The organism is Streptomyces sp. bgisy159 (assembly GCF_965341775.1).
Lineage (GTDB): Bacteria > Actinomycetota > Actinomycetes > Streptomycetales > Streptomycetaceae > Streptomyces.
Map to the genome: position 1 here is coordinate 1 of NZ_CBDQZH010000031.1, position 57394 is coordinate 57394.

48 protein-coding genes and 1 tRNA gene (1 of these 49 cut by a window edge) are annotated in these 57394 nt (G+C 71.7%); 33 read left to right on the forward strand and 16 right to left on the reverse strand.

The genetic code is table 11. The annotated features are described in order from the left end of the window. Window positions 1-158: 158 nt before the first annotated feature. Both ACSLTV_RS25600 and ACSLTV_RS25605 read left to right on the forward strand, forming a co-directional pair. Entirely contained in the window at window positions 159-836 is a 678-nt protein-coding gene (locus ACSLTV_RS25600) for a DegT/DnrJ/EryC1/StrS family aminotransferase (RefSeq protein ID WP_435612968.1), read from the forward strand. Between the two features lie 75 nt (window positions 837-911). Then, window positions 912-984 (forward strand) — tRNA-Thr (locus ACSLTV_RS25605). 62 nt (window positions 985-1046) lie between these two features. Here the strand turns inward: ACSLTV_RS25605 and ACSLTV_RS25610 are convergent. Continuing rightward, entirely contained in the window at window positions 1047-3788 is a 2742-nt protein-coding gene (locus ACSLTV_RS25610; RefSeq protein WP_432136245.1) for a SpoIIE family protein phosphatase, read from the reverse strand. A gap of 372 nt (window positions 3789-4160) precedes the next feature. Between ACSLTV_RS25610 and ACSLTV_RS25615 the strand changes: the two genes are divergently transcribed. From ACSLTV_RS25615 to ACSLTV_RS25660, 10 genes are all read left to right on the forward strand, one after another. Further along, window positions 4161-9614 carry a HAMP domain-containing protein gene (locus ACSLTV_RS25615; RefSeq protein WP_432158952.1) on the forward strand — a complete coding sequence of 1818 codons (5454 nt, stop codon included), beginning with the start codon at window positions 4161-4163 and terminating at the stop codon, window positions 9612-9614. A 271-nt stretch (window positions 9615-9885) separates the two neighbouring features. Then, window positions 9886-10572 (forward strand): response regulator, encoded by a 687-nt coding sequence (locus ACSLTV_RS25620; RefSeq protein WP_432136247.1) that lies wholly within the window; start codon window positions 9886-9888, stop codon window positions 10570-10572. A gap of 146 nt (window positions 10573-10718) precedes the next feature. Continuing rightward, on the forward strand, window positions 10719-13454 hold the full coding sequence (locus tag ACSLTV_RS25625) for a DNA translocase FtsK (protein ID WP_432158953.1): 2736 nt from the start codon (window positions 10719-10721) through the stop codon (window positions 13452-13454). A 259-nt stretch (window positions 13455-13713) separates the two neighbouring features. Continuing rightward, complete coding sequence (locus tag ACSLTV_RS25630) at window positions 13714-14550, forward strand: helix-turn-helix domain-containing protein (RefSeq protein ID WP_432136249.1); 837 nt, start codon at window positions 13714-13716, stop codon at window positions 14548-14550. Between the two features lie 85 nt (window positions 14551-14635). Beyond that, entirely contained in the window at window positions 14636-16120 is a 1485-nt protein-coding gene (gene rimO, locus ACSLTV_RS25635; RefSeq protein WP_435612969.1) for a 30S ribosomal protein S12 methylthiotransferase RimO, read from the forward strand. Continuing rightward, entirely contained in the window at window positions 16117-16833 is a 717-nt protein-coding gene (gene pgsA, locus ACSLTV_RS25640) for a CDP-diacylglycerol--glycerol-3-phosphate 3-phosphatidyltransferase (RefSeq protein ID WP_435612970.1), read from the forward strand. Before rimO ends, pgsA begins: the two co-directional genes overlap by 4 nt. After that, complete coding sequence (locus tag ACSLTV_RS25645; protein WP_432136252.1) at window positions 16830-17375, forward strand: CinA family protein; 546 nt, start codon at window positions 16830-16832, stop codon at window positions 17373-17375. The genes pgsA and ACSLTV_RS25645 overlap by 4 nt, the downstream gene beginning before the upstream one ends. Window positions 17376-17484: 109 nt before the next feature. Continuing rightward, window positions 17485-17865 (forward strand): helix-turn-helix domain-containing protein, encoded by a 381-nt coding sequence (locus ACSLTV_RS25650; protein WP_062700236.1) that lies wholly within the window; start codon window positions 17485-17487, stop codon window positions 17863-17865. Between the two features lie 184 nt (window positions 17866-18049). Continuing rightward, complete coding sequence (locus ACSLTV_RS25655; RefSeq protein WP_432136253.1) at window positions 18050-18520, forward strand: Dps family protein; 471 nt, start codon at window positions 18050-18052, stop codon at window positions 18518-18520. A 48-nt stretch (window positions 18521-18568) separates the two neighbouring features. Further along, the gene (locus ACSLTV_RS25660) at window positions 18569-18850 is read left to right on the forward strand and encodes a hypothetical protein (RefSeq protein WP_432136254.1); all 282 of its coding nucleotides are present in this window, start codon (window positions 18569-18571) and stop codon (window positions 18848-18850) included. On the opposite strand, the gene ACSLTV_RS25665 is transcribed toward ACSLTV_RS25660, so the two are convergent. Genes ACSLTV_RS25665 through ACSLTV_RS25675 form a run of 3 tightly spaced genes read right to left on the reverse strand, consistent with a single transcriptional unit; the run spans window position 18798 to window position 25477 of the window. Beyond that, window positions 18798-19562, reverse strand: a complete 765-nt coding sequence (locus ACSLTV_RS25665; RefSeq protein ID WP_435612971.1) for an SDR family NAD(P)-dependent oxidoreductase — start codon at window positions 19560-19562, stop codon at window positions 18798-18800. The genes ACSLTV_RS25660 and ACSLTV_RS25665 overlap by 53 nt on opposite strands. Before the next feature lie 32 nt (window positions 19563-19594). Further along, window positions 19595-20428, reverse strand: a complete 834-nt coding sequence (locus ACSLTV_RS25670) for an Fpg/Nei family DNA glycosylase (protein ID WP_432136256.1) — start codon at window positions 20426-20428, stop codon at window positions 19595-19597. A gap of 60 nt (window positions 20429-20488) precedes the next feature. After that, window positions 20489-25477: an ATP-dependent helicase gene (locus tag ACSLTV_RS25675; protein WP_435612972.1), complete on the reverse strand. Its 4989-nt coding sequence runs from the start codon at window positions 25475-25477 to the stop codon at window positions 20489-20491. A 303-nt stretch (window positions 25478-25780) separates the two neighbouring features. Here ACSLTV_RS25675 and ACSLTV_RS25680 point away from each other — a divergent pair, with 303 nt between their 5' ends. From ACSLTV_RS25680 to ACSLTV_RS25690, 3 genes are read left to right on the forward strand one after another with little or no spacing between them, the layout of a single operon-like run. Continuing rightward, complete coding sequence (locus ACSLTV_RS25680; RefSeq protein ID WP_432136258.1) at window positions 25781-26674, forward strand: AraC family transcriptional regulator; 894 nt, start codon at window positions 25781-25783, stop codon at window positions 26672-26674. Beyond that, window positions 26644-27387 carry an AzlC family ABC transporter permease gene (locus ACSLTV_RS25685; RefSeq protein WP_432136259.1) on the forward strand — a complete coding sequence of 248 codons (744 nt, stop codon included), beginning with the start codon at window positions 26644-26646 and terminating at the stop codon, window positions 27385-27387. The genes ACSLTV_RS25680 and ACSLTV_RS25685 overlap by 31 nt, the downstream gene beginning before the upstream one ends. Beyond that, window positions 27384-27695, forward strand: coding sequence for an AzlD domain-containing protein (locus ACSLTV_RS25690; protein WP_432136260.1), 312 nt, complete (start codon window positions 27384-27386; stop codon window positions 27693-27695). The genes ACSLTV_RS25685 and ACSLTV_RS25690 overlap by 4 nt, the downstream gene beginning before the upstream one ends. A gap of 359 nt (window positions 27696-28054) precedes the next feature. Here the strand turns inward: ACSLTV_RS25690 and ACSLTV_RS25695 are convergent, their stop codons facing one another. Next, entirely contained in the window at window positions 28055-28999 is a 945-nt protein-coding gene (locus tag ACSLTV_RS25695) for a hypothetical protein (protein WP_432136261.1), read from the reverse strand. A gap of 79 nt (window positions 29000-29078) precedes the next feature. Here ACSLTV_RS25695 and ACSLTV_RS25700 point away from each other — a divergent pair, with 79 nt between their 5' ends. After that, window positions 29079-29273: a DUF3046 domain-containing protein gene (locus tag ACSLTV_RS25700; RefSeq protein ID WP_432136262.1), complete on the forward strand. Its 195-nt coding sequence runs from the start codon at window positions 29079-29081 to the stop codon at window positions 29271-29273. A gap of 60 nt (window positions 29274-29333) precedes the next feature. Then, window positions 29334-30596, forward strand: coding sequence for an AI-2E family transporter (locus ACSLTV_RS25705; protein WP_432136263.1), 1263 nt, complete (start codon window positions 29334-29336; stop codon window positions 30594-30596). Window positions 30597-30668: 72 nt separating this feature from the next. Here the strand turns inward: ACSLTV_RS25705 and ACSLTV_RS25710 are convergent, their stop codons facing one another. After that, the gene (locus ACSLTV_RS25710; RefSeq protein ID WP_432136264.1) at window positions 30669-30869 is read right to left on the reverse strand and encodes a DUF2191 domain-containing protein; all 201 of its coding nucleotides are present in this window, start codon (window positions 30867-30869) and stop codon (window positions 30669-30671) included. 315 nt (window positions 30870-31184) lie between these two features. Between ACSLTV_RS25710 and recA the strand changes: the two genes are divergently transcribed. Beyond that, entirely contained in the window at window positions 31185-32315 is a 1131-nt protein-coding gene (gene recA / locus ACSLTV_RS25715; RefSeq protein WP_432158103.1) for a recombinase RecA, read from the forward strand. Between the two features lie 38 nt (window positions 32316-32353). Continuing rightward, window positions 32354-33061, forward strand: a complete 708-nt coding sequence (recX, locus tag ACSLTV_RS25720) for a recombination regulator RecX (protein WP_432136266.1) — start codon at window positions 32354-32356, stop codon at window positions 33059-33061. A gap of 215 nt (window positions 33062-33276) precedes the next feature. Here recX and ACSLTV_RS25725 read toward each other — a convergent pair whose 3' ends face one another. The 5 genes from ACSLTV_RS25725 to ACSLTV_RS25745 all read right to left on the reverse strand — a co-directional run bounded on the left by ACSLTV_RS25725 (window position 33277) and on the right by ACSLTV_RS25745 (window position 38462). Then, window positions 33277-34902 carry an FAD-dependent monooxygenase gene (locus ACSLTV_RS25725; protein WP_432136267.1) on the reverse strand — a complete coding sequence of 542 codons (1626 nt, stop codon included), beginning with the start codon at window positions 34900-34902 and terminating at the stop codon, window positions 33277-33279. A gap of 175 nt (window positions 34903-35077) precedes the next feature. Further along, a complete protein-coding gene (locus ACSLTV_RS25730) occupies window positions 35078-35980 on the reverse strand; it encodes an amino acid ABC transporter permease (protein ID WP_432136268.1) in 903 nt (300 codons plus the stop codon). Further along, window positions 35977-36642, reverse strand: a complete 666-nt coding sequence (locus ACSLTV_RS25735; protein WP_432158102.1) for an amino acid ABC transporter permease — start codon at window positions 36640-36642, stop codon at window positions 35977-35979. Before ACSLTV_RS25735 ends, ACSLTV_RS25730 begins: the two co-directional genes overlap by 4 nt. Before the next feature lie 129 nt (window positions 36643-36771). Further along, a complete protein-coding gene (locus ACSLTV_RS25740) occupies window positions 36772-37614 on the reverse strand; it encodes a glutamate ABC transporter substrate-binding protein (RefSeq protein WP_435612973.1) in 843 nt (280 codons plus the stop codon). Window positions 37615-37685: 71 nt separating this feature from the next. Then, window positions 37686-38462: an amino acid ABC transporter ATP-binding protein gene (locus tag ACSLTV_RS25745; RefSeq protein ID WP_432158101.1), complete on the reverse strand. Its 777-nt coding sequence runs from the start codon at window positions 38460-38462 to the stop codon at window positions 37686-37688. Window positions 38463-38778: 316 nt separating this feature from the next. Here ACSLTV_RS25745 and ACSLTV_RS25750 point away from each other — a divergent pair, with 316 nt between their 5' ends. Both ACSLTV_RS25750 and ACSLTV_RS25755 read left to right on the forward strand, forming a co-directional pair. Continuing rightward, window positions 38779-39465 (forward strand): response regulator transcription factor, encoded by a 687-nt coding sequence (locus ACSLTV_RS25750; RefSeq protein WP_432136384.1) that lies wholly within the window; start codon window positions 38779-38781, stop codon window positions 39463-39465. Window positions 39466-39474: 9 nt separating this feature from the next. Further along, entirely contained in the window at window positions 39475-40884 is a 1410-nt protein-coding gene (locus tag ACSLTV_RS25755) for a sensor histidine kinase (protein ID WP_432136272.1), read from the forward strand. Between the two features lie 124 nt (window positions 40885-41008). Here ACSLTV_RS25755 and ACSLTV_RS25760 read toward each other — a convergent pair whose 3' ends face one another. Continuing rightward, window positions 41009-42007, reverse strand: a complete 999-nt coding sequence (locus ACSLTV_RS25760) for a TAXI family TRAP transporter solute-binding subunit (protein ID WP_432158100.1) — start codon at window positions 42005-42007, stop codon at window positions 41009-41011. Between the two features lie 90 nt (window positions 42008-42097). Between ACSLTV_RS25760 and ACSLTV_RS25765 the strand changes: the two genes are divergently transcribed. After that, window positions 42098-42511 (forward strand): MazG nucleotide pyrophosphohydrolase domain-containing protein, encoded by a 414-nt coding sequence (locus tag ACSLTV_RS25765; protein WP_432136274.1) that lies wholly within the window; start codon window positions 42098-42100, stop codon window positions 42509-42511. Window positions 42512-42592: 81 nt separating this feature from the next. Here the strand turns inward: ACSLTV_RS25765 and ACSLTV_RS25770 are convergent, their stop codons facing one another. Together ACSLTV_RS25770 and ACSLTV_RS25775 are read right to left on the reverse strand one after the other, a co-directional pair. Further along, a complete protein-coding gene (locus ACSLTV_RS25770; protein WP_435612974.1) occupies window positions 42593-43282 on the reverse strand; it encodes a response regulator in 690 nt (229 codons plus the stop codon). A 6-nt stretch (window positions 43283-43288) separates the two neighbouring features. Next, window positions 43289-43987 carry a sensor histidine kinase gene (locus tag ACSLTV_RS25775; protein ID WP_435612975.1) on the reverse strand — a complete coding sequence of 233 codons (699 nt, stop codon included), beginning with the start codon at window positions 43985-43987 and terminating at the stop codon, window positions 43289-43291. Between the two features lie 276 nt (window positions 43988-44263). On the opposite strand from ACSLTV_RS25775, the gene ACSLTV_RS25780 reads away from it, so the two are divergent. From ACSLTV_RS25780 to ACSLTV_RS25805, 6 genes are all read left to right on the forward strand, one after another. Continuing rightward, window positions 44264-45124, forward strand: coding sequence for an ABC transporter ATP-binding protein (locus ACSLTV_RS25780; RefSeq protein ID WP_432136277.1), 861 nt, complete (start codon window positions 44264-44266; stop codon window positions 45122-45124). Continuing rightward, the gene (locus ACSLTV_RS25785; protein WP_432136278.1) at window positions 45121-45999 is read left to right on the forward strand and encodes an ABC transporter permease; all 879 of its coding nucleotides are present in this window, start codon (window positions 45121-45123) and stop codon (window positions 45997-45999) included. Before ACSLTV_RS25780 ends, ACSLTV_RS25785 begins: the two co-directional genes overlap by 4 nt. Window positions 46000-46081: 82 nt before the next feature. Continuing rightward, on the forward strand, window positions 46082-47167 hold the full coding sequence (locus ACSLTV_RS25790; RefSeq protein WP_432136279.1) for an ABC transporter substrate-binding protein: 1086 nt from the start codon (window positions 46082-46084) through the stop codon (window positions 47165-47167). A 268-nt stretch (window positions 47168-47435) separates the two neighbouring features. Beyond that, entirely contained in the window at window positions 47436-48965 is a 1530-nt protein-coding gene (gene miaB / locus ACSLTV_RS25795) for a tRNA (N6-isopentenyl adenosine(37)-C2)-methylthiotransferase MiaB (protein ID WP_432158096.1), read from the forward strand. Window positions 48966-49010: 45 nt separating this feature from the next. Continuing rightward, window positions 49011-49403, forward strand: a complete 393-nt coding sequence (locus ACSLTV_RS25800; RefSeq protein WP_432136281.1) for a hypothetical protein — start codon at window positions 49011-49013, stop codon at window positions 49401-49403. Window positions 49404-49443: 40 nt separating this feature from the next. Continuing rightward, on the forward strand, window positions 49444-50172 hold the full coding sequence (locus ACSLTV_RS25805) for a class III extradiol dioxygenase subunit B-like domain-containing protein (protein ID WP_435612976.1): 729 nt from the start codon (window positions 49444-49446) through the stop codon (window positions 50170-50172). A gap of 89 nt (window positions 50173-50261) precedes the next feature. Here ACSLTV_RS25805 and ACSLTV_RS25810 read toward each other — a convergent pair whose 3' ends face one another. Both ACSLTV_RS25810 and ACSLTV_RS25815 read right to left on the reverse strand, forming a co-directional pair. Further along, window positions 50262-50522 (reverse strand): antitoxin, encoded by a 261-nt coding sequence (locus ACSLTV_RS25810; RefSeq protein ID WP_432136283.1) that lies wholly within the window; start codon window positions 50520-50522, stop codon window positions 50262-50264. 25 nt (window positions 50523-50547) lie between these two features. Next, complete coding sequence (locus ACSLTV_RS25815) at window positions 50548-50850, reverse strand: hypothetical protein (protein WP_432158094.1); 303 nt, start codon at window positions 50848-50850, stop codon at window positions 50548-50550. A gap of 135 nt (window positions 50851-50985) precedes the next feature. On the opposite strand from ACSLTV_RS25815, the gene miaA reads away from it, so the two are divergent. The 5 genes from miaA to ACSLTV_RS25840 all read left to right on the forward strand — a co-directional run. Further along, the gene (gene miaA, locus ACSLTV_RS25820; protein WP_432158093.1) at window positions 50986-51924 is read left to right on the forward strand and encodes a tRNA (adenosine(37)-N6)-dimethylallyltransferase MiaA; all 939 of its coding nucleotides are present in this window, start codon (window positions 50986-50988) and stop codon (window positions 51922-51924) included. A 108-nt stretch (window positions 51925-52032) separates the two neighbouring features. Next, window positions 52033-52560, forward strand: coding sequence for a hypothetical protein (locus ACSLTV_RS25825; protein ID WP_432136385.1), 528 nt, complete (start codon window positions 52033-52035; stop codon window positions 52558-52560). A 151-nt stretch (window positions 52561-52711) separates the two neighbouring features. Continuing rightward, window positions 52712-53581: a diaminopimelate epimerase gene (dapF, locus tag ACSLTV_RS25830; RefSeq protein WP_435612977.1), complete on the forward strand. Its 870-nt coding sequence runs from the start codon at window positions 52712-52714 to the stop codon at window positions 53579-53581. A 296-nt stretch (window positions 53582-53877) separates the two neighbouring features. Continuing rightward, a complete protein-coding gene (locus ACSLTV_RS25835) occupies window positions 53878-56193 on the forward strand; it encodes a RelA/SpoT family protein (protein WP_435612978.1) in 2316 nt (771 codons plus the stop codon). A gap of 270 nt (window positions 56194-56463) precedes the next feature. Then, on the forward strand, window positions 56464-57394 hold the 5' portion of the coding sequence (locus ACSLTV_RS25840) for a M1 family metallopeptidase (protein WP_432158091.1). 620 nt of this gene lie beyond the right edge of the window; only the first 931 of its 1551 coding nucleotides appear in the window; its start codon is at window positions 56464-56466; its stop codon lies off the right edge, out of view.

Sequence of the window (57394 nt, forward strand, 5' to 3'; positions counted from 1 at the left end):
CTCACAGCGCCGATGGTACTGCAGGGGGGACCCTGTGGGAGAGTAGGACGCCGCCGAACTATTATTGATAAGGGTGGGTCCCCGAACTTCGGTTCGGGGACCCACCCTTTTTCATTTCCCGTAATCACCGGTTCACGTTGGGCGGCCAGCATCGCGGCATGGGAACTGCCGCACTGCTCAGGGCCGCTGGGATCGGACTCGGAGACGAGGTCATCGTGCCGGCCTTCGGGAACGTCGAGGTCGCCGCAGCGGTGACGCACGTGGGCGCGCTGCCGGTGTTCGCGGACATAGATCCGCTGACCTACTGTCTCGATCCCGCTGCTGTCGAAGCCGCCGTAACAGCGCGCACGGCGGGCGTGGTCGCCGTACACCGCTTCGGGCGGACGGCGGAGTCGGCCGGGATGCACGAGGTCGGGCGACGGCACGGGCTGCTGGTACTGGAGCACTCCGAGTGCGAGGCGTCGTACGACGAGGTCGCGCGGCGGCGGGAGCGGGCGGAGTACCTCGACGCGCGGCTGCGTGGGGTGCGGCCACCTGAGGGCGGTGACGGGCACACGTATCAGCAGTACGTGGTGCGGGTGCCCGGGAACGGCCGGCCGGACCGGGACGCCTTCGCAAGGGCCCTGCGGGCAAAGGGCGTTGAATGCCGGGTACCGGTGAAGACACCGGTACACAGGCTGCCCGAGTTCCGGCGGTGGGTGTCGTTGCCCGAGACCGAACGGGCCGCCGACGAGACGCTGGCGCTGCCCGTCGACGGATCGCTGACGAAACGTGAGATGCGGCGGACAGCCGGTGCCTGCAACGCCCTCGGTGGACTGCTGCAGCCGGCCGCCTGAACGAGTTTGGGAACAGCGACTTGTTCGGGGTATGATCTATTCCGTTGCCGCGGGGGGAAACCCACGAAGCGACAAGCCCCTATAGCTCAGTCGGCAGAGCGTCTCCATGGTAAGGAGAAGGTCAACGGTTCGATTCCGTTTGGGGGCTCAGCCAAGTAGTCCATGAGAAAACCCCCGCCCTTCCGGGCGGGGGTTTTCTCATGCTTCCCGTCACGCCACTCGCATGGCGAGGATCGCCATGTCGTCGGACGGAGCGTCCGAGGCGAAGCGTTCCACGGCGCGCATGATGCGGGCCGCCACCGCGCCCGCGGTCAGGCCCGTACAGGTCGTCAGAACGTCGGCCAGGCCGTCGTCGCCGAGCATGCGGGTGCCCTCGCGGCGTTCCGTGACGCCGTCCGTGACACACAGCAGGACATCGCCCGGGGCGAGCGTGACGGTCTGCTCGTACAGCTCCAGGTCCTCCATCACGCCCAGCAGGGGCTGCGGTTCGGCGGCCGGTTCCACCGTGCCGTCCTGGCGCAGGCGCAGCGGCAGCGGATGGCCGGCGCAGACCACCTTCAGCTCGGCGCTGCCGTCCTCCTGTGGGCGCAGCTCCCCGTACAGGAGCGTCAGGAAGCGGCTGCGGGCGCCCTCGTCGAGGATGGCGGAATTCAGGCGCTCCAGGACAGCGGGACCGCTGAGGCCCTCCCGCGCCAGCAGGCGCAGGGCATGCCGGGCCAGGCCGGTCACCGCGGCGGCGTTCGGGCCGGTGCCGCAGACGTCACCGATGGCGAAGCCGTAGGCGCCGTCGCTGATCGGGAAGAGATCGTAGAAGTCGCCGCCGACCTCGTTGCCCTCGCCGGCCGCACGGTAGATGACCTCGGCCTCCACGCCGTCGATCTGCGGCAGCTCCGGTGGGAGCAGGCTGCGCTGGAGGGACTGGCTGATCGCGGTGCGCTCCGAGTAGAGGCGGGCGTTGTCGAGGGCGAGAGCCGCCCGGCGGGACAGGTCCTCGGCGAGTTCCAGGATCTCCTGGCGGAAGTGCTCGTCGGTGGGCTTGCCCAGGGTCAGCATGCCGATGACGCGGTTGCGGGCGACCAAGGGAAGCACCACGGTCTCGCCGCCGACCGCGGAGGCCGTGGCGAGGGTCGGGCCGATGCCGGAGGCGACCTGGTGGGTGGGACCGCCGGTCAGGCCGAGGCTGCGCATCGAGCTGCGCAGGGCAGCGTCGTGCGCGGCCTGGCCCGGGGCGGGCCAGACACGGGCGCCGGGCGTGGGGACCGGGTCCGGCGGTGAGATCTTCGAGAGCAGCGACTTGATGCCGTCGATGAGCTCCTCGTCCTCGTGCAGGACGTACGACAGATACGGCTCGGAGGCCTGGTCGGCGATCGTGTAGACGGCGCACCAGGTGGCGAGCGTCGGGACCGTCATCTGGGCCATCAGTGCCAGCGTCTGGTCGCGGTCCAGGGTGCCGGCCAGCAGGTCGGACGCCTCCACCAGGAAGCTGAGCGAGCCGCGGCGCAGGCGCTCCAGCTCGCCGAGGCGGGCCGACTCCACTGCGAGGGCGATGCGGTCGGCCGCGAACTGCAGGCGCAGCGCCTCCTCGTTGGAATAGCGGCCGGGTGCCTCGGCCGCGACGCCCAGGGAGCCGGTGAGGCGGCCCTCCACCTTGAGGGGGACGGTGACGACCGAGCGCATGCCCGTCCCGTTGAGGAGCGGTACGGCGCCGGGGACGGCCAGCAGGTCCTCGTGGACGGCCGGCATGCGGGCCGAGCCGTAGCGGCCGGGACCCGCTTCGACGGGCACGCGCGCGAAGCGCTGCCGGGCGGAGGGCAGTCCGGTGGACGCGCGGACCTCCAGCTCGGTCTCGTCGTCGGTGGCGAGGAGCAGGAAGGCCGAGTCGGCGTCGAGCATGTCGCGGGCGCGTTCGACCGTGCGCTGCAGGAGGCCGTCGAGGTCGTCCGGGGCCGGGGAGCCGATGAAGACCTCGAAGGGGTCGGTGCTCTGCCCGTCGCTCGTGGGCGCCGGGTCGGAGGACGGCAGCCGCGCCGGTGTCTGCAGGACGGCGCGCTCGTGGTCACGGACCAGGAGGCAGACCGTGGAGGGCTCGCCGCCGGTGTCACGAACACGCAGGTGGGAGGCGTACACCGGGGTGACGCGGCCGTTGGCGCCTCTGATGCCGTAGCTGCCCTCCCAGCGGGAGAGGTGGAGCGCCTCGGCGATGCCGGTACTGGTGCCCGGCGTGTGCGGCCAGGCCGCGAGATCGGTCAGGGGCTTGCCGGTGACCTGGTCGGCCGGGTAGCCGAAGAGTTCCTCGGCGTCCTCGTTCCAGGCCGAGATGGTGCCCGCACGGTCGATCTGGACGACTGCGACGCGGACACGGGCGTCGGCGAGCGGGAGGAGGTGGGAGGGGAGAGACGGGCCGGCAGTGCGGGTGCCGACCGGGCGGTCGGGGAGGGCGATCTGGAACCACACGTTCTTGTGGGTGGGCGTGTACTCGACACCCCAGCGGCCGGCGATGGCCGCGCACAGCTGGAGTCCGCGGCCACCCTCGCGGTCGGGGCTGCCCATGTCGGCGTGCGAGGCCTGCAGGGGGATCTCGCGCTCGGGGTAGCGGTCGGAGACCTCGATGCGTACGCCGTCGTCACCCCGCAGACAGAGGACGTCGGCGTGGGTACCCGCGTGGACGACGGCGTTGGTGACCAGTTCGCTCGTGAGGACGACGGCGTCATCGACGATGTCGGCGAAACCCCAGCCCTGGAGGGTGTCGCGGACGAAGGAGCGGGCGGTCGCGACCGAACGCCCTACGGGCTCGAAACTGGCAGCCGCGCGCGCGGTGATCACAGAACTCCTCGGCCGGTCGTCGACGTGCTGGACTCCCGGGTCGTCCGGGGCGCGCCGCTGGTGGGGCGGTCGTGCTCCGGTCGGACGGGGGTCCGGGGGCTGTCCCCCCGGGATCAGTCCGGTGGTCATGTCTGCGGCCGCCCCTCCGATGCCCGCTCGTACTCGTGCCACCGCCCAGGCCGGTCGGACCGGCGCGGCTGGACAGCCGCATGCAAGGTTACTTACCTTCCCCGTCCGAGCGGATGCCGGTCAGCAGTGTTTCCGCCCGTCGGTGTGCGGACGGTGTGCGAAGCTGCCGAACTGTTATGGCCTGGTTCGGTGAGGGTGAAACACTGGGCAGGCTCCCTGTGTGAGTCCGGGTGGGCCGACTGCCACCCGGGTACGGGGGGTGGCGGCACGCGTGCGGAGCTGATCACATCGGGCAGGAAACACGCAGCAGCATCAGTACGGCGAAGAGCACCGGGCACAGCAGCAACGGTCGACCCCTGCGGGAGGGACACAGTGGAGTCTGGCGCAGCGGCGCGAAGCACTAAGGCGCGCGCGAAAGGCGGACAGTCCCTGGGCGAGCAGCGAGCTCCACGAGGCGGGACCACGGCGGTGGACACAGCCGCCCTGAACCGTCTGCTGGCGGCTTTGCTGGCGATGCGGGACGGGAACTTCCGCAAGCGGCTCACGGTGTCCGGGGACGGCGTGATGTCCGAGATCGCGGCGGTCTTCAACGAGGTCGCCGACCGCAATCTGCATCTGACGGGCGAGCTGTCGCGGGTCCGGCGGGTCGTGGGACGTGAGGGAAAACTCACCGAGAGGCTGGAGACGGGGGCCTGTGAGGGCTCCTGGGCGGCCGCCATCGACCACTCCAACGCGCTGGTCGACGATCTCGTACGGCCGGTTTCCGAGGTCAGCCGGGTGCTGTCGGCGGTCGCCGAGGGTGATCTGTCGCCGCGCATGGAGCTGCGGGCGCACACCCCGGAGGGGCCGGGACATGCGCTGCGCGGGGAGTTCCTGAAGGTCGGGCGGACGGTCAACAACCTTGTCGATCAGCTGTCCACGTTCACCGACGAGGTCACCCGGGTGGCCAGCGAGGTCGGCACCGAGGGCAAGCTGGGCGGTCAGGCGCAGGTGCGCGGCATGTCGGGGTCGTGGAAGGACCTGACGGAGTCCGTCAACACCATGGCGTACCGGCTGACCGCGCAGGTGCGGGACATCGCGCTGGTGACGACGGCGGTCGCCAAGGGTGATCTCTCGCGGAAGGTGACGGTGCACGTCGCCGGCGAGATGCTGGAGCTCAAGAACACCGTCAACACGATGGTCGACCAGCTCTCGGCCTTCTCGTCCGAGGTGACGCGGGTCGCGCGTGAGGTGGGCACCGAGGGCATCCTGGGCGGTCAGGCGCAGGTGCCCGGCGTCGACGGCGTGTGGAAGGAACTCACCGATTCGGTGAACACCATGGCCGGCAATCTGACGGCCCAGGTGCGCGGCATCGCCGAGGTGACCACCGCGGTGGCCAGCGGTGATCTGTCGCGGAAGGTGACGGTGCAGGCGCGGGGCGAGGTCGCGCGGCTGGCCGAGACGATCAACCAGATGACCGAGACGCTGCGGATCTTCGCCGACGAGGTCACGCGGGTGGCCAACGAGGTCGGCGCGGAGGGGCGGCTCGGCGGCCAGGCGAACGTGCCGGGAGCGGCCGGGACGTGGAAGGACCTCACGGACTCCGTCAACACCGTGTTCCGCAACCTCACCACTCAGGTGCGTGACATCGCCGCCGTGACGACGGCGGTCGCCAACGGTGACCTGTCCCAGAAGGTCACGGTCGACGTGGCCGGCGAGATGCTTGAGCTGAAGAACACCGTCAACGGGATGGTGGACCAGCTGTCCGCCTTCGGCGCCGAGGTCACCCGGGTGGCGCGGGAGGTCGGTGTCGAGGGAGAGCTGGGCGGTCAGGCCCAGGTGCCGGGCGCGGCGGGGACGTGGAAGGACCTGACGGACTCCGTCAACACGGCGTTCCGTAATCTCACCGGACAGGTGAGGAACATCGCGCAGGTGACCACGGCGGTCGCCAACGGTGACCTGTCGCAGAAGGTCACCGTGGACGTCTCCGGCGAGATGCTCCAGCTGAAGAACACCGTGAACACGATGGTGGACCAGCTGTCGAGTTTCGCCGACCAAGTGACCCGGATGGCCCGGGACGTGGGCACCGAGGGCCGTCTGGGCGGTCAGGCGCGCGTGGACGGCGTCTCCGGTACCTGGAAGGAGCTCACGGACTCCGTCAACTTCATGGCCGGCAACCTCACCTCCCAGGTGCGCCAGATCGCCCAGGTGACGACGGCCGTGGCGCGCGGCGACCTGTCGCAGAAGATCGACGTCGACGCGCGCGGGGAGATCCTGGAGCTGAAGAACACCATCAACACGATGGTCGACCAGCTCTCCGCCTTCGCCGACCAGGTCACACGGGTCGCGCGTGAGGTGGGCACCGACGGGCGGCTCGGCGGTCAGGCGCAGGTGCCCGGTGTCGCCGGCGTGTGGCGGGACCTGACCGACTCCGTGAACGGGATGGCGGGCAACCTCACGGCTCAGGTGCGCAACATCGCGCAGGTCGCCACCGCGGTGGCCCGGGGTGATCTCTCCCAGAAGATCACCGTGGACGCGCGCGGGGAGATCCTGGAGCTGAAGAACACCCTGAACACGATGGTGGACCAGCTGTCGTCGTTCGCGGAGCAGGTGACCCGGGTGGCCCGTGAGGTGGGCACGGAGGGCATCCTGGGCGGCCAGGCCGAGGTGCAGGGGGTCTCGGGCACCTGGAAGGACCTCACGCAGTCCGTGAACTTCATGGCGAACAACCTGACCATGCAGGTCCGCAACATCGCGGAGGTCACCACCGCGGTCGCCAAGGGCGACCTGTCGAAGAAGATCACCGTCGACGCCAAGGGCGAGATCCTGGAACTCGTCACCACCGTCAACACGATGGTGGACCAGTTGTCGTCGTTCGCGGAGCAGGTGACGCGGGTCGCGCGCGAGGTGGGCACCGAGGGCATCCTGGGCGGCCAGGCGCATGTGCCCGGCGTGGTCGGCATCTGGAAGGACCTCAGCGACAACGTCAACCTGATGGCCAAGAACCTGACCATGCAGGTGCGCAACATCTCCCAGGTGGCCGCGGCCGTCGCGAACGGCGATCTGACGCGGCAGGTCACCATCGAGGCGCGCGGTGAGGTCGCCCAGCTCGCGGACACCTTCAACACCATGGTGAAGACTCTGAGTTCGTTCGCCGAGCAGGTCACCAAGGTGGCCCGTGAGGTGGGCACGGACGGCATCCTGGGCGGCCAGGCGCATGTGCCGGGCGTGGCCGGCACATGGAAGGACCTCACCGAGTCGGTGAACCAGATGGCGTCCAACCTGACCGGCCAGGTACGCAACATCGCCATGGTGACCACCGCCATCGCCAAGGGCGATCTGACGAAGAAGATCGACATCGACGCCCGCGGTGAGATCCTCGAACTCAAGACGACGATCAACACCATGGTGGACCAGCTGTCGTCGTTCGCCGAGGAGGTCACCCGGGTGGCCCGCGAGGTGGGCACCGAGGGGCAGCTCGGCGGTCAGGCCCGGGTGCGGGACGTCGACGGCACCTGGCGCGACCTCACCGAGTCCGTCAACGAGATGGCGGGGAACCTCACCCGCCAGGTGCGCGCCATCGCGCGCGTCGCGACCGCGGTGACCCGCGGTGATCTCAACCTGAAGATCGACGTCGATGCCTCCGGCGAGATCCAGGAGCTGCAGGACTACATCAACAAGATGATCGCCAACCTGCGCGACACCACGATCGCCAACAAGGAGCAGGACTGGCTGAAGGGCAACCTCGCGCGCGTGTCGGCGCTGATGCAGGGCCGGCGCGACCTGGAGGACGTCGCCTCGCTGATCATGAGCGAGCTGCCGCCCCTGGTGGCCGCGCAGCACGGCGCGTTCTTCCTCGCCATGCCGCCCGCCGAGGAGGAGGGCGAGGCGTACGAGCTGCGGATGCTGGGTTCGTACGGCTATTCGATGGGCTCCATGCCGTCGTCGTTCCGGCCGGGTGAGGCGCTGGTCGGGACGGCCGCCCAGGAGAAGCGCACGATCATCGTCGAGAACGCGCCGAGCGGCTACCTGAAGATCTCCTCGGGGCTGGGGGAGGCCCCGCCCGCGCAGGTGATCGTCCTTCCGGTGCTGTTCGAGGGCAAGGTGCTCGGCGTGATCGAGCTGGCGTCCTTCACGCCGTTCACGCAGATCCAGAAGGACTTCCTCAACCAGCTCGCCGAGATGATCGCGACCAGCGTCAACACGATCTCCGTCAACACCAAGACGGAGCAGTTGCTGAAGCAGTCGCAGGAACTGACCGAGCAATTGCGGGAGCGGTCGGCGGAGTTGGAGCAGCGGCAGAAGGCGCTGCAGGCGTCCAACGCCGAGCTGGAGGAGAAGGCGGAGCTGCTGGCCCGTCAGAACCGGGACATCGAGGTGAAGAACACCGAGATCGAGGAGGCCCGGCAGGTCCTGGAGGAGCGCGCCGAGCAGCTCGCGGTGTCGATGCGCTACAAGAGCGAGTTCCTGGCCAACATGTCGCACGAGCTGCGTACGCCGCTGAACTCGCTGCTGATCCTGGCCAAGCTGCTCGCCGACAACGCGGAGGGCAACCTCTCGCCGAAGCAGGTGGAGTTCGCCGAGACCATCCACGGGGCCGGCTCCGACCTGCTGCAGCTGATCAACGACATCCTGGACCTGTCCAAGGTCGAGGCGGGCAAGATGGACGTCTCGCCGACGCGGATCGCCCTGGTCCAGCTGGTCGACTACGTCGAGGCCACCTTCCGCCCGCTGACGGCGGAGAAGGGCCTGGACCTGTCCGTACGGGTCTCGCCGGAGCTGCCCGCCACGCTGCACACCGACGAGCAGCGGTTGCTGCAGGTGTTGCGGAACCTGCTGTCCAACGCGGTGAAGTTCACCGACTCGGGGTCGGTGGAGCTGGTCATCCGGCCGGCCGGAGTCGATGTGCCGCAGTCGATCCGCGAGCAACTGCTGGAGGCCGGTTCGCTGACCGATCCGGACGCCAAGATGATCGCTTTCTCGGTGACCGACACCGGCATCGGGATCGCGGCGAGCAAGATGCGGGTGATCTTCGAGGCGTTCAAGCAGGCGGACGGCACGACCAGCCGCAAGTACGGCGGCACGGGCCTCGGGCTGTCGATCTCGCGGGAGATCGCGCAGCTGCTCGGCGGGGAGATCCACGCGCAGAGCGAGCCCGGCCGCGGCTCCACGTTCACGCTGTACCTGCCGTTGCACCCGAGCGAGCTGCCGCCGCAGGGATACCAGCAGAATCTGCCCGCGCTGGAGGCCGGCGACCTGCTGGCGTCGGAGAGCGGCCTCAGCGGTGCGGTGGAGCTGTCCGGCGTGCAGATCGAGACGCCGGCCGAGGTGAAGTCGTACCAGGAGACGCAGAACGGTGCGGCCGCCCTGTTCCGGCGCCGCCGCCGCTCCGGGGTCGGACTCGGGCAGCGTGACCAGTGGGTGAGTGCCGAGCAGGACGACGCGTCGCGCGCGCGGGTGGGCATCCGGTTCGGCGGTGAGAAGGTCCTCATCGTCGACGACGACATCCGCAACGTGTTCGCGCTGACGAGCGTCCTGGAGCAGCACGGGCTGTCCGTGCTGTACGCGGAGAACGGCCGTGAGGGCATCGAGGTCCTGGAGCAGCACGACGATGTGGCCGTCGTCCTGATGGACATCATGATGCCCGAGATGGACGGGTACGCGACGACCACGGCGATCCGCCGGATGCCGCAGTTCTCCGGGCTGCCGATCGTCGCCCTGACGGCCAAGGCGATGAAGGGCGACCGGGAGAAGGCGATCGAGTCGGGCGCGTCCGACTATGTGACGAAGCCGGTCGATCCCGATCACCTGCTGTCGGTGATGCGGCAGTGGATGCGCGGCGAGTGACCGGAGGGCGGCGAGGCGGCCGGCGGCCGGGAACCTCCGGCCGTCGTCGTGCGTTGCTGACTGACGGTGGCGGAGTTCGTGTGAAGACGTGGGATCCGGGGAACCTTCTGGTCCCGCGCCGCGTTCCTGCTACGTGCACAGTGACATCGCGGTGACAGGGTGTGGCGACGGTCGGGGTGCGGCTACCATGACCGGCACAAGGAAGGGCGGCGCAAAGGAGTCGTCCCCAGGGGCGGCGCCCGGTGCACTGCCGGGGCGAGGAGGGCGGGCCATGGTGCAGAAGGCCAAGATCCTCCTGGTCGATGACCGGCCGGAGAATCTGCTGGCGCTGGAGGCGATCCTCTCGGCGCTCGATCAGACGCTGGTGCGGGCATCGTCCGGGGAAGAGGCGCTCAAAGCACTGCTGACGGACGATTTCGCGGTCATTCTGCTGGACGTCCAGATGCCGGGAATGGACGGTTTCGAAACAGCTGCGCACATCAAGCGGCGGGAACGCACCCGGGACATCCCGATCATCTTCCTCACCGCGATCAACCACGGACCGCACCACACGTTCCGGGGTTACGCGGCGGGAGCGGTCGACTACATCTCCAAGCCGTTCGACCCGTGGGTGCTGCGCGCCAAGGTGTCGGTTTTCGTCGAGCTCTACATGAAGAACTGCCAGCTGCGTGAGCAGGCGGCCCTGCTGCGGCTGCAGTTGGAGGGCGGCGGCGGCAAGTCGGTGGCCGGCGACGGCAAGGAGGCGGCCGGACTGCTGGCCGAGCTGTCCGCGCGGCTCGCCGCCGTCGAGGAGCAGGCCGAGGCCCTGTCCAAGCAGTTGGACGACGACTCCGCGGACGCGGCAGCGGTGGCGACGGCGGCTCATCTGGAGCGCAAACTCACCGGTCTGCGCCGGGCGCTGGACGCCCTGGAACCGGGCACGGGCAGCGGCGCCACCTCGGTTCCGTCACAGAACTGACGTGCCGGGCGCACGCGTTGGGGCGGGCCGTGGTCCGTCCCGGCGCATGAGCGCCCGTCAGTCCGGCGCCCGCGCAAGGACGACACGAACGGGTGAAGCAGTGGGCACACGTGTCCGCTGTCGTCTCCCCCGGTAACCTCACACCCATGGCCTCACGTTCCTCCGCAGCCAAGAAGCAGCCCGCGAAGAAGCCGGCCGCTCCCGCGAGGACTCCGGCGAAGAAGGCCGCCGCCAAAAAGGCCCCGGCCAAGAAGGCGCCCGCCAAGAAGGCCGCGCCCCGGAAGGCCGCCGCCAAGAAGACACCGCCGAAACCGGCGCCCAGTCCCACGGGGGGCGTCTACCGGCTGGTGCGCGCCCTCTGGCTGGGCTTGGCGCACGCCGTGGGCGCGGTACTGCGCGGCATAGGGAACGGTGCCCGCAACCTCGACCCGGCGCACCGCAAGGACGGCAGTGCCCTGCTGCTGTTCGCCGTCGCGCTGATCGTCGCCGCCGGTACCTGGGCCGATCTGCGCGGCCCGGTCGGCGATCTCGTCGAGATCCTGGTGACCGGTTCCTTCGGCCGGCTCGACCTGCTGGTGCCGGTCGTGTTCGCGGCGATCGCCGTCCGGCTCGTCCGCCACCCGGAGCAGCCCGAGGCCAACGGCCGGATCGTCATCGGCCTGTCGGCGCTGCTCGTCGGTGTCCTCGGCCAGATCCACATCGCCTGCGGCTCGCCCGCCCGCAGCGCCGGAATGCAGGCCATAAGGGACGCAGGCGGCCTCATCGGCTGGGCCGCCGCGACCCCGTTGACGTTCGCCATGACCGAGGTGCTCGCCGTACCGCTGCTGGTGCTGCTGACCGTCTTCGGCCTGCTCGTCGTCACCGCCACGCCGGTCAACGCGATCCCGCAGCGGCTGCGGCAGCTCGGCGTACGGCTGGGTGTCCTGCCCGACCCCGAGGACGGGGCGTACGACGAGTACACCGACGACGACGCGCGCTACGACGAGCAGTGGCGTGAGGCGCTGCCCACGCGCCCCCGACGCCGCTCGGGCGCCCCGGCCGGGTACGACCCCGACGGCGCCGAGGAGGAGGCCCTCACCCGGCGCCGCGGCCGTCCGCGCCGCTCGGCCGTGCCGCAGCCGGCGATGGACCGCCGCAGGGACGCCGTGGACATCGCGGCGGCCGCCGCCGCGGACCTCGACGGGGCCGTCCTGCACGGCATGCCGCCCTCGCCCGTAGTCGCCGACCTCACCCACGGTGTGAGCGTCGGCGACCGAGAACCGACCACACCGACGCCCGTGCCGGGCCCGGCCGCGCGTGACCGGCGGCAGAAGACCGGCACGGATGCCGTCCCCGACCTCACCAAGGCCCCGCCGGAGGCCCCCCGGGAGCTGCCGCCGCGGGCCGAGCAGCTGCAGCTGTCCGGTGACATCACCTACGCGCTGCCCTCGCTGGACCTGCTCACGCGCGGGGGACCCGGCAAGGCGCGCAGCGCGGCCAACGACGCCATAGTCGCCTCGCTGACGAACGTCTTCACCGAGTTCAAGGTCGACGCCGCCGTCACCGGCTTCACCCGCGGGCCGACGGTCACCCGCTACGAGGTCGAGCTCGGCCCCGCGGTGAAGGTGGAGCGGATCACCGCACTGACGAAGAACATCGCCTACGCCGTCGCCAGCCCCGACGTGCGGATCATCAGCCCGATCCCCGGCAAGTCGGCGGTCGGCATCGAGATCCCCAACACCGACCGGGAAATGGTCAACCTCGGCGACGTCCTGCGTCTCGCGGAGTCCGCCGAGGACGACGACCCGATGCTGGTCGCCTTCGGCAAGGACGTCGAGGGCGGATACGTCATGCACTCGCTGGCGAAGATGCCGCACATCCTGGTCGCCGGCGCCACCGGCTCCGGCAAGTCGTCGTGCATCAACTGCCTGATCACCTCGGTCATGATGCGGGCGACCCCCGAGGACGTCCGGATGATCCTGGTCGACCCCAAGCGGGTCGAGCTGACCGCCTACGAGGGCATCCCGCACCTGATCACGCCGATCATCACCAACCCCAAGCGGGCCGCCGAGGCGCTGCAGTGGGTGGTGCGCGAGATGGATCTCAGGTACGACGACCTGGCCGCCTACGGGTACCGGCACATCGACGACTTCAACCGCGCGGTGCGCGAGGGGACCGTGAAGCCGCCCGAGGGCAGCGAGCGGGAGCTGCAGCCGTACCCCTACCTGCTGGTGATCGTCGACGAGCTGGCCGACCTGATGATGGTCGCGCCCCGGGACGTCGAGGACGCCATCGTGCGCATCACGCAGCTCGCGCGCGCGGCGGGCATCCATCTCGTGCTCGCCACCCAGCGGCCGTCGGTCGACGTCGTCACCGGTCTGATCAAGGCGAACGTGCCGTCGCGGCTCGCCTTCGCCACGTCGTCGCTGGCGGACTCCCGGGTCATCCTCGACCAGCCCGGCGCGGAGAAGCTGATCGGCAAGGGCGACGGGCTGTTCCTGCCGATGGGCGCGAACAAGCCGACCCGAATGCAGGGCGCGTTCGTCACCGAGGCCGAGGTCGCGGCCGTCGTGCGGCACTGCAAGGAGCAGATGACGCCGGTCTTCCGGGACGACGTCACCGTGGGGACGAAGCAGAAGAAGGAGATCGACGAGGACATCGGCGACGACCTCGACCTGCTCTGCCAGGCGGCCGAACTGGTCGTCTCCACGCAGTTCGGCTCGACGTCCATGCTCCAGCGCAAGCTGCGGGTGGGCTTCGCCAAGGCGGGGCGTCTGATGGACCTCATGGAGTCCCGGAACATCGTGGGGCCCAGCGAGGGTTCCAAGGCACGTGATGTGCTCGTGAAACCGGACGAGTTGGACGGTGTACTCGCACTGATCCGTGGGGAGTCCGAAGGGTAGACAGGTGCCTGTGGGGCAGACGGCCCTTCGTGACTCACCCGTTAGGGAACCCAGGGCAACCGTTTCCCCTCGGCGCACGTCAAGTTGAGCGAGAGGACAGATTCGGATCTCATCCTGGGGTCCGGACCTGGCCAGGCCGTCGGCGTGTCCGGCCATTCCGATGGCGTACAAAGTCCTACCGCCCGGTTGCCCCACCCTTTCGTACCCCCCCTACACTGAACCTCCAGCACAGGTGGCTACACGCTCGAAAGGCGCCCCCGTGTCCATCGGCAACTCCCCTGAAGACGAGCGTCCGTTTGATGACGCGTCCGACGAAACCCGCCCCTCCATCGGCCGTGCGCTGCGCCAGGCACGGATCGAGGCCGGGCTGACCGTCGACGACGTCAGTACCGCCACCCGGGTCCGCATCGCCATCATCCACGCCATCGAGGCGGACGACTTCGCGCCCTGCGGGGGCGACGTCTACGCGCGCGGCCACATCCGCACCCTCGCCAGGGCCGTCCACCTCGACCCCGAACCACTGATCGAGCAGTACGACGCCACCCACGGCGGCCGTCCCGCCCCCACCCCGGCCGCACCGCTGTTCGAGGCGGAGCGGATCCGGCCCGAGCGGCGGGGACCGAACTGGACGGCGGCCATGGTCGCCGCGATCGTCGCCGTCATCGGCTTCGTGGCGTTCACCGCCTTCAAGGGCGGCGACGACGGTACGAAGGATCCGGTCGCCGAGGGCACCAGCCCGTCGGCGAGCACCTCCACCTCGGCCACGCCGAAGCCCGACAAGCCCGGCGACCAGAAGCCGGAGCCCTCGGACAGCGCCATCGCCGCCGCGCCGCAGGACAAGGTGACGGTCCAGGTCAGCGCGACCGACGGGCGCAGCTGGATCTCGGCCAAGGACCACAACGGCCGACTGCTGTTCGACGGACTGCTCAAGAAGGGCCAGACCAAGACCTTCCAGGACGGCCAGAAGATCAACCTGGTGCTCGGCGACGCCGGCGCGATCGACCTGTTTGTCAACGGCAAGAAGATCGAGGACGACTGGCAGCCCGGTGCGGTGGAGCGCCTGACGTACACCAAGGGCGACCCTCAGGTCGGGTGAGCGATACGTACGTGCGTGCGGGGTTGGCGGTGATCGCCAACCCCGTCGACGTTCGCTGTCGGTGGGACAAAGTACTCTTGAGCCCATGCCTGAACGCCGTACCGTCGCACTCGTCACTCTTGGCTGCGCCCGTAACGAGGTGGACTCGGAGGAGCTCGCAGGCCGTTTGGAGGCGGACGGCTGGCAGCTCGTGGAGAACGCCGAGGACGCCGACGTCGCCGTCGTCAACACCTGCGGTTTCGTCGAGGCCGCCAAGAAGGACTCCGTCGACGCCCTCCTGGAGGCCAACGACCTCAAGGACCACGGCAGAACCCAGGCCGTCGTGGCAGTCGGCTGCATGGCCGAGCGGTACGGCAAGGAGCTGGCGGATGCACTGCCGGAAGCCGACGGCGTGCTCGGGTTCGACGACTACGCCGACATCTCCGGCCGACTCCAGACCATCCTGAGCGGTGGCATCCACGCCTCGCACACCCCGCGCGACCGGCGCAAGCTGCTGCCGATCAGCCCGGCCGAGCGGCAGGAGTCGGCAGCCGAGGTCGCACTGCCCGGGCACGCCCCGGCCGATCTGCCGGAGGGCCTCGCGCCGGCCTCGGGCCCCCGCGCGCCCCTGCGCCGCCGCCTGGACGGCGCCCCGGTCGCCTCGGTCAAGCTGGCATCCGGCTGCGACCGCCGCTGCTCCTTCTGCGCCATCCCCTCCTTCCGGGGCTCCTTCATCTCGCGCCGTCCGAGCGACGTGCTGAACGAGACGCGGTGGCTGGCCGAGCAGGGCGTCAAGGAGATCATGCTGGTCTCCGAGAACAACACCTCCTACGGCAAGGACCTGGGGGACATCCGCCTGCTGGAGTCCCTGCTGCCCGAGCTGGCCGAGGTCGACGGCATCGAGCGGGTGCGGGTCAGCTATCTGCAGCCGGCCGAGATGCGGCCGGGGCTGATCGACGTCCTGACCTCGACCCCCAAGGTCGCGCCCTACTTCGATCTCTCCTTCCAGCACTCCGCACCCGACGTGCTGCGCTCGATGCGCCGCTTCGGCGACACCGACCGCTTCCTGGAGCTGCTGGACACCATCCGGAGCAAGGCGCCCGAGGCGGGTGTGCGCTCCAACTTCATCGTCGGCTTCCCCGGTGAGTCCGAGGGCGACCTGGCCGAGCTGGAGCGTTTCCTCACCCACGCGCGCCTGGACGCGATCGGTGTCTTCGGCTACTCCGACGAGGAGGGCACCGAGGCGGCGACGTACGACGGCAAGCTGGACCAGGACGTCGTCGACGAGCGGCTGGCCCACATCTCCCGGCTCGCCGAGGAACTGGTCTCCCAGCGCGCGGAGGACCGGGTCGGGGAGACCGTGCGGGTGCTGGTCGAGTCGGTCCCCGGCGACGACCGCGCCGAGGACGGCGTGTACGGCCGAGCCGCGCACCAGGCGCCGGAGACGGACGGCCAAGTGCTCCTCACGAGCGGCGAGGGGCTGGCCGCCGGTCGTATGGTCGAGGCGAAGGTGGTCGGCACGGAGGGTGTCGACCTGGTGGCCGAGCCCCTGCCGGGCTCGTCCGGGCCGGTTCAGGAGGCGGGCAGATGACGGGTGCGCCGGCATCGGCCGCGGGCGGGTCCTCGCCGGCCCGTCAGGCGCCCGCCGCCGACGACGAGGGCCAGGACGGCGCCCGGACGGCCCGGGGCGGGAAGCTGGCGGCCGCCGCCGTGAACCAGGCGAGCGTCTGGAACGTCGCCAACCTGCTGACGATGCTGCGGCTGGTCCTGGTGCCCGGCTTCGTCGCGTTGATGCTGGCCGACGGCGGCTACGACCCGGCGTGGCGCTCGTTCGCCTGGGCGGCCTTCGCCATCGCCATGATCACCGATCTGTTCGACGGGCATCTGGCGCGGACGTACAACCTCGTCACCGACTTCGGGAAGATCGCCGACCCCATCGCCGACAAGGCGATCATGGGAGCGGCTCTGATCTGTCTGTCCGCGCTGGGTGATCTGCCCTGGTGGGTGACGGTCGTGATCCTCGGCCGGGAACTCGGGGTGACGCTGCTGCGTTTCTGGGTCATTCGGTACGGGGTGATCCCGGCGAGCCGGGGCGGCAAGCTCAAGACGCTCACCCAGGGCGTGGCGGTGGGGATGTACATCCTGGCGCTGACGGGATGGCTGGCGACGCTGAGGTTCTGGGTGATGGGTGTGGCGGTCGTCCTGACCGTGGTGAGCGGGCTCGACTATGTGAGACAAGCCATTGTGCTGCGTCGACGGGGGATCAAGGGGCGCGAAGCAGTGGTGGAGGAGTCGGAAGAGTGAGTTCCATGGCCGCCGACGTGGTGCGACTACTCACAGTGAGGGGTGAGAACCTCGCTGTGGCCGAGTCCCTGACCGGTGGCCTGGTGGCGGCGGAGATCACCGCGGTTCCAGGGGCGTCCCGGGCCTTCCGGGGGTCGGTGACCGCGTACGCGACCGAGTTGAAGCAGGCGGTGCTCGGCGTCGACGCCGCATTGCTGGCCGGGCGCGGGGCGGTGGATCCGCAGGTCGCGGCCCAGATGGCGGCCGGAGTACGCAAGGCGCTCGGCGCCGACTGGGGGATCGCTACCACCGGTGTGGCAGGCCCCGACCCACAGGACGGGCAGCCCGTGGGCACCGTTTTCGTCGCGGTGGACGGGCCGTTCGGCCCTGGTTCGGGTTCCGCCCCTGGCGGAAAAGTGGAGGCCCTGCGGTTGAACGGCGACCGCGCGGAAATCCGTAGAGAGAGTGTACGGAGCGTACTCGCACTGCTTCTGAGGGAGCTTGCGGGCGAACTTACCGGGAATGAGCGGGCACAGGATACGGAACAGAACGGGGGGTTTTGATGTTTGCAGCCCTGAGTGAACACGACATCGCTCCCCGCACGGCCGCAGCGCGAGGCGGTACGGTGGGGCGTGAAGGATGCGGTTACGCGGTCCGAGGAGGGAGCCACCGATGATTCTGCTCCGTCGCCTGCTTGGTGACGTGCTGCGTCGGCAGCGCCAGCGCCAGGGCCGTACTCTGCGCGAAGTCTCCTCGTCCGCCCGAGTCTCGCTCGGCTATCTCTCCGAGGTGGAGCGGGGGCAGAAGGAGGCTTCCTCCGAACTGCTCTCCGCCATCTGCGACGCGCTGGACGTACGGATGTCCGAGCTCATGCGGGAAGTGAGCGACGAACTCGCCCTCGCCGAGCTGGCCCAGTCTGCTGCGGCCACCCCCAGCGAGCCTGTGCCCACATCGGTCCGTCCGATGCTGGGTTCCGTGTCGGTGACCGGCGTGCCGCCGGAACGGGTGACCATCAAGGCGCCCAGCGAAGCGGTGGACGTGGTCGCCGCGTGAGCGTCTGAACCGACGCGGACAGGCGTCAGGCCCCGGCCGGGGCCGCTCCGGGACCATCCGGAGCGGTGTGGCCGGGGTTTTCTCGTGCCTGGGGGAGGCGTGCGGTCGGTGTGCGTTTGCCGGGCTGTGTCGGGCAGGCCATCGTGGAGGGGCACAGCGAGGGGCCATGACCCGGAGGTACTGCATGAACGTCGTGAAGAGCCCGCTGGCCGAAGCCGACCTGAAGACCGTGGGGGAGGCCCTGCAAGGAGCGCTGGTCGATCTGGTGGACCTCTCGCTCGTGGCGAAGCAGGTGCACTGGAACGTCGTCGGGCCGCGGTTCCGGTCCGTCCACCTTCAGCTCGACGAGGTCGTTGCCAGCGCGCGCACGCACTCCGACACGGTGGCGGAGCGGGCGTCCGCGCTGGGCGTGTCTCCGGACGGACGGGCGACGACGGTGGCGGCCGGGAGCGGGATCGGCACGGCGCCCCAGGGCTGGGTCAAGGACTCGGACGCGGTGGCCGTGCTGGTCGCGGCGCTGGGTGCGGTGATCACTCGTATGAGGGAACGCGTGTCGGCGACGGCGGACGCCGATCCCGTGAGCCAGGACCTTCTGATCGGGATCACCGCGGACCTGGAGAAGCACCACTGGATGTTCCAGGCCGAGAGCGCGTGACGGGGAACCGGTGGGACCACGTCCCGGGGGAGGACTGAGGGCGGCCGCGTGGCGGGGCGAATAGGGCGGCGGGCGGGTGCCGTGGGGCTCGGCGCGCTGTGGTGGTGGGCCGTGGCCCGGCTCGCGGTGGCACCCGGCTCCGGCGTTCTGGAAGGCGCGGTCGTGGCCGGCGGCTGGGGGCTGAGCCTGCTGCCGGTGCACTGTGTGCCGAAGGCGCGGGCCGCGGGCGCGCGCTCGCCAGGGCGGAGCCGGGCGGCGTGGGCCGCCGGCCCACCGGTCACCAGGGCATCGCGACGCCGCCGTTCGGGCGGAGGATCTGCCCCGTCGTGAACGCCGAGGCGTCCGAGGCCAGGTACAGCACGGCATGGGCGACGTCCTCAGGGGTGCCGACGCGGCCCAGCGGGGACAGGCGGGCCATGGCCGTCTCGGTACGGGACCGGGCTTCCGGGTCGTGGCGGTCGGTCATCGGGGTGCGGATCCAGCCCGGGGCCACCGCGTTGACCCGGATGCCGTGTCGGCCGGTCTCGGCCGCCAGGGTCTTCGTCAGCTGCACGACGGCCGCCTTGGCCGCCGAGTAGCACAGGAGGCCCGGGCCGCCGGTGTCGACGGCGCCGGAGGCCATCGTGACGATGCTGCCGCGCGTGCCGCACGCGATCATCAGCCGCGCCGCCTCCTGGCAGGCGTACAGCACCCCCTTGAAGTTGACGCCCAGGACACGGTCGAGGTCCTCGTCCGTGGTCTCCAGAACCGTGCCGCTGTGCATGATCCCGGCCACCGCCGCCAGGATGTGCAGTTCACCGCAGGCCTCGACGGCCCGGCGCAGAGCGGGCCGGTCGGTGACGTCGACCCGGTGGCTGTGGGCGACGCCGCCGTGCGTCTCGATCAGGGCGGCCGTCTCGTGCAGGCCCCGGGTGTCACGGTCCGCGCCGTGCACGGTGGCGCCCGCCTCGGCGAGCAGTACGGCGCAGGCGCGGCCGATGCCGCTCGCGGCGCCGGTGACGAACGCGGCGCGTCCGGTGAGGTCGTACGCCTTCACGGCCATGAGGCGACCGTACGAGCAGATCTGACGGTCCGTCAATCAGATGTGCGGCGGCGCGGGCGCGGGGCGCTCCGGTCGGGGGCCGGGCCCGGCTGGCAGGACGGGCACCAGTACGTCGGACGTTCCCGGGAGCCGTCGCCCTGCTCGGCCACACGGACGGGGGTGCCGCAGCGCAGGCAGGGGCGCGGTGCCCGGCCGTAGACGAAGAGGTCCTGACCGCGGCGGCCGGTGGTGTTACGGACCGGGCGGTCGCGGTTGACCTCCAGGAGGCGCTGGGCGAGCGCGGGCAGCTTCCCGGCACGGTCGGCGGGCAGGGCCCCGACGGGCAGCCAGGGAGTGACGCCCAGCAGGAAGCAGAGTTCGCTCTTGTAGACGTTGCCGATGCCGGCGAGATTGCGCTGGTCGAGAAGGGCCTCACCGAGGGGGCGGCCGGGATCGCTGAGCAGATTGGTCAGGGCGCGCTCCGGGTCCCAGTCCGGGCCCAGCAGGTCGGGCCCGAGGTGGCCGACGGTCCGGCTCTCGTCAGCGGTGCGCAGGAGGTCGAGGACGGGGAGGCGGTAGCCGACCGCCGTGCGGTCGGCCGTGCCGAGGATCGCGCGGATCTGGTGGCCGGGGCCGCCGCTCCAGCGCTGGCCGTGTGCGAACACCTTCCACGCGCCGTCCATCTTCAGGTGCGAGTGCAGGGTGAGGCCGCCTTCGACGCGGGTCAGCAGGTGCTTGCCGCGCGCGGCGACCTCCAGGACGGTACGGCCGGTGAGGTCCACGGTGGCGTACCGGGGGACCCGCAGGTCGGTGCGCGTCAGCACCTTGCCGCCGAGCGCGGTGTCCAGCCGCCGCGCGGCCTGCCAGACCGTGTCACCTTCGGGCATGGGTCAAGGGTGGCACGGGGACCGTGGGGGAGCGGCCGGGCACGCGCGCGGGGAGGGCGCTCATGCGCGCAGTCTCAGGCCGCGCGGGGTGGCGATGAACCCCGATCCTTCGAGGAGGGCGCCGACCGGGGAGGTCAGGGCCGAGGCGCCGTTGACCCGCTCCACCGTGACCGTGCCGAGGGAGCCGGCGCGGGCCGCAGCGGCGAGGGCCTCGGCGGCTGCGCGCAGCCGCGGGTCGTCGGCGGGCGCGGTCGCGTCCCCGGGGTGGGCGGGCCAGGCGAGCAGGGTCTTGCCGCCGCGCTCCATGTACAGCGTCAGCTCGCCGTCGACGAGGACCACCAGGGAACCCGCCTTGCGCCCCGGCTTGTGGCCGGCACCCGTCGGGGGTTCGGGCCAGGGCAGCGCGGAGCCGTACGCGTTCGCTGGGTCGGCCGCCGCCAGGACGACGGCTCCGGAGGGAGCGGGGGAGTCCTGACGGCCCCGGTGTGGATACGCCGAGGCATACGGGGACGAGGCGCCGCCGCGCGGACCGCCGGCGCCGGGGGCCGCCAGGTCGCGCGGGGAGACGTGGTCACCCGGTGCGGCCGGGAGATCGGCGAAGCCCGGTCGGCGGCCGGAGGGGTGGGAGGCGTCGAGATCGTGGAAGCCGTCGAGTGTCTCGTACGGCGCCGGCGAGCCGAAGCCGGGGGTGTCGTGGAAGGGGAGCGTGCCCGGCGACCCGGTGACCGTGGGCGCGTACGGTTCCGTGCCACCGGTGCCGGTGCCGGACGAGCCCGGGACTGGACGGCCGTCGCCTCGCTCGCGGGCGTTGGCCACCGCGCGCAGGCGGTCGACGGCACCGTCCATGGCGAACTGGGCGGCGCCGAGGCCCTCCACCACGTAGCCGCGTCGGGCCTGGCCGGTCTCCTCGAAGGCGGACAGCACGCGGTACGTCGCCGAGAAGCCGCCCTCGACGCCTTCGGCGGCGACCGCGCCCCGGGTCACCACGCCGTGCCGGTCGAGGAGGGCGCGTGCCAGGGCGTGGGCGCGGACGGTGGGGTCCGGCTCCTGGGCCGGAAGGAGCGACCAGCGGCCGGCGACGGTCGGCGGGCCGCTGCGGGAGACCGGGCGGGCGGCGGCCGTCAGCGAGCCGTAGCGGCCGCGCGGGGCCGCCCGCTTGGCCCGGTGGGCCGTCGCGCCCGCTGTCCGGCCGGAGCCGAGCAGGGAGCGCATGGGGGCGAGCGTGTCGTTGGTGAGCCGGCCCGACCAGGCGAGGTCCCAGACGGCGTCGGCCAGTTGGGGGTCGGTGACGTCGGGGTGCCCGGTGGCCCGGACCTGGTCGGCGATCTGGCGGAAGAACAGGCCGTAGCCGCCGGAGAGGGCGTCCAGGACGGACTGGTGCAGCGCGGTCGGTTCCAGAGGGTGCGGTGGCGGCAGCAGGAGCGGCGCCGCGTCCGCCAGGTAGAGCGAGACCCAGCCGTCCTTGCCGGGCAGGGCACCCGCTCCGGCCCAGACGACCTCCCCGGCGGCGGTGAGCTCGTCGAGCAGCGCCGGGGTGTAGCCGGTGACCCGGGAGGGGAGGACCAGCTTCTCCAGGGCCGAGGCGGGCACCGAGGCGCCCTGGAGCTGCTCGACGGCCCGCACCAGCCCGTCGGCGCCGCGCAGGGCGTGGCCCTTGCCGATGTGCTGCCACTGCGGCAGGAACTGGGCGAGGGCGGCCGGTGGTACCGGCTCCAGCTCATGGCGGAGCGCGGCCAGGGAGCGGCGGCGCAGACGGCGCAGCACGGCCGCGTCGCACCACTCCTGGCCGATGCCGGCCGGATGGAACTCGCCCTGGACGATCCGGCCGCTCGCCGCGAGTCGCTGCAGCGCCCCCTCGGTGACCGCGACGCCCAGACCGAAGCGGGCGGCGGCGGTGGCCGAGGTGAACGGGCCGTGGGTGCGGGCATAGCGCGCGAGGAGGTCACCGAGGGGGTCCTTCACCGGCTCGGTGAAGGCCTCGGGGACACCCACCGGCAGGGCGGTGCCCAGAGCGTCGCGCAGCCGGCCCGCGTCCTCGATCGCCGCCCAGTGGTCGGCCCCCGCGACGCGCACCCGGATGACGCGACGTGCGGCCGCCAGCTCCTGCGCCCACGGGGCCTCGGCGCCCCGCTCGGCCAGTTCGGCGTCGGTGAGCGGACCGAGGAGACGCAGCAGGTCGGCGACGCTCTCGGCGTCCTTGGCACGGCGGTCCTCGGTGTGCCACTGCAGCTCGCGCTCCAGCTCCGCCAGCTCCTCCGCGTCGAGCAGCTCGCGCAGCTCGGCCTGGCCCAGCAGTTCGGCCAGCAGCCGGGAGTCCAGAGAGAGCGCGGCGGCACGGCGCTCGGCCAGCGGCGAGTCGCCCTCGTACAGGAACTGGGCGACGTAGCCGAACAGCAGGGAGCGCGCGAAGGGTGACGGCTCGGGGGTGGTGACCTCGACCAGGCGCACCTTGCGGGACTCCACGTCGCCCATCAGCTCGACCAGGCCGGGAACGTCGAAGACGTCCTGGAGACACTCGCGGACCGCCTCCAGGACGATCGGGAACGAGCCGAACTCGCTCGCCACCTGGAGCAGCTGGGCGGCGCGCTGGCGCTGCTGCCACAACGGGGTGCGCTTTCCGGGGTTGCGGCGCGGCAGCAGCAGCGCGCGGGCCGCGCACTCCCGGAAGCGGGAGGCGAACAGGGCCGAGCCGCCGACCTGGTCGGTGACGACCTGGTCGACCTCACCCTTGTCGAAGACGACATCCGCCGCACCGACCGGGGCCCCGTCGGCGTCGGCCGCCGCGTGGACCGGCGAGCCGGCCTTCGCCGGATCCTGGTCGAGGAAGTCCAGACCCATGAGATCGGCATCGGGCAGGCGCAGCACGATGCCGTCGTCGGCGTGCATGACCTGGGCGTCCATGCCGTACCGCTCGCTGAGGCGGGCACCGAGGGCGAGCGCCCAGGGAGCGTGCACCTGGGCGCCGAACGGGGAGTGGACGACGACCCGCCAGTCGCCCAGCTCGTCGCGGAAGCGCTCCACGACGATCGTGCGGTCGTCCGGGACGTGGCCGCACGCCTCGCGCTGTTCACGGAGGTAGGAGAGCACGTTGTCGGCGGCCCACGCGTCCAGTCCCGCGGTGAGCAGGCGCAGCCGGGCGTCTTCCTCGGACAGGGAGCCGACCTCGCGCAGGAACGCCCCCACCGCCCGGCCCAGCTCCAGCGGGCGGCCCAGCTGGTCGCCTTTCCAGAAGGGCAGCCGTCCCGGAACCCCGGGCGCCGGGGACACCAGGACGCGGTCGCGAGTGATGTCCTCGATGCGCCAGGAACTGGTGCCGAGGGTGAAGACGTCGCCCACGCGGGACTCGTAGACCATCTCCTCGTCCAGCTCACCGACCCGGCCGCCGCCCTTCTTCGGGTCCGCCCCGGCCAGGAACACGCCGAACAGCCCGCGGTCGGGGATGGTGCCGCCGGAGGTGACGGCCAGGCGCTGGGCGCCGGGGCGTCCGGTGACCGTGCCGGTGACGCGGTCCCACACCACGCGCGGGCGCAGTTCGGCGAAGGCGTCCGAGGGGTAACGGCCGGCCAGCATGTCCAGGGTCGCCGTGAACGCGGACTCCGGCAGTGAGGCGAAGGGGGCGGCGCGGCGGACCGTGGCCAGCAGGTCGTCGAACTGCCAGGCGTCCATCGCCGTCATCGCCACCAGCTGCTGGGCCAGGACGTCCAACGGGTTGGCGGGAACCCGGAGGGACTCGATGGCCCCCTGCCGCATCCGCTCGGTGACCACGGCGGCCTGCACCAGGTCACCCCGGTACTTGGGGAACACCACACCGGTGGACACCGCGCCCACCTGGTGGCCCGCGCGGCCGACGCGCTGCAGACCGGAGGCGACCGAGGGCGGGGACTCCACCTGGACGACGAGGTCCACGGCGCCCATGTCGATGCCCAGCTCCAGACTGGAGGTGGCGACCACGGCGGGCAGGCGGCCCGCCTTCAGGTCCTCCTCCACCAGGGCCCGCTGCTCCTTGGAGACCGAGCCGTGGTGGGCGCGCGCGATGACCGGCGGAGCGCCCTGGGCGGCGCCCGAGCCGCCCATCAGCTGGGCGGGTGTGTGATGTTCCTCCAGCGTCTCGCCGGTCGCCCGCTCGTAGGCGATCTCGTTGAGCCGGTTGCACAGGCGCTCGGCCAGGCGGCGCGAGTTGGCGAAGACGATCGTGGAGCGGTGCGCCTGGACCAGATCGGTGATCCGCTCCTCCACGTGCGGCCAGATCGACGGGCGCTCGGCGCCCTGTGAGCCGTCGGCGACCGGTGAGCCGCCCAGTTCGCCCAGGTCCTCGACCGGCACGACGACCGAGAGGTCGAACTCCTTGCCCGACACCGGCTGGACGATCTCCACCTTGCGGCGGGGGGACAGATAGCGGGCGACCTCGTCGACCGGGCGGACGGTCGCCGACAGCCCGACACGGCGGGCCGGTTTCGGGAGCAGCTCGTCCAGCCGCTCCAGGGACAGTGCGAGGTGCGCGCCGCGCTTGGTGCCAGCGACCGCGTGCACCTCGTCCAGGATCACCGTCTCCACGCCGGTCAGCGCGTCCCGCGTGGCCGACGTGAGCATCAGGAACAGGGACTCCGGCGTGGTGATCAGGATGTCCGGCGGGCGTGTCGACAGTGCTCGGCGCTCGGCGGCCGGGGTGTCGCCGGAGCGGATGCCCACCTTCACCTCGGGCTCGGGCAGGCCCAGGCGGACCGACTCCTGGCGGATGCCGGTCAGCGGACTGCGCAGATTGCGCTCCACGTCCACCGCGAGGGCCTTGAGCGGGGACACGTAGAGCACTCTGCAGCGTTTCCTCGGGTCGGCCGGCGGGGGCGCCGACGCCAGCTGGTCGAGCGCGGCGAGGAAGGCGGCCAGGGTCTTTCCGGAGCCGGTCGGGGCCACCACGAGCACGTCCGAGCCTTCCCGGATGGCCTGCCACGCGCCGGCCTGGGCCGCCGTGGGCGCGGAGAACGCCCCCGTGAACCAGCCGCGGGTCGCGGGGGAGAAGCCGTCCAGGGCTCGGTGTGCGGAGCTGACCATGCGTCCATCCTGCACCCGGCCACTGACAACGGCCCGGGCCTGCGGGGACGCGGGGGGTGTGAGGGGCGTGGGAGCCGTGCCCCGGACGGGGCGTCGGGTCGGGCGGGGGACTGCGATTCCGGGTTGTCGGGCGGGCTGCGGAGCCCGGGGCCGGGCCCTCGGCGGCGGGTCGCGTGCGCCGGTCGGTGGGGGACGTGCCGGCCTCTCGGTGGTGATGTGCCGGCCCGTCGGCGGGGGCGTGCGGTCCGGTCGGTAGGGATGTGCGGTCCGGGTCGGCAGGGAGGAGTGGCGGAGAATGGGGGCATGGCAGGTACGGGGGAGAGGGCACGGCACTGGCGGTACGCGGAGCTGCCGGGCGTCGACCTGCTGCGTGCCCGCTACGTCCACAAGACGTTCGTGCGCCACACCCACGAGCAGTTCGTGATCGCCGCCATCGCCGAGGGCGTGGAGGTCTTCCGTCATCGCGGCGCGGACCAGTACGTCCCGGCCGGCGCCCTCGCCCTCGTCAATCCGGACACCCCCCACACCGGACGGGCCGGCGTGCCCGAGGGCTGGCGGTACGGCGCGGTCTACCCCTCGCCGGAGGTCGTGACCGCCATCGCGGCCGAGACGACGACACTGCGCGGCACCCCCGGATTCATCAGCCCGGTCCTCGACGACCCGTACGCCGCGACACTGGTGCACCGCGTACTGCGGGCCGCCGACGAAGGCAACGCCCTGGCCGCCGACACGCTGCTGCGGGTCGCCGTGACCCGGCTGCTGCGGCTGAACGGAGGTCCGCTGCCCTCCCGGACGGTACGAACCGCGGGAGCGCGGATCGCCGCACGCGCGCGTGCGGAACTGGAGGACCGGATGGCCGACCCACCCACCCTGGAACGACTCGCCGCCGACCTCGGCACCAGCCCGTTCGCGCTCCTGCGCGCCTTCCGGGACGCCTACGGCATGCCACCCCACACCTGGCTCACCGACGCCCGGGTGCGCCGTGCGCGCCTGCTGCTGGACACCGGGACAACGCCCGCCGAGGCCGCCGTCACCGTCGGCTTCACCGACCAGCCGCACCTCAACCGCCACTTCGCCCGGATCGTGGGCGTCCCGCCGGGCGCCTACCAGCGGGAGCGCAAGAACGTACAAGACGCTCCGTCCCGGCCGCGCCTATCGTCCGACGGGTGGCAGAACAGACACTACGAGCAGACATAGGCGCCGACGGCGCCGCGAGGCCGGACGGCGCCGTCGTCCGGGACGCACTGGGAGTCGGTATCGCCGTGGGGCTGTCCGGGTTCGCCTTCGGCGTGACCTCGGCCGGCAGCGGACTGTCCGTGTGGCAGACCTGTGCGCTCAGCCTCCTGGTGTTCACCGGTGCCTCCCAGTTCGCGCTCGTGGGAGCGCTGGCGGCGGGCGGCAATCCGTTCACCGCGGCAGCGGGCGCCTTCTTCCTCGGGGTGCGCAACGCCTTCTACGGACTGCGCCTGTCCCAGTTGCTCGCACTCCCGCGCGCGGTACGCCCGTTCGCCGCCCAGTGGGTCATCGACGAGACGACGGCCGTCTCCCTGGCGCAGCGTGACCGGCGTGGCGCCCGGATCGGCTTCGCCGTGACCGGGCTCAGCCTGTACGCCTTGTGGAACCTCACCACGCTGCTGGGCGCTCTGGGCGCCGAGGCCATCGGGGACACCGCCGCCTGGGGGCTGGACGCGGCCGGACCCGCCGTCTTCCTGGCGTTGCTGGCACCCATGCTGACGACCACCACCGAGCGGGCCGTCGCGGCCCTCGCGGTGCTGCTCGGGCTGGGGCTGCTGCCGGTACTGCCGGCCGGGGTACCCGTGCTGGTCGCCGCGCTGGCGGCACCGGTCGTGCTGTGGGCGCAGGGGCGGCGCCGGGCCACCCGCGACGGTGCGCGGGGAGGTCGGCCGTGAACGTCTGGACAGCGATCGGCGTGACCGCCCTCGGTTGCTACGCCGTCAAGCTCGCCGGACTGCTCGTTCCGGCGGGGGTGCTCGAACGACCCGGGGTGAGGAGGCTCTCGGCCCTGTTGCCCGTCGCCCTTCTGGCCGCGCTCACCGCGCAGCAGACGTTCACCGACGGGCACGCGCTCGTGGTGGACGCGCGGTCGGCCGGGCTCGTGGCGGCGGCCGTGGCACTTCTGCTGCGGGCGCCGTTCCTGCTGATCGTCGCCGCGGCCGTGGTGGTGACGGCGGGGGTGCGTGCCCTGGGCGGCGGCTGACGGCGCCGAACCCGGCGCGCGTGTCCGCAGCCGACGGGGGCCCAGTCGGCTGCGGCGCGGCCCCCTTCGGCGTATGCGGGTGCCTGGACCTGGACCTGGACCTGGAACGGCGCTGTCGGTCGAGCATGGCCTGCGGCCTGCGGCCTGCGGCCTGCGGCCCGCGCGACCGCAGCCCCGGCCCCGGCCGCCCGTACGCGTCCGTCACCCGTCCGTCACCCGTCCGTCGGCCCCTGACGGCTGACTGCGCACCGCTCGTGCTCCGGCGCACGCGCGTGTGCCTGCTCGGCAGCCACCAGGGCGAGCCCTTCGCCAGCCGAACGGCCCCGTGAGGCCGTTCGGCGGCGGGTCGGGCAGGTCGGTCAGCCGATGACCCGCCCGTGGGCCCGGAGGGTGCGCAGGGCCCTGATGGTCACGATGGGGCGTGCCTCCAGGACCGTGCCGGGCGCCCAGCGACGCCAGCGGACCGGCCAGCCGCCGTCCTCCTGCTGCTCGGCCGCCAGGAAGTCCAGCGAGCGGGCCATCTCGTCGTCGGTGAACCACGCGCGCGCGAGGGACCGCGGGGAGCGCGCGAAGTCGTGCGGGAAGTGGTGCTCCTCGGGGGCGTAGCCGGGCGCGACCGGGTGGTCCGCCAGGCGGTCCGGGTCGAGCACGGCGAGCCGTTGCTCGCGCACCAGACGGCCCAGGCGGTCGGCGGCGACCTCCGCGCGGGCCCGGTCGGGCACGGAGTCCAGGAAGGCCACGGCCGCCTCCACCTCGTACGGGTGGGACTTCTCCAGGGCCTCCACCGCCCGCCAGCAGAACTCGGTCGCCCGGAACAGCCAGGCGTGCCACACCTCGTTGCGGTGCAGCGTGCCCACCACCGGACCGGTGGCCAGCAGGTCGCCGGGCGGATCGTCCACGATCGGGAGGAAGGGCGCGGCGGGATAGCCGCGCTGGCCGGGGTGGATCGCCGGCAGGGCGCCCTCCGGAGTGGACACGGACGTCAGATAGCGGCACACCCGCTCCACGCGCTGTCCGCCGCACCGCCCGATGGAGTCCAGGACCTGCAGCGCGTGCGCGGTGTGGAGGGGCTGACTGACGGGGCCGCGCAGATCGGGTTCGAGCGCGTGACCGTACCCGCCGTCCTCGTTGCGGTAGGCGTCGAGGGCGGTGTCGACGGGATCGGCACCGCCGTTGAGGAAGAGATGGGCGAAGAGGCGTTGCTCCAGTACGCGCGCGGTGAGCCACACGAAATGCTCGGCGCGGAAGAGCGGGGAGTGCGCCGGGGGCGTCGGGGGGAGTGGGGATGCTCCGTTTTCGGCCATGGGTCAGACCGTAGGGTGCGGGGCGGCCCCGGCAGGCGGCCTGGGGCGGGGCCACCCCCGGGCGCGGGATACTGATGTCATGCGGTTGACGGTCTTCTGGCAACGGATGGCGGAGCACTTCGGTGCGGGATACGCCGACACCTTCGCGCGCGATCACGTGATGTCGCAGCTCGGTGAACGGACGGTGCACGAGGCGCTGGCGGCCGGCTGGGACGCGAAGGACGTGTGGCGCGTGGTCTGCACGGTGATGAACGTTCCGCAGGAGAAGCGTTGATCCGTAACGAAGATCGTACGTATGCGTCCGGTAGTCGGTGGCGTGGGCGAGACTTGGTCCGTGGCACCCACTGACGACATCGGTCGGATCGACCGGCCCGCCCCCTCTCCCGGCGCGCAGCCGTCCGCCCGGCCCGCGGCCGACGGCGGCACCCCGCCGAGTCGGCGCATGCCGCGCTGGCTGCCGCGGGCCATGGCACTGGGGCTCGCGTTCATCGGCGCGTTCCAGCTCGGGACCTGGGCTTTCCACCGGCTGACGGGTCTGCTGATCAACGTCCTCATCGCGTTCTTCCTGGCTCTCGCCATCGAGCCCGCGGTGAGCCGGATGGCCGCGCGCGGTATGCGCAGAGGGCTCGCCACGTTCCTGGTCTTCTTCGCCCTGCTGGTCGTGGTGGCCGGGTTCTTCACGCTGCTCGGCTCGATGCTGGCGGGGCAGATCATCAAGATGATCGAGGGGTTCCCGGCGTATCTGGACTCCGTCATCAACTGGATCAACACCACCTTCCACACCGAACTCAGACGCGTCGACATCCAGGAGGGCCTGCTCCGCTCGGACTGGCTGAAACGCTATGCGCGGAACAGCGCCGCCGGTGTCCTGGACGTCTCCGCGCAGGTCCTCGGCGGGCTCTTCCAACTGCTGACGGTCACGCTGTTCTCGTTCTACTTCGCCGCCGACGGGCCGCGGCTGCGGCGCGCGCTGTGCTCGGTGCTGCCGCCCGCGCGTCAGGCAGAGGTGCTGCGCGCCTGGGAGATCGCCGTCGACAAGACCGGCGGCTACCTGTACTCGCGCGGACTGATGGCGCTGATCTCGGGCATCGCGCACTACATACTGCTGCAGGCCCTGGAGATCCCGTACGCGCCGGTGCTCGGTGTGTGGGTCGGGGTGGTGTCGCAGTTCATCCCCACCATCGGGACCTATCTGGCGGGCGCCCTGCCGATGCTGATCGCCTTCACCGTCGACCCGTGGTACGCCCTGTGGGTGCTGGTCTTCGTCGTGGTCTACCAGCAGTTCGAGAACTACATGCTGCAGCCCAAGCTGACCTCGAAGACCGTCGACATCCACCCGGCCGTCGCCTTCGGTTCGGTGGTCGCCGGCACCGCCCTGCTCGGTGCGGTGGGTGCGCTGATCGCCATCCCGGCGGTCGCCACGCTCCAGGCGTTCCTCGGCGCCTACGTCAAGCGGTACGACGTCACCGACGACCCTCGTGTCCACGGCCACCGGGACCGTGGCCGACGGGTCGGCCGGGCGAACTCCCTGCAGCGCGCACGGCGTCTGTGGGCGGGTGCGAGAGCCGGGGCTCGGGCGACCGAGCCCGAGTCGTGAGCGTGTGCCCGCCGGGTCCGCGGTCGTCGGCGGCAGGCCCTCGACCCCGTCGACCCCGGGTGCGCGGCCGGCTCAGCCCTGCGTGTCCTGGGGCTTGACGTCGGCCTGACGCAGGGCCTGGTCCCGAAGCTCGGTGCGGGCCTCCGTGCGATGGCCTCGGGCGATGTAGTCCCGGACCACCAGCTCGATGGCGTCCTGGGGTGACCCCACCCCGGCGAGGACCATCACCTCCACCACCAGCTCGGCGTCGAGACTGATGCTGACCTTGGCCACGGTGCCCCCTGTGCGTCGCTTCGACTCCGGACTCTAGCCGCGTGGGGATCGACCGGCGTGGTTTCCGGGGATTTCCCGGCTCGGGGCGGACGCGGTCGTACGCTCGGAGTGCCGCGTGGTGCGCTTGACACGAAAATCGAACATCCATTCTCATGGGAGGTGCCGGCGAGATCCTCGGTGGTCTTTTCATCCCGTTTCGGGCGGAGATGCCACTGAGTTATCCACAGGCCGGACCAGCGTCAGGGCGCATTGTCAGTGGCAGGCGTTAGCGTCATTGACGTGAAGCGATCGACTACAGCAAACCGGGTGGAACCCATGGCAGGAACCGACCGCGAGAAGGCCCTGGATGCCGCTCTCGCACAGATTGAACGGCAATTCGGCAAGGGCGCGGTCATGCGCATGGGCGAGCGGTCGAAGGAGCCCATCGAGGTCATCCCGACCGGGTCGACCGCGCTCGACGTGGCGCTCGGCGTCGGCGGCCTGCCGCGCGGCCGTGTCGTGGAGATCTACGGACCAGAGTCTTCCGGTAAGACCACACTGACCCTGCACGCCGTGGCCAACGCCCAGAAGGCCGGCGGCCAGGTGGCCTTCGTGGACGCGGAGCACGCCCTCGACCCCGAGTACGCGAAGAAGCTCGGCGTCGACATCGACAACCTGATCCTCTCCCAGCCCGACAACGGCGAGCAGGCCCTGGAGATCGTGGACATGCTGGTCCGCTCCGGCGCCCTCGACCTCATCGTCATCGACTCCGTCGCCGCGCTCGTGCCGCGCGCGGAGATCGAGGGCGAGATGGGCGACAGCCACGTGGGTCTGCAGGCCCGTCTGATGAGCCAGGCCCTGCGGAAGATCACCAGCGCGCTCAACCAGTCCAAGACCACGGCGATCTTCATCAACCAGCTGCGCGAGAAGATCGGCGTGATGTTCGGCTCCCCGGAGACCACGACCGGTGGCCGGGCGCTGAAGTTCTACGCCTCGGTGCGCATCGACATCCGCCGCATCGAGACGCTGAAGGACGGCACGGAGGCGGTCGGCAACCGCACCCGCTGCAAGGTCGTCAAGAACAAGGTCGCGCCGCCCTTCAAGCAGGCCGAGTTCGACATCCTCTACGGCCAGGGCATCAGCCGCGAGGGCGGCCTGATCGACATGGGCGTGGAGCACGGCTTCGTCCGCAAGGCCGGTGCCTGGTACACGTACGAGGGCGACCAGCTCGGCCAGGGCAAGGAGAACGCCCGCAACTTCCTGAAGGACAACCCCGATCTCGCCAACGAGATCGAGAAGAAGATCAAGGAGAAGCTGGGCGTCGGCGTGCGTCCGCAGGAGCCCACCACGGAGCCCGGCGCGGATGCCGCCTCGTCCACGGGCGCCTCCGCGGACGAGGCCGCCAAGGCGGTGCCCACCCCCGCCGCCAAGGCCACCAAGACCAAGGCCGCGGCCGCCAAGGGCTGATCCGTACCGTGTCCGATGCGAAAGCGTGGCGAACCGACTTGTCCGAGCGCACTGTCCGCGACGGTCCGCAGAGGTGGGCGGGCAGCGAGACGGGCCCGGCGTGGACGGGCGACGACGCTCACGCGGGCACGCGTGACGGCGTGCCGCGTGGGCGGGCGGGCCGTCGCGGACGTCGCTCCGCGCGGCCACCCGCTGAAGGCGAAGGCACCTCCTCCTCGTCGAGGGCCGAGCAGGGGGAGTCTTCAGGGGACCCGGCTGAGCGGGCACGGGCGATCTGTCTGCGTCTGCTCACCGGGACCCCGCGCACGCGCAAGCAGCTCGCCGACGCCCTGCGCAAGCGGGAGATCCCGGACGAGGTGGCGGAGGAGGTGCTCGCGCGGTTCGAGGAGGTCGGCCTGATCGACGACAGTGCTTTCGCCGACGCGTGGGTGGAGTCCCGGCACCACGGTCGGGGCTTGGCGCGCCGCGCGCTCGCGCGGGAGCTGCGGACCAAGGGCGTCGACTCGACGCTGATCGACGAGGCCGTCTCCCAGCTGGACTCCGAGCAGGAGGAAGCGACCGCGCGTGAGCTCGTCGGCCGGAAGCTGCGCGCCACCCGCGGTCTCGACCGCGACAGACGGATCCGCCGCCTCGCCGGCATGCTCGCCCGCAAGGGCTATCCCGAGGGCATGGCCCTGCGGGTGGTCCGCCAGGCGCTGGAGGAGGAGGGCGAGGACACCGAGTTCCTCGACGGCGAGGAGTTCTGAGAGCGGCCCCCCGGCCCGGCCCACGATGTGACCGGCTCAGGGCAGGCGGAAGCGCGGGTGTGCCGACCGCGCCCGAGAAGCCGGCCCGGCCCCGGCGGAGCCACCTCCGCCACAGGGCGCGTTCCACGCCCGCACGAGACACCGTCGCGGCCCGTCGGTTCGGAACACCACCGGCCGGCCCCCGCCCGGTGCCGTCGAGATCCCCGGCCTCCCGGCTAAGGCGCCGCCGAACCCGCCCTCGCCCCGGCGCCGGCCTCCGCCTCGGTGCTCGCCGGTCCGCCCAGCACCGCCTCGGCCGCCGCGTACAGGTCGGTCGGGCGGACGCCGTTCAGCGCGGTGACCAGATGCCCGTCGGGGCGGACCAGCAGGACGGTGTGGGCGGCGGCCCCCGGGTAGCTCTCGGTGACCAGCAGCTCGGCCGGATGGGGCAGTGCGGCCACCGCGGCGGCGAGCCGGGGCATGAGCCCGGCCCCCATCCAGTGCCTGCGCTCCCACACGCCCGTGCCGGGGGCGACGAGTACGACGAGCAGGGCGCCCCGGCCCAGCCGTTCCCGCAGCCGGACGAACGTGCCGTCCTCCGCGGTCACCCGCACGTCCGTCACCGGAGCGCCGGGTGCCGTGCCGACCGGTACCTCGCCCTCCAGGACCCCGGGCGCCAGCGGGGAGCCCGCATAGGTGCCGGGCGCGCCCAGCGGGCCCCGGCCGAGATGACCGTCGGCCAGCAGCGCGTCGTGCCCCCGGCCGGCTCCGGGGACGTACGACCTTATGCCGCTGGTGCCGCGCAGTAGCGGCAGCACCTGGTCGGCGGCGCGCAGCCGGGCGGCGACGGATGCCCGCCGCTCCGTCTGATAGCTGTCCAGCAAAGACTCGTGCGGCCCGTGGTGCCAGGCCGCCGCCAGTTTCCAGGCGAGGTTGTCGGCGTCCCGCAGGCCCTCCTCCAGCCCCTGGGTGCCGAACGCGCCCATCAGATGGGCGGCGTCCCCGGCCAGGAACACCCGCCCGGCGCGCCAGCGGCGGGCCAGCCGGTGGTGCACGATGTGGACGCCGGTGTCCAGCAGCTCGTACGCCGGTGCCGGGCCGTCGCTCCAGCCGTCCAGCGTCTCGCGGATCCGGGCCAGCAGCAGCTCGGGCGTGACCAGGTCCTTGCCGGGCGGGAGCAGCCAGTCCAGGCGCCAGACGCCGTCCGGCAGCGGGCGGGCGGTCACCTCTCCGGCCGACGGTCCGGACGCCCGCCACGGCGGCGTCCGATGGAGCAACGCCCGCCCCTCCCAAGGGAGTTCCACCTGCAGGGCGGCCACGGCGTGTCGCTCCACCGCCGTGCGGCCGGGGAAGCGGATGTCCTGCAGCTTGCGGACCGTGGAGCGGGGGCCGTCGCAGCCGACCAGGTAGCCGCCGCGCCACCAGGTGCCCCCGGGGTCGCGGGTGTGGGCGGTGACACCGGACGGTTCCTGCTCGATGTCGTCCAGCCGGCTGTCCACGGCGACCTTGACGAGCCGCTCGCGGGCGACCGCGGCGCGCAGGGCGTCGGTGAGCACGTGCTGGGCGATGTGCAGCGGCGCGGGCCCGCCGTCGTCGTCGCCGAAGGCGACCTCGCGCGTCACCTGGCGCCGCCGCACGGACCGCCAGCCGGCCCAGTGGGTGCCCGCCGCGCCGAGCGAGGCCCCGGTGAGCCGCTCCAGGAGAGCGGTGGTGTCCTCGCGCAGCACGACGGTGCGGGCGAGGCGTGGTTCGTCCTTGCCCGGCCCCTCGTCCAGGACGACCGAGGGCACCTCCTGACGCGCCAGCGCCAGAGCGAGCGTCAGCCCCACGGGCCCCGCTCCGACGATGATCACCGGGTCCACGGCGCCGCGCCCCCTGCCCGTGACGATGCCCTCAGGGACGTAGGTGAACTACAGGCAGGAGCAGGGTGCACGATCACACAACGTATGCAACCCATTGGCGCTGTTTGCGTCAAGCGACGGGGGCAGTGGCGCGCGTGCCACTGCCCCCGTACAGCTCATGCCGTGTGACCGGACGTCAGGCGGAAGTACCCTTTCCGTGCGGAGCGCCGACCTCGGCGGCGTTCATCTCCTCCACGTCCTCGGCGCCGAGTACCGCGCCGGTGCCGCGCTTGCTGCGCCGCAGCCGGGCCTCCAGCCAGCCGGCGAAGCTGGTGAGGGCGAAGTTCAGCACGATGAAGAGGGCCGCGACCACGATGAAGCTGGGGATCACGTTGGCGTAGAACGCCGCGAGGGTGCCGCGCGAGTTGAGCAGCTCGTCGAAACCGATCATCACACCGCCCAGTGCGGTGTCCTTCACGATGACGACGAGCTGGCTGACGATGGCCGGCAGCATCGCGGTCACGGCCTGCGGCAGCAGGATGTTCTTCATCGTCTGGCCCTTGCGCAGACCGATGGCGTACGCGGCCTCCGTCTGCCCCTTGGGCAGGGACAGGATGCCGGCGCGGACGACCTCGGCGAGCACCGAGGCGTTGTAGAGGACCAGGCCGGTGACGACCGCGTAGAGCGGCCGGTCCTCGCTGCTGACGTTGGTGGAACGGGCGAAGAACTCGTTGGCGAACAGCATCAGCAGCAGCACCGGGATGGCCCGGAAGAACTCCACCACCGCACCGGACACGGTCCGCACCCAGCGATGGTCGGACAGCCGTGCGATGCCGAAGACCGCGCCCAGCGGCAGGGCGATCACCATGGCCAGCGCCGCCGCCTTCAGCGTGTTGGCGAGACCGGGCAGCAGGTAGGTGTCCCACGCCTCGGCCTTGATGAACGGCTCCCAGAGGGCGGAGGCGAACTGGTCCTCGTCGTCCATCGTCTTGTAGATCCACCAGGCCAGCGCGGCCAGCAGGGCGAAGAAGACGACCGAGAGGACCAGGTTGCGCCGCTTGGCGCGGGGCCCCGGCGTGTCGTAGAGGACCGAACTCATCGCTTCACCGCCAGTCGCTTGCTGAGCCAGCCGAAGAAGAGGCCCGTGGGGAGGGTCAGAACCACGAAACCGAAGGCGAACACCAGGCCGATGGGCACGGTCTGGGCCTCGTTCTCGATCATGGTCTTCATCAGCGCGGCGGCCTCCGCGACGCTGATGGCGGCCGCCACCGTGGTGTTCTTGGTGAGCGCGATCAGCACGTTGGCCAGCGGGCCGATCACCGAGCGGAACGCCTGCGGCAGGATGATCAGCGTCAGGGTCTGGGTGAAGGTCAGTCCGATGGCGCGAGCCGCTTCCGCCTGACCGAGCGGCACCGTGTTGATGCCGGACCGGATCGCCTCGCACACGAAGGCCGACGTGTAGGCGACCAGGCCGAGCACCGCGAGCCGGAAGCCCTGGTCCTCGAAGTTCGAGGTGCCCATGGTGACACCGAAGATGTCGGCGAGGCCGAGCGAGGTGAACAGGATGATGACCGTCAGCGGGATGTTCCGGACGAAGTTGACGTAGGCGGTGCCGAACCCGCGCATCAGCGGGACCGGACTGACCCGCATCGCGGCCAGCAGGGTGCCCCACACCAGGGAGCCCACGGCGGACAGCACGGTCAGCTGCACCGTTGTCCAGAACGCCCCTAGGACGTCGTAACCTTCAAGAAAGTCGAACACGATCTCCCGCGCTTCCGGGTGTGTGGCGTATGGGGAGGGAAAGGCGCGCCGCCGCCCTGATCGCGACGGACGGCGGCGTGCCGGTGGTGCCCCGTATGACTGGGCCGCTGACTGGGCCGCGGGTCCGGGTTACTTGACGATCTGGCCGATCTGCGGCGCCTTCTCGGGCGTGTAGTTCGCCGGGCCGAAGTTGTCGTCGACCGCCTTCTGCCAGGTGCCGTCGCTGACCATCTTCTCCAGCGCGGCGTTGATCTTGTTGACCAGCTCGGTGTCGCCCTTCTTGACGCCGATGCCGTAGTTCTCGTTGCTGAGCTTCAGACCGGCCAGCTTGAACTGGCCCTTGTACTGGTCCTGGGCGGCGTAGCCGGCGAGGATCGAGTCGTCCGTGGTGACCGCGTCCACGGAACCCCGCTGCAGACCCGCGATGCACTCCGAGTAGGAGCTGTAGTTCTTCAGGTTGGCCTTCGGGGCGATCTTGTCCTTGACGTTCTGCGCCGAGGTCGAGCCGGTCACCGAGCACAGGTTCTTGCCGTTGAGGTCGGTGCCCTGCGAGATGTTCGCGTCCTGCTTGACCAGCAGGTCCTGGTGGGCCAGCAGGTAGGGACCGGCGAAGTCCACCTCCTTCTGGCGCTTCTCGGTGATCGAGTAGGTGGCCGCGATGAACTTCACGTCCCCGCGCTTGAGGGCGTTCTCACGGTCGGCGCTCTTGGTCTCGACCCATTCGATCTGGTCCGGCTTGTAGCCCAGCTCCTTGGCGACGTAGGTCGCGACATCGACGTCGAAGCCCGAGTAGCCGCTCGGCGTCTTCAGACCCAGGCCGGGCTGGTCGAACTTGATGCCGACCTTGATCGTGCCGTTGCCGCCGGACGACCCGCTGCCCGAGTCGTCCTTGTCGTCGGAGCCGCAGGCGGTGGCGGCGAGGGAGAGAACGAGCACGGCAGCCGAAGCGGCGGTGACCTTGCGGAGCTTCATGGTGAACATCCTTCGGGTGGTGTCTGATGCGGGCCGTCGGTGCGGATGACGCGAGGCGTCATGGCGCTCCGTCAGTGGTGGAGGATCTTCGAGAGGAAGTCCTTCGCACGGTCGCTGCGCGGGTTGCTGAAGAACTGGTCCGGCGTAGCCTCTTCGACGATGCGGCCGTCCGCCATGAACACCACGCGGTTGGCGGCCGATCGCGCGAACCCCATCTCATGGGTGACCACGATCATGGTCATGCCGTCCCGGGCCAGCTGCTGCATGACCTCCAGCACCTCGTTGATCATCTCGGGGTCGAGGGCCGAGGTCGGCTCGTCGAAGAGCATGACCTTCGGGTCCATGGCCAGCGCCCGCGCGATCGCCACACGCTGCTGCTGGCCGCCCGAGAGCTGCGCCGGGTACTTGTCGGCCTGGGTACCCACGCCGACCCGGTCGAGGAGCGCACGCGCCTTCTCCTCGGCTTTCTTCTTGTCGCTCTTGCGGACCTTGATCTGGCCCAGCATCACGTTCTCGAGCACCGTCTTGTGCGCGAACAGGTTGAACGACTGGAACACCATGCCGACGTCGGCGCGCAGCCGGGCCAGCTCCCTGCCCTCCTGGGGCAGCGGCCGGCCGTCGATGGTGATCGTGCCCGAGTCGATCGTCTCCAGGCGGTTGATGGTGCGGCACAGGGTCGACTTGCCGGACCCGGACGGCCCGATGACGACGACGACTTCACCACGTGCGATCGTGAGGTCGATGTCCTGGAGAACGTGCAACGCGCCGAAGTGCTTGTTGACGCTCTTCAGGGCGACGAGATCGTCGGACGCGGCCATGTCTTCCTTGGCCACCGATACTTCTTTCATCGCTCTCGGGCTCCGTCCTCCTCGGGTTTCGGAGGACAGTAGTAACCACCCCCGACCAGCGTCATTACATCTGAGGGGAATCTGAGGGTCACGATCCGATAGCGATCGGACACGTGTCGTAGCACTTGTGACCTGCGCGCGTATCGGGCGGATAACGGAAGCGGTGCGCAACCGGAACCCTCTTGACGGCGTCCTCGTCCATCAGCGTGACTGCCATCGTGCACCCGCGCGTGGGAATGCCCCGCAGGGCATGCCCGAATCGTACGCCTTTCTGGCCGAGTCCAGCCGTACCCACGACGAACAGGAGGAGGACCGGATGAGACTGCTGCTCGTCGAGGACGACAACCACGTCGCCGCCGCACTGTCCGCGGTGCTCAAGCGGCACGGGTTCGACGTCACCCACGCGCGCAGCGGTGAGGAGGCCCTCCAGGCGCTGGTGCCCGAGGGCGCCGGGTTCGGTGTCGTCCTGCTCGACCTGGGGCTGCCCGACCAGGACGGCTACGAGGTGTGCGGCAAGATCCGCAAGCGCACCGGCACCCCGGTGATCATGGTGACCGCCCGCTCCGACGTGCGCTCCCGCATCCACGGCCTCAACCTGGGCGCCGACGACTACGTGGTGAAGCCGTACGACACCGGAGAGCTGCTGGCCCGGATCCACGCCGTCAGCCGGCGCACCGTCCAGGAGGAGGCCGTCACCGGTACCGACAGCATGCTGCGGCTCGGCCCGATGGAGATCGACCTGCCCACCCGGAAGGTCACGGTGGACGGCACGGTCGTGCAGCTCACCCGCAAGGAGTTCGATCTGCTCGCCCTGCTCGCCCAGCGCCCCGGGGTGGTGTTCCGCCGGGAGCAGATCATCAGCGAGGTATGGCGCACCAGCTGGGAGGGGACCGGACGCACTCTGGAGGTGCACGTCGCCTCCCTGCGGGCCAAGCTGCGCATGCCCGCACTGATCGAGACCGTGCGCGGCGTCGGCTACCGCCTCGTCGCCCCGGCCGGCTAGCGGGGACGGGTGCGCACCCGACTCCTGCCGCTGCTGATCGTGCTGATGGCGGCCGTGCTGCTGGCCCTCGGCGTCCCGCTCGCCGTCAGCGTGGCCGGCGCCGAGCAGCAGCGGGTGGTCGTGGACCGGATCGACGACACCGCGCGGTTCGCGGCCCTCGCCCAGTTCGTCACGGCCGCCACCGACGCCAACGGCACCACTTCGACGACCATGAACGAGCGGCGCGAGATGCTCAGCCGCGAACTCGACAGTTACCACGATGTCTACGGCATTCGTGCCGGTGTCTTCTACCGCACGGATACCCCCATGGCTCAGGCGCCGAAGGACTGGTTCCTCCCCGAAACGGGCGAGGTGCGGGACGCCTTCAAGGAGGCGTTGCTCAGCCGGCGCAGCCACGACCCCCAACAGGTGTGGCCCTGGGAGCGCCGCCACCTGGTCGTCGCCTCGCCCGTCATCCGGGACGGCGACGTCATCGCGGTCGTGGTCACCGACTCGCCCACCGGGCCGATGCGCTCGCGCATCCTGCACGGCTGGCTGATCATCGGCGCCGGCGAGATCGCCGCGATGCTGCTCGCCATCGGGGCCGCGCTGCGGCTGACCGGCTGGGTGCTGCGCCCGGTGCGCATCCTGGACGCCACCACCCACGACATCGCCACCGGGCGGCTGAAGTCGCGGGTCGCGGCGGCCGGCGGTCCCCCGGAACTCCAGCGGCTGGCCCGGTCGTTCAACGAGATGGCGGACCACGTCGAGGATGTGCTGGAGCAGCAGCGCGCCTTCGTCGCCGACGCCTCGCACCAGTTGCGCAACCCGCTCGCTGCGCTGCTGCTGCGGATCGAACTGCTGGCCTACGAACTACCCGAGGGCAACGAGGAGATCGCCTCGGTCCAGGCCGAGGGCAAGCGCCTGGCCGAGGTCCTGGACGACCTGCTGGACCTGGCGCTGGCCGAGCACACCGAGGCCGACCTCGGCATCACCGACATCGGTGCGCTGACCGCCGAGCGCGTGGCAGCCTGGGCGCCGACCGCCGAGGCCAAGGGAGTGCGGCTGGCCGGCACCTGCCCGCCCGTCACCGCCTGGGCCGACCCGGTCACCCTGTCCAGCGCGCTGGACGCCGTCATCGACAACGCGGTCAAGTTCACGCCGTCGGGGGAGACCGTCGAGGTGGAGGTCGCCGCCGACGGCGACACCGCGACCGTCGTCGTCAGCGACCGCGGACCCGGGCTGACCGACGAGGAACTCTCCCGCATCGGCGACCGCTTCTGGCGCAGCAGCCGCCATCAGAACGTCAAGGGCTCCGGCCTCGGTCTGTCCATCTCCCGCGCGCTGCTCGCGGCCGGCGGCGGCACGCTGACTTACGGCCACCACGAGCCGCGTGGGCTGACGGCCACCGTACGGGTGCCGCGGTCGGCGGGGACGTAGAGCGGCGGCAGCATGGAGAGCGGCCGCGGGCGGACCGCGGCGCCGCCGGACCGCCGCGGGACGGTGGAGCCCGGACGGGCCCGGCCACGGCCGCCGGGGCCGGGGCCGGGCAAGCGGACGCGGCTCACGGCTTGACCGACCGGTAGTAGCGGCGGGCCCCCTCGTGCAGCGGCAGCGGGTCGGTGTAGATCGCCGTGCGCAGGTCGACCAGCTGCGCGGAGTGGACGTGGGCGCCGATCTCGTCACGGCTCTTGAGTACCGTCCGGGTCAGCCACTCGGCCAGCCGGGGATCCATGTCGGTCCGGGTGACCAGCAGGTTGGACACCGCGATGGTCGGCACGGCGGCACCGTTCTGGATCGTGGGGTAGGCCGACTCGGGCATGTTCGTCGCGCGGTAGTAGCTGGTCGCCTCGTCCTTGTGGTGCATCCGGGCCACCAGGTCCGCGTCGATCGGCACGAACCGGAACGTGAAGGTGTCGGCCAGTTCCCGCAGGCCGCTGGTGGGCACTCCGCCGGACCAGAAGAAGGCGTCGATCTTCCCGTCCCGCAGCCGCCGCGGCCCGGTGTCGATGCCCTCGGACACCGCCGTGACGTCCCGGTCGGGGTCCAGGCCGGCCGCCTCCAGCACCCGGTTGGCGATCAGCCGCACACCCGAGCGGGGCAGCCCCGTCGCCACCCGCTTGCCGCGCAGGTCGGCGACCGTCCGGATGTCCGAGTCGCGCGCCACGACCAGCTGCACGTAGTCGTCGTACAGCCGGGCGACCCCGCGCAGCCGGGACACCGAGCCCGGATGGTCGGACTCGTACGTCGCCACCGCGTCGGCCGCGGCGATGGTGACGTCGGCCCGGCCGCTGACCAGCCGCTGGACGTTCTCCCCCGAGCCGTTGCTGTCCAGCAGGTTCACCTTGAGCCCGGGCATGTCCTTGGCCAGCTCGGTGCGCAGCCTGCTGCCGTACTCCTGGTAGACACCGGCCGTCGTTCCGGTGCTGAAGGTGATCGTCCCGCTCGGCGGTTCCTCGCCCAGCGGCAGCAGCCACCACAGCAGCAGCCCGAGCACGACCGTGCCGGCGGCCGCGGACCACAGCGCGCGCCGCCGGTCGAGGTGGAAGGAGAGCCTGGACATGGCGGCGATCCTGCCAGGCCGAACGGGCCGCTGAACAGGGCGGGGACCACAGCGGCCGGGGCGTCGGTGGCCACCGATACAGTCGGGCGCATGAGTTCCTCGCCCGCCCGCCTGGTCCGTGAGTTCCATCACGCCTTCGGTCTCGACGCCCGTGACACCCCGACGGAGGTGCCCTCGGAGCTGGCCGCGCACCGCGGGGAACTGCTCGCGGAGGAGGCCGCGGAGGTCGCCGAGGTCTCGGTGAGCGGCCCGCTGGACCGGCTGGCGCACGAGCTCGCGGACGTGGTCTACGTCGCGTACGGCACGGCCCTGGTGCACGGCATCGACCTCGACCAGGTGATCGCCGAGATCCACCGCTCCAACATGACCAAGCTGGGCCCCGACGGCCAGGTCGCGCGCCGGGCCGACGGCAAGGTCCTCAAGGGGGAGCACTACGAGGCACCGGACGTGGCGGAGGTGCTGCGGCGTCAGGGCTGGAGACCGCGGCACGGGGCGGGGACCTGAGCGGGCCGAGGTCCGAGGGCCGGGCCGGACACCGCAGCGCGGCGAGCGTGACCTGTTGTCCGGGGGTGCCGTGGCCCGACGTCAGCGGGCGATGCGGTAGCGGTGCTCGGGACGGCCGGTCGTGCCGTAGCGCAGTTCCAGCCGGACCGATCCCTCCTTGACCAGGTAGGACAGGTACCGCTGGGCCGTGGCGCGGGAGACGCCGGTCCTCTCGGCCGTCTCGGCGGCCGACAGAGCGGTGCCTGCCGTGTGCACGGCCCGCTGTATCGCGGTGAGGGTGTGCGCGGAGTGGCCCTTGGCCGGGGACCGGGGCATGGCGGGCGGGCGGGCGGCGCTGAACAGGGCGTCCACGTCGGACTGGTCGGCGGCGGTCGTCCGGCTGAGCGCGTCCACGCGGTCGTGGAGCCGGCGGTAGCCGGTGAGCCGTTCGGTGAGGTCCGCGGAGCCGAAGGGCTTCACCAGGTAGCCGACGGCGCCGAGCTTCATCGCGGCACGGACGGAGGACATGTCGTGGTCGGCGGTGATCATCAGGGCGTCGGGGCGGGCTTCGCCCTGGTCCTGGCTGAGCTGCCGCAGCACGTCCAGCCCGCTGCCGTCGGGCAGGAAGACGTCCAGCAGCAGAAGGTCGGGCCGCAGCGCACGGACCGTCGCCAGCGCCTCGGCCACGGTGGCCGCCCTGCCCACCACCTCGAAGCCCTCGACCCGACGCACGTAGTTGGCGTGGATCTGCCCGACCCGGAAGTCGTCGTCCACCACCAGGGTCCGGATCATCGGCCCTCACCTCCCAGGACAATGCCGTCGTGAACAGTGCGCTCCGCGGGGCGGACGTGGCGTCCGGCAGCGGCCGTACGGCCGTGAGGACCGCGCCCGGCCCCTCCGCGACGGTGATGGTGCCGCCGTGCCGCCGCACCAGCCGGTGCACCCGGGCCAGGCCGGCCCGCGGCGGGCGGCGCCCCGGCCGGGGCGGGGCGACCAGCCGTCCTCGAAGATCGACCCGGCGGTGCCGGGCGGCACGCCCGGACCGTTGTCCGCCGCGCGCACGGTGATCCGCCGGTCGTTCTCGGCCACCGTCAGCCGCACCCGGCGCCCGCCGCGGGGGGACGGGGCCTCGGCCCTCGTGCCGATGCCGTTGTCGAGCAGGTGGCCGACGACGGTCAGCAGCCGGAGCCGGTGGGGCGGGTCGTCACCGAGCGAGGGACCGCCGGTGAGGTCGATCCGCACCCCGCGCTCGGCGGCGACCGTGCTCTTCGCCGCGATGAGTCCGGCCATCGGCCGATGGCCGGTACGCCGGCGGACCTCATCCGTCAGGGCCGGCCCGGAACGGGCCGTGTCGATGGCGTACTCGTACGCGGAGTCGTACGCGTACGCGTACTCGTATGCGGAGTCGGGCTCGCCGACGTCCAGCAGCACGGCCGGTGTGCGCATCCGGTCGGCGCACTCGTGCTGCTGGGCCCGCAGGGCGTCGGTCGGGGTCACAGGTGCCTCTTCGCTCCGGCGTGCGTCGTGCCGGGCCGGCCCTGTGCCGGACCCGTGGTGGCGCGATTGTGTCTGACGGGCGGGGGGCTGCCTACCCCTCGTCCACCGCGCAGAACGAGCAGAACCCGGGTTTACGCAACTTTCGCGAGATACCTCGGAAACAGCGACGCAACGGGCGGCCGCCTCTAGCGTCTGCCTGGCCTCGGCCTCGGAGAAGCCTCCGAGGAACGTCCAAGGAACGTCCGAGGCACCGTCGAGAAGGAAGGAGACGGCCCCATGGTTTCGCGAAACGATGTCGCGACCAGCCCGGTCTCCGGTGTGACAGAGCGTGCCGACGCGCGTGTCGAGATCTCCGGGCTCACCAAGCGGTTCCTGACCCCTGCCGGTGAGGTGTTCACGGCTCTGCACGACGTGTCGTTCACCGTGGAACCCGGTCAGTTCTGCGCCGTGGTGGGTCCCACCGGCTGCGGCAAGTCCACGACGCTGAGCATGGTGTCCGGCCTCGACCGGCCCAGCGAGGGATCGGTCCGGGTCGGCGGCCGTGAGGTCGACGGCGTCACCGACGGCGTCAGCTTCATGTTCCAGGCCGACGCGCTGCTGCCGTGGAAGACGGTCCTCGGCAACGTACTCATGGGCCCCGTCTTCCGTGGTGTGCCCAAGCAGCGGGCGCACGCCCAGGCCCGTGACTGGCTGCGCCGGGTGGGCCTCGCCGGCTTCGAGGACCGCTACCCGCACCAGCTGTCCGGCGGTATGCGCAAGCGCGTGGCGATGGCCGCCGCGCTGATCAACGAACCCAAGATCCTGATCATGGACGAGCCGTTCGGCGCCCTGGACGTGCAGACCAAGGCGATCATGTCGACCGAGCTGCTGACCCTGTGGGAGCAGATCCGCCCGTCCGTCATCTTCATCACCCACGACCTCGACGAGGCCGTGGCGCTGGCCGACCGGGTGGTGGTGATGACGTCCAGCCCCGGGTCGGTCAAGGAGGTCTTCGACATCGACCTGCCCCGCCCCCGCGGCTCGGTCCAGGAGATCCGCTTCCAGCCCCGCTTCATCGAACTCCAGCACCAGATCTGGGACACGCTGCGCGAAGAGGTCGAGCGCGCCTACGCGAGCACCGCCGGAGGCCAGGCATGAGCACGACGACCACCCCGTCCGCCCCCGCCGTCGCCCCGGCTGCGAAGAACTCGGCCGCGGCCGCCGCCCGCAGCGCCCTCCGGCGGCGCACCGCCCTGGTGTGGGCCGGCCGCATCGGCCTCGCGGTGTTCATCATCGGGGGCTGGCAGGCGTTCACCACCTGGGGCATCGTCGACCCGTTCTTCTTCGGCCAGCCTTCCGGCATCTGGGAGCGGCTGATCGACCTCTTCCAGAACGGGACCGGGTTCGGCTCCTTCTACTCCAACATCTGGACCACCATCCAGGAGGCGCTCCTCGGCTTCGTCCTGGGCTCGCTGACCGGTGTCGTCTTCGGCGTCGCGCTCGGGCAGAGCCGCTACCTCTCCGATGTGCTGGGCCCCTACATCAAGATGGTCAACGCGATCCCGCGCATCGTCCTCGGCTCCATCTTCATCGTGGCCTTCGGCATCGGCGTGACCCCGAAGATCCTGCTCGCCGCGGTGCTGGTGTTCTTCATCGTCTTCTTCAACGCCTTCCAGGGCGTGCGCGAGGTCGACCGCAACATCCTCGCCAACGCCAGGGTGCTCGGCGCCTCCCAGTTGCAGATCATCCGGCACGTCGTCGTGCCCTCCGCACTGACCTGGATCATCGCCAGCCTGCACAGCGCCTTCGGCTTCGCCATCGTGGGTGCGCTGGTCGGCGAGGTGCTCGGCGCGCAGAGCGGACTGGGCCTGGTCATCAAGACCGCCCAGAACAACTTCGACCCCAACGGCGTGTTCGCCACCATGCTCGTGATCTCGGTGATCGTCCTCGGCGCCGAGTGGCTGATCGGCAAGCTCGAACGCCGGCTGCTGTCCTGGCGCCCGCCGTCGCCCTCCGAGGCCGCAGGCCTCTGAGACCCACCTTCCCGTCCCTCCCCCCTCCCCCACCCCTTCCAGCGGTCCGCGTCCCCGGCGGACCCGAAAGGAATGAGCCGCCATGTCCAAGAGGACCCTCACCGCGTCGCTCGTCACCGTTCTCAGCCTCGCCGCCGCCACCGCCTGCTCCAGCAGCGCCGCCGACTCCGGTTCCGGCGGCTCCGGCGGGACCCCGACCGTCAGACTCATGGTCGGCGGCATCGACAAGCAGATCTACCTGCCCTACCAGCTCGCAGAGAGCCTCGGCTTCTACGAGAAGTACGGCGTCAAGGTCGAGCTGAGCAACGAGGCGAACGGCGGCGTCGGTGCCGACATCGCCATGGCGTCGGGCCAGGTCGACATGGCGGGCGCCTGGTACGTGCACGCGATCGACTTCGTGGCCAAGGGCAAGGGGATCGAGTCGGTCGTCCAACTGTCCGGTGCGCCGGGCGAGCGCGAGATGTGCACGACGAAGAGCGGGGTGAAGTCGGCCGCCGACTTCCAGGGCAAGACGCTCGGCGTCACCGACATCGGCTCGGGCACCGACACCCTCACCAAGTTCATGGCGGCGCAGAACGGCGTCAAGGAGGACGACTTCCACCGGATCGCCGTCGGCGCGGGCTCCACCGCCATCGCCGCACTGCAGAACGGCAAGGCGGACTGCGTCATCACCACGCAGCCGACGGTCACCGCGATCGAGAAGAAGGGGGTCGGCGCCTCCGCCATCAACCTGGCCACCGTCGACGGCGCCAAGGAGGCGCTCGGCGGTGCGTGGCCGGCCGCCGCCGTACTCGCCCGCACCGACTGGGTGAACTCGCACAAGGACACGGTGCAGAAGGTCGTCAACGCCCTCGTGGCCACCATGCAGTGGATCAACACGCACAGCGCCGCCGACATAGCGAACAAGCTGCCGAAGTCGTTCGTGGAGAACGAACTGGTGACCAAGGAGGACTACATCAAGGCGCTGAACGAGGACAAGGGCCAGTTCCTGCCGGACGGGATCATGCCGGCCGGTGGGCCGAAGACCGTGCTGGCGACCGAGGTGATGGTCGGCAAGGCGGAGGAGTCGCTGGACCTCGGCAAGACGTTCACCAACGAGTTCGCCCTCGCCGCCAACAAGAAGCTGGGCTTCACCACCACGACGACCCCGGCCGGGTCCGACGGCTGAGACACCGGCGCACACGGGCCGCTCGGACGGCCACTGCCCGCGACCGCCGGGGCGGCCACCGCCCGCACGACGGTCGCCCGGGCGGCCCCGGTCGGAGCAACACCGGCCGCGCCGTACCGTCGGCCCCCGCCGCACCCCGCCGCACACCGCCACGCGAAGGAGCCCGGCGTCCTGTCCGGGACCTACCCGACCGCTTCGCCGAACAGGCCGCCCAGAGCCGGACGGGCCGCATAGACGGACGTCCTCCGGGACCGCCTACCCTTGTGCCATGACCAGCAGCAGCGACCGGAGCCCGGCAGTGGACGTTCCCGCACCCAAGAGCTATGAGATCCGCACCTACGGGTGTCAGATGAACGTCCACGACTCCGAGCGACTGGCCGGTCTCCTCGAGGACGCCGGATACGTGCGCGCGCCCGAGGGCTCGGACGGCGATGCGGACGTCGTGGTCTTCAACACCTGCGCGGTGCGGGAGAACGCCGACAACCGGCTGTACGGCAACCTGGGCCGCCTGGCCCCCAGGAAGGCGTCGCGCCCCGGCATGCAGATCGCGGTCGGCGGCTGCCTCGCGCAGAAGGACCGCGACACCATCGTGCGGAAGGCGCCCTGGGTGGACGTCGTCTTCGGCACCCACAACATCGGCAAGCTGCCGGTCCTGCTGGAACGCGCGCGCGTGCAGGAGGAGGCCCAGGTCGAGATCGCCGAGTCGCTGGAGGCGTTCCCGTCGACGCTGCCGACGCGGCGCGAGAGCGCCTACGCGGCCTGGGTGTCGATCTCCGTCGGCTGCAACAACACCTGCACCTTCTGCATCGTCCCGGCCCTGCGCGGCAAGGAGAAGGACCGCCGCCCCGGCGACATCCTCGCCGAGGTCGAGGCCCTGGTCGGCGAAGGGGTCTCCGAGATCACCCTGCTCGGACAGAACGTCAACGCCTACGGCTCCGACATCGGCGACCGGGAGGCCTTCAGCAAGCTGCTGCGCGCCTGCGGGACCGTCGAGGGCCTGGAGCGGGTCCGCTTCACCTCCCCGCACCCGCGGGACTTCACCGACGACGTGATCGCCGCCATGGCCGAGACGCCGAACGTGATGCCGCAGCTGCACATGCCCCTGCAGTCCGGCTCGGACACCGTCCTGAAGGCGATGCGCCGCTCCTACCGCCAGGACCGCTACCTGGGGATCATCGAGAAGGTCCGCGCCGCCATCCCGCACGCCGCCATCACCACCGACATCATCGTGGGCTTCCCCGGCGAGACCGAGGCGGACTTCGAGCAGACCCTGCACGTCGTCCGCGAGGCCCGGTTCGCGCAGGCGTTCACCTTCCAGTACTCCAAGCGGCCCGGCACGCCCGCCGCGACCATGGAGGACCAGATCCCCAAGGAGGTCGTCCAGGCGCGCTACGAGCGTCTCGTCGCCCTCCAGGAGGAGATCTCCTGGGCGGAGAACAAGAAGCAGGTCGGCCGCACCCTGGAGCTGATGGTCGCCGAGGGCGAGGGCCGCAAGGACGGCGCCACCCAGCGCCTGTCCGGTCGCGCCCCCGACAACCGCCTGGTCCACTTCACCAAGCCCGACCAGGAGGTGCGCCCCGGCGACGTGGTCACGGTCGAGATCACCTACGCCGCCCCGCACCACCTCCTGGCCGAGGGAGCCGTTCTCGACGTGCGCCGCACGCGTGCCGGTGACGCCTGGGAGAAGCGCACCGCGGAGAAGGCCGCCCGGGCCGCCGGCGTCATGCTGGGCCTGCCGAAGGTCGGCGTGCCCGAGCCGCTGCCGGTCGCGGCGGCGCCCGGCTGCGGCCGCGACTGAGACACGCCCGGTTCACCAGGAAGCACGGCTACGGGGGAGGGCACGGTGCAACGGCACTGGGGGCTGATCGTCGAGGAGACCACGGGGATGGGGGACCGCAAGGCCTACGCGGCCAAGGTCCTGGAACACGTCACCGGCACCCACGAGCAGGCCATGGCACGGCTGGAGGAGCACGCCCGCTCGTACTCGCCAGAGCACCCGATGAACGCGGTCAGCACCCGCCTGTATCGGACGGGCGAGGGTTTCCTGCTGGTCAAGGAGGGCTCCATGCGGAGCTACGGCTGCCGCTTCGCGGTCGCCGAGGTGCTGTACGACAGCGTGGAGGAGGCACGGCGGATCGCGGCCGCCCGCGAGGCCGAGCGACAGGCCGAGGCCGAGCGCAAGGCCGCCGAGAAGGCGGCCAGGCGCGCCGGGCGCCGCTCCCGCTGGGGGCTCTGACGAACGCGCGGCGGGCGGCCCGGCGGCTACCCTGCCGATCATGCTTGTCGCCGCCGCAGTCTGCCCCTGCCCTCCGCTGCTAGTCCCCGAGGTCGCCGCGGGCGCCGCGCCCGAAATGGACGCGGCCCGCGCCGCCTGCACGGACGCGCTCGGGGTGCTCGCCGCCGCCCGCCCGGACCGGCTCGTGGTCGTCGGACCGGCCGGGCCGGACCGACGCGGCGCGCATCCCGAGGGCACCTGGGGATCGTTCCGCGGCTTCGGCGTGGCCCTCGACGTACGGCTGGGCCGCCCCGGACCGGACACCGAGTCCCCTGCGCCGTCCGAGGACCGGCTGCCGCCGTCGCTGGCCGTGGCCGCGTGGCTGCTGCGGCGCACGGGCTGGGCGGACGCACCGATCGACGCGCTCGGGGTGGGGGAGTCGCTGCCCGCCGAGCGGTGCGCCGAGGCCGGGCGGGACATCGCCGCCCGGGCCGAGCGGGTGGCGCTGCTGGTGATGGGCGACGCCAGCGCCTGCCGCACCCTCAAGGCCCCCGGCTACCTGGACGAACGGGCGGCGCCCTTCGACGCGTCCGTCGCCCGCGCCCTCGCGGAGGCGGACATCGACGCCCTCAAGGCGCTGGACGTCGAACTGGCCCGGCAGCTCATGGCATCCGGCCGCGTGCCCTGGCAGATCCTCGCCGGTGCCGCCGAGGGGGCCGACCTGACCGGCGCCCTGCTGTACGAGGCCGCACCGTACGGCGTCGGCTACCTGGTGGCGGCCTGGTCGTAGCCGCCGGACCCGCCCCGGAGATACCGGACGGCCGCGAAGCAGGGGCTTTCGCGGCCGTCCGGTGATCCGGCGGGCGGGATCGGTGCCGCTCAGGAGGCCGGCGGTGGTGAGTCCTGCGGCGGAGCCGCCCGGCCGCCGCGGTCCTTGTGCGCCAGCCGGTCCACGGCGTCCTTCGCCCGGTCGGTGCCCGCGTGGATCCGGTCGCTGTACTTGCCCTTGGTCTTCTCGTCGACGGCCTTCGCCGCCTTGTGGAGACCGTGCTGCACCTTGCCCCCGTGCTGGTGAGCGAGGCTGGACACCTTGTCCTTCGCGGGGGCGAGCTTGGCCTTCATTTCGTTCAGCAGACCCATGGGTCACCTTCCCTCGGGGGGCGGGTCACGTGCGGGCGCCCTCGCCGGCCTCGCTGTCGGCGCCCGCCTCGGCGGACTGCTGACGGGGGATTCCCACACCGACGTCCGCGTCGGTCTCCGGTGCCGCTTCCGCCGTGTCGGCGGCCGCCTCCGGCCGTGCCGACGGCTCTTCGGTGGGGGCGGCAGTGTCCCCGGTCACCTCGGCCGTGCCCGGCCCGGCCGGGTCGGCCGGCCCCTCGGCGGTGGTCGTGGCCGCCGTGGCCACCTGCTCCGAGACCGCCTCCTCAGTGGTCTTCGACCTCCGAAGAAGTCGCGCAAAAACGCCCATATCAACTCCATACGTTACTCGTGCGGGCGGCATCCCGCGTCGCGCCGGAAAACCTCGCAACGGGCAACGACGCCGGGCCCGCACCGTCACGTAGCTCGTTCGAGGGCAGGGCCGGAGGTTTGGGAGACTGTTCCGGTGAGCAGTGCACCCCCCGCCCCCCGCGTCATCGCCGTCGTCGGACCGACCGCGGCCGGAAAGTCCGATCTCGGCGTCTTCCTGGCCCAGCGACTCGACGGCGAGATCGTCAACGCCGACTCCATGCAGCTCTACCGAGGGATGGACATCGGCACCGCCAAGCTGACGCCCGAGGAACGCGGCGGTGTGCCGCACCACCTCCTGGACATCTGGGACGTGACCGTGACGGCCTCCGTCGCCGAGTACCAGCGGCTGGCCCGGTCCCGGATCGACGCCCTGCTCGCCGAGGGCCGCTGGCCCATCCTCGTCGGCGGCTCCGGACTGTACGTGCGCGGTGCGGTCGACAACCTGGAGTTCCCCGGCACCGACCCCGAGGTGCGGGCCCGGCTGGAGGAGGAACTCGCGCTGCGCGGCTCCGGCGCCCTGCACGCGCGGCTGGCCGCCGTCGACCCCGAGGCCGCGCGCGCCATCCTGCCCGGCAACGGCCGCCGGATCGTCCGGGCGCTCGAAGTGATCGAGATCACCGGCAAGCCGTTCACGGCCAACCTGCCCGGCCACGACTCCGTCTACGACACCATCCAGATCGGCGTGGACGTGGCACGGCCCGAGCTCGACGAGCGCATCGCGCGCCGCGTCGACCGGATGTGGGCGGCCGGCCTCGTGGACGAGGTGCGCGCACTGGAGGCGCACGGCCTGCGCGGGGGGCGTACGGCGTCGCGAGCGCTCGGCTACCAGCAGGTGCTCGCGGCGCTGGCCGGCGAGTGCACCGAGGACGAGGCACGGGCGGAGACCGTACGTGCCACCAAGCGCTTCGCGCGCCGCCAGGATTCATGGTTCAGGCGCGATCCCCGGGTGAACTGGTTGAGTGGGGCCGCCACGGACCTCCGGGAACTTCCGCGGCGCGCCCTGGCATTGGTCGAACGACCGGTTACAGCCTGATCACGTCATGGCATCGGGACGCCCAGGCCGTCATCCGGGCCTCCGGCGCCGTGCCATCATCAAACTTCGATCGACCAAGTGGAGTCCGAGTTGGGAGGGCGCGTGGCGATGGAGGCCGGCCCTCGCGACACCGCACGAAGCACCGAATCCGTCACCCCCGAGCGGGAGGAAGCGGAGTCGGCGGACCTGCGTGCGGACCTTGCCGACGAGCACCTCAGCCCGGACGGGCCGGACGACGACACGCCCGACGGCGTGACCGAGGACGGCCCGGACCCCGAGGAGATCTTCGAAAGCGGCCCGGAGGTCGAGGTCGAGCTGCGCCCGCAACGCCGGATGCGGATCTGGCAGCTGGCGCCCATCGTCGCGCTCGCCGCCGCCGGCTCCCTGATGTTCGCCTTCCCGCTCGCCTTCGACTTCGGTGACAGCGGGGCGATGACCGCCATGCTCGGTCTGCTGATCTGCTCCTGCGCGGCCGGCTGGGGCATGATGGCCGCCCGCCGCGTGGGCTCCACCTGGCCCGGCCTGCCCCAGCGCGGATCCGGCCGCCGCCCCGACTGGCGCGTGATCCTCACCTACGCGGTGGTGGTGGCCGCGGTGGTGGTGCTGGCCGTGTGGCGGGTCGCCCGACTGCGCTGACCTGCTCGGCACCGCCCCGACCGGCGCCTTGCGGGGGCTGCCCGCGCGACGGTGGCGCGGAGGTCCCGCCCACGCGCGCGTGCACGGCCATGGGCCCGCCGCCCGCCGCCTTGACCGACCGGGTGTCCTGACCACCCCGTACGATCGAGGAATGAGCACGCGGATCGCCTTCCTCAAGGGGCACGGCACCGAGAACGACTTCGTGATCGTCCCGGACCCCGAGAACACCGTCGACCTGTCCCCCGCCGCCGTGGCCGCACTGTGCGACCGCCGAGCGGGCATCGGCGGCGACGGGCTGCTGCACGTCGTGCGGTCCGCCGCGCACCCGGAGGCGGCGCACCTGGCCGCCGAGGCCGAGTGGTTCATGGACTACCGCAACGGCGACGGGTCGGTCGCCGAGATGTGCGGCAACGGCGTCCGGGTGTTCGCGCGCTATCTCCAGCATGCCGGTCTCGCCCCCGTCGGCGACCTGCGCATCGCGACGCGGGGCGGCGTGAAGGCCACGCACATCGCCAAGGAGGGCGACATCACGGTCGGCATGGGCCGCGCGGCGCTCCCCGAGGGAGAGGTCACGGTGAGCGTCGGCGAGCTCAGCTGGCCCGCGCGGAACGTGAACATGGGCAACCCGCACGCGGTGGCCTTCGTCGATGACCTGGCGCACGCCGGCGACCTGCACTCCCCGCCGCCCGTCAGCCCGGCCGCCGCCTATCCGGACGGGGTCAACGTCGAGTTCGTCGTCGACCGCGGTCCCCGGCACGTCGCGCTGCGGGTGCACGAGCGCGGCGTCGGCGAGACCCGCTCCTGCGGCACCGGTGCGTGCGCCGTCGCCGTCGCCACCGCCCGCCGCGACGGCGCCGACCCGGCCGCGACCGGCACGCCGGTCACCTACACCGTCGACGTCCCCGGCGGCCGCCTGACCATCACCGAGCGGCCCGACGGGGAGATCGAGATGACCGGCCCCGCCGTGATCGTCGCCGAGGGCGAGATCGATCCCGAGTGGCTGGAAACCGCCGTTCGCTGAGGGGTGCGGGCTTCGTATCGCAGGTCCGGGGGCGCGCACGGCGTACGAGTGAGCCCCCGGGAGGCGGGCACGGGTTCGACATCGCGAACCGGCCGCCTTCTGATGGCGCGAAAACGTAAACCTGCCAACCATCGCTCGAATGGGTGATCCGTTTCACGCTCGGCGAGAGGCGGTCGGTCGCACGTGGTGGGCTCGGTAGCATCAAGCACCGGCCCGGGCGGGGGACCGTCGCCAGTCCCCTGAGCCGTGCCCGCCCTGGGGCACCCGTCCGCCGGTCCACGCAGCCGGAGGTGCCCATGAGTGCGGAGGCCACGAATCCCGCGACCCCAGGCCCGGTGGTGCCTGCGGCCGCCCGCAGGCGCAGCCGCCCCCGCATCGACCTGCGCCGACTGGGCCGGGCCGCCCTGCTCGGCCCCACCGCACGGGACCGCCTGCCCGACGCCATCAGCCACGTCGTGGACGCCCACCGCGCCCACCATCCGGACGCCGGCCTGGAGCCGTTGCGCCGCGCCTATGTCCTTGCCGAGTCCTCGCACCGCGGACAGATGCGCAAGAGCGGCGAGCCGTACATCACCCATCCACTCGCCGTGACGCTCATCCTGGCCGAACTCGGCGCCGAGACCACGACGTTGACGGCGTCCCTGCTCCACGACACCGTGGAGGACACCGAGGTGACGCTGGATCAGGTCGGCGCGGAGTTCGGCGAGGAGGTGCGCTATCTCGTGGACGGCGTCACCAAGTTGGAGAAGGTCGACTACGGCGCCGCCGCCGAACCCGAGACCTTCCGCAAGATGCTCGTCGCCACCGGCAACGACGTCCGTGTGATGTCGATCAAACTCGCCGACCGGCTGCACAACATGCGCACCCTGGGCGTGATGCGCCCCGAGAAACAGGCCCGCATCGCCAAGGTGACCCGCGACGTGCTGATCCCGCTCGCCGAGCGGCTGGGCGTCCAGGCGATCAAGACGGAACTGGAGGACCTGGTCTTCGCGATCCTCCACCCCGAGGAGTACCAGCACACGCGCGAGCTGATCGCCGAGAACGCCGCCCGCGCCGACGACCCGCTCGCCGAGTTCGCCGACGCGATGCGCGCGGTGCTGCGCGAGGCCGACATCCAGGCCGAAGTCCTGATCCGGCCCCGGCACCTCGTCTCCCTGCACCGCGTGTCCCGCAAGCGGGGACAGCTGCGCGGCGCCGACTTCGGGCGGCTGCTGGTCCTCGTCACCGAGGACGCCGACTGCTATGCCGTCCTCGGCGAACTGCACACCTGCATGACGCCGGTCGTCTCGGAGTTCAAGGACTTCATCGCCGTACCCAAGTTCAACCTGTACCAGTCGCTGCACACCGCCCTCGCCCGTGAGGACGGTCAGGTCGCCGAGGTCCTCATCCGCACCCACCTGATGCACAAGGTCGCCGAGGCCGGCGTCGTCGCCCTCGGCAACCCCTACTCCGCGCCCGCGGAGGAGCAGGCCCCGGGCGACACGGGGGACGGCGAACGCATCGACCCGACCCGGCCCGGCTGGCTCTCCCGGCTCCTCGACTGGCAGCGGGCGGCACCCGATACCGACACCTTCTGGTCCACCCTGCGCGAGGACCTCGCCCAGGACCGTGAGATCACCGTGTTCCGCCCCGACGGCGGCACCCTCGGTCTCCCCGAGGGCGCCACCTGCGTCGACGCCGCCTACGCCCAGTACGGCGAGGACGCGCACGCGTGCCTCGGCGCGCGCGTCAACGGGCGGCTGGCGACCCTGAGCACCGTGCTGCGGGACGGCGACACCGTCCAGCTCCTCATGGGACAGGACCCCGCGTCGGAGCCCTCCCGCAAGTGGCTGGAGCACGCGCACACGCCCGCCGCCCGGATCGCCATCCAGCGCTGGCTGGCGACGCACGGGGGAGCCCCGGGGGCGGACGGCGGCGAAGGGCCCGACAGCCCCGGAACCACCGACCCGGCCGCGACGAACGACAGGGCCGCGACGAACGACGGGTCCGAGACGAACGACAGGGCCAACGGCCGGGCCGCGACGAACGACCGGGCCGATGCGACACAGAGCGCCGGGGCGGGACGGCGCGCCGGGGGACGACGCGGAACGCGCGCGGCGGGGACGGCCGAAGACGCGGCGGGCACCGGCACCGGACCGGCCTCCACAGCGCGACCCGCGGCCGCGATCGCCGTCAGCGGGCGGCCCGACGCCGGCGTCCGGCTCGCCGGCTGTTGCACGCCCGTACCGTCCGACGAGGTCACCGGATTCGACGTACGCGGGGGAGTGGTGACCGTGCACCGCGTGGAATGCGCCGTCGTGGCGCGCATGAAGGACGCGGGGCGCGCGGAGGTCGACGTGCGCTGGGGTGACACCACGGCCTGCCGTGTCACCCTGGTCGCCGAATCGTTCGGCCGCCCGCATCTGCTGGCGGATCTCACCGAGGCCATCGCCCTCGAAGGCGCCGAGATCGTCTCGGCCACGGTGGCACCGCCGACGCAGCAGCGCGTCCACCACACCTACACGCTGAGCCTGCCCGACGCGGCCGGACTGCCGGCGCTGATGCGAGCCATGCGCGACGTGCCCGGCGTCTACGACGTCAGCCGAGCCCGGAACCAGGCACCGACCGGCTGACCCGGGGCGCGCCCGCACGCGTGACCGTCGCTGACGCTCAGCACCATCGCGCAGGTCTACCGGCCGCGCCCGCACGCGCGCGTGACCGTCGAGCACCGCGTGCGCCCCGACGGCCGGTTCCGCCGGCGAGTGGACGCGCGGCACGCGCGCGTGCCCTCCTGAGCGGGACCCGGCCCGCCCGTCAGCGTCACGCGCGGGAGAGCACCCCGTTCGGGTGGGCCGGGCGCGCGCCGTCGCCGTGGTGCCCGTCCCCCCTGGTAGCGGTGGTCCATGCCGCTGACCCCCCGCGATCGCACCTGCCCCGTCCCAGCCGCCGGCAGCGCCGCCGCACCACGGCCCGCCGCTCCTCGCCCCCGTCCGAGGAAGAGCCGCCGACTGCGCGCCGGCGCTCTCCTCGCGTCCGCCGCTTCCCTCGCCCTGGTCGCCGCGAGCGCCCCCGCGGAGCCGCTGGGGGTCGGTGACCGTCTCTTCCCGTACCTCGGCAACCCGGGGTACGACGTGGCCGCGTACGACCTGTCCTTCACGTACTCCGGCAGCAACAGCGAGCCGCTCCGGGCGGTCACGACCATCGACGCCTGGACCACCACCCCGCTCGACCGCGTCAACCTCGACTTCGCCCACGGCACGGTCGACTCGGTCGAGGTCGACGGCGAGTCCGCGTCCTTCGCCACCGCCGGTGACGACCTGGTCGTCACACCCGAGGACCCGCTGCCCGAGGGCAGCTGGATGCGGATCACGGTCCGCCACACCAGCGACCCCGTCCCGGCCCCGGACCGGGACGGCGGATGGGTCCGCACCGCGGACGGGCTCGCCATGGCCAACCAGGCCGACGCGGCCCACCTGGTCTTCCCGTGCAACGACCACCCGTCCGACAAGGCCATGTTCACCGTGCGGATCACCGCCCCGAACGGCTACACGGCCGTCGCCAACGGCGTGCCCGCCGACGTCGACCGGGCAGGTCGGCGGACCACCTGGACGTACCGCACACGGCACCCCATGGCCACCGAACTCACCCAGGTCTCGATCGGGCGTTCCACCGTCCTGCACCGCGAGGGTCCGCACGGGCTGCCCCTGCGCGACGTCGTGCCCGCCCGGCACCGCGACGCCCTGGAGCCGTGGCTGAAGAAGACACCCGAGCAGATCTCCTGGATGGAGGAGCGGGTCGGTCCGTACCCCTTCGAGACCTACGGTCTGCTCGTGG

Excerpts from the sequence above, each read along its gene's own strand:
- ACSLTV_RS25600 (WP_435612968.1), top strand. The coding sequence starts at position 159 with ATGGGAACTGCCGCACTGCTCAGGGCCGCTGGGATCGGACTCGGAGAC.
- ACSLTV_RS25610 (WP_432136245.1), bottom strand. The coding sequence starts at position 3,788 with ATGACCACCGGACTGATCCCGGGGGGACAGCCCCCGGACCCCCGTCCG.
- ACSLTV_RS25620 (WP_432136247.1), top strand. The coding sequence starts at position 9,886 with ATGGTGCAGAAGGCCAAGATCCTCCTGGTCGATGACCGGCCGGAGAAT.
- ACSLTV_RS25625 (WP_432158953.1), top strand. The coding sequence starts at position 10,719 with ATGGCCTCACGTTCCTCCGCAGCCAAGAAGCAGCCCGCGAAGAAGCCG.
- rimO (WP_435612969.1), top strand. The coding sequence starts at position 14,636 with ATGCCTGAACGCCGTACCGTCGCACTCGTCACTCTTGGCTGCGCCCGT.
- pgsA (WP_435612970.1), top strand. The coding sequence starts at position 16,117 with ATGACGGGTGCGCCGGCATCGGCCGCGGGCGGGTCCTCGCCGGCCCGT.
- ACSLTV_RS25650 (WP_062700236.1), top strand. The coding sequence starts at position 17,485 with ATGATTCTGCTCCGTCGCCTGCTTGGTGACGTGCTGCGTCGGCAGCGC.
- ACSLTV_RS25655 (WP_432136253.1), top strand. The coding sequence starts at position 18,050 with ATGAACGTCGTGAAGAGCCCGCTGGCCGAAGCCGACCTGAAGACCGTG.
- ACSLTV_RS25665 (WP_435612971.1), bottom strand. The coding sequence starts at position 19,562 with ATGGCCGTGAAGGCGTACGACCTCACCGGACGCGCCGCGTTCGTCACC.
- ACSLTV_RS25670 (WP_432136256.1), bottom strand. The coding sequence starts at position 20,428 with ATGCCCGAAGGTGACACGGTCTGGCAGGCCGCGCGGCGGCTGGACACC.
- ACSLTV_RS25675 (WP_435612972.1), bottom strand. The coding sequence starts at position 25,477 with ATGGTCAGCTCCGCACACCGAGCCCTGGACGGCTTCTCCCCCGCGACC.
- ACSLTV_RS25680 (WP_432136258.1), top strand. The coding sequence starts at position 25,781 with ATGGCAGGTACGGGGGAGAGGGCACGGCACTGGCGGTACGCGGAGCTG.
- ACSLTV_RS25695 (WP_432136261.1), bottom strand. The coding sequence starts at position 28,999 with ATGGCCGAAAACGGAGCATCCCCACTCCCCCCGACGCCCCCGGCGCAC.
- ACSLTV_RS25700 (WP_432136262.1), top strand. The coding sequence starts at position 29,079 with ATGCGGTTGACGGTCTTCTGGCAACGGATGGCGGAGCACTTCGGTGCG.
- recA (WP_432158103.1), top strand. The coding sequence starts at position 31,185 with ATGGCAGGAACCGACCGCGAGAAGGCCCTGGATGCCGCTCTCGCACAG.
- ACSLTV_RS25730 (WP_432136268.1), bottom strand. The coding sequence starts at position 35,980 with ATGAGTTCGGTCCTCTACGACACGCCGGGGCCCCGCGCCAAGCGGCGC.
- ACSLTV_RS25740 (WP_435612973.1), bottom strand. The coding sequence starts at position 37,614 with ATGAAGCTCCGCAAGGTCACCGCCGCTTCGGCTGCCGTGCTCGTTCTC.
- ACSLTV_RS25745 (WP_432158101.1), bottom strand. The coding sequence starts at position 38,462 with ATGAAAGAAGTATCGGTGGCCAAGGAAGACATGGCCGCGTCCGACGAT.
- ACSLTV_RS25750 (WP_432136384.1), top strand. The coding sequence starts at position 38,779 with ATGAGACTGCTGCTCGTCGAGGACGACAACCACGTCGCCGCCGCACTG.
- ACSLTV_RS25760 (WP_432158100.1), bottom strand. The coding sequence starts at position 42,007 with ATGTCCAGGCTCTCCTTCCACCTCGACCGGCGGCGCGCGCTGTGGTCC.
- ACSLTV_RS25765 (WP_432136274.1), top strand. The coding sequence starts at position 42,098 with ATGAGTTCCTCGCCCGCCCGCCTGGTCCGTGAGTTCCATCACGCCTTC.
- ACSLTV_RS25770 (WP_435612974.1), bottom strand. The coding sequence starts at position 43,282 with ATGATCCGGACCCTGGTGGTGGACGACGACTTCCGGGTCGGGCAGATC.
- ACSLTV_RS25780 (WP_432136277.1), top strand. The coding sequence starts at position 44,264 with ATGGTTTCGCGAAACGATGTCGCGACCAGCCCGGTCTCCGGTGTGACA.
- ACSLTV_RS25785 (WP_432136278.1), top strand. The coding sequence starts at position 45,121 with ATGAGCACGACGACCACCCCGTCCGCCCCCGCCGTCGCCCCGGCTGCG.
- ACSLTV_RS25790 (WP_432136279.1), top strand. The coding sequence starts at position 46,082 with ATGTCCAAGAGGACCCTCACCGCGTCGCTCGTCACCGTTCTCAGCCTC.
- miaB (WP_432158096.1), top strand. The coding sequence starts at position 47,436 with ATGACCAGCAGCAGCGACCGGAGCCCGGCAGTGGACGTTCCCGCACCC.
- ACSLTV_RS25805 (WP_435612976.1), top strand. The coding sequence starts at position 49,444 with ATGCTTGTCGCCGCCGCAGTCTGCCCCTGCCCTCCGCTGCTAGTCCCC.
- ACSLTV_RS25810 (WP_432136283.1), bottom strand. The coding sequence starts at position 50,522 with ATGGGTCTGCTGAACGAAATGAAGGCCAAGCTCGCCCCCGCGAAGGAC.
- ACSLTV_RS25815 (WP_432158094.1), bottom strand. The coding sequence starts at position 50,850 with ATGGGCGTTTTTGCGCGACTTCTTCGGAGGTCGAAGACCACTGAGGAG.
- ACSLTV_RS25825 (WP_432136385.1), top strand. The coding sequence starts at position 52,033 with ATGGAGGCCGGCCCTCGCGACACCGCACGAAGCACCGAATCCGTCACC.
- dapF (WP_435612977.1), top strand. The coding sequence starts at position 52,712 with ATGAGCACGCGGATCGCCTTCCTCAAGGGGCACGGCACCGAGAACGAC.
- ACSLTV_RS25835 (WP_435612978.1), top strand. The coding sequence starts at position 53,878 with ATGAGTGCGGAGGCCACGAATCCCGCGACCCCAGGCCCGGTGGTGCCT.